Source organism: Streptomyces soli (assembly GCF_003999195.1).
GTDB lineage: Bacteria > Actinomycetota > Actinomycetes > Streptomycetales > Streptomycetaceae > Actinacidiphila > Actinacidiphila soli.
Window position 1 is genome coordinate 1 of the sequence record NZ_RJVR01000106.1, and the last position, 57,671, is coordinate 57,671.

Annotated in this window: 42 protein-coding genes, 1 tRNA gene and 9 pseudogenes; 27 read left to right on the plus strand and 25 right to left on the minus strand. The window is 69.9% G+C overall.

Features of this window, described 5'->3' with window-relative positions:
• Positions 1 to 262, plus strand: a pseudogene (locus EFK10_RS48515) (hypothetical protein); the annotation flags it as partial.
• A gap of 34 nt (positions 263 to 296) precedes the next feature.
• Here the strand turns inward: EFK10_RS48515 and EFK10_RS08825 are convergent.
• From EFK10_RS08825 to EFK10_RS52580, 5 genes and pseudogenes are all read right to left on the minus strand, one after another.
• Positions 297 to 3,521 carry an FG-GAP repeat domain-containing protein gene (locus EFK10_RS08825; protein ID WP_127355186.1) on the minus strand — a complete coding sequence of 1,075 codons (3,225 nt, stop codon included), beginning with the start codon at positions 3,519 to 3,521 and terminating at the stop codon, positions 297 to 299.
• Positions 3,522 to 3,658: 137 nt separating this feature from the next.
• A pseudogene (locus EFK10_RS08830) lies at positions 3,659 to 3,859 on the minus strand (hypothetical protein); the annotation flags it as partial.
• Positions 3,860 to 4,965: 1,106 nt separating this feature from the next.
• Positions 4,966 to 5,478: a hypothetical protein gene (locus tag EFK10_RS08835; protein WP_127355239.1), complete on the minus strand. Its 513-nt coding sequence runs from the start codon at positions 5,476 to 5,478 to the stop codon at positions 4,966 to 4,968.
• A gap of 2 nt (positions 5,479 to 5,480) precedes the next feature.
• Positions 5,481 to 6,776 (minus strand): molybdopterin-dependent oxidoreductase, encoded by a 1,296-nt coding sequence (locus EFK10_RS08840; protein WP_127355187.1) that lies wholly within the window; start codon positions 6,774 to 6,776, stop codon positions 5,481 to 5,483.
• A gap of 376 nt (positions 6,777 to 7,152) precedes the next feature.
• Positions 7,153 to 7,550, minus strand: a pseudogene (locus EFK10_RS52580) (hypothetical protein); the annotation flags it as partial.
• Positions 7,551 to 7,643: 93 nt separating this feature from the next.
• On the opposite strand from EFK10_RS52580, the gene EFK10_RS08850 reads away from it, so the two are divergent.
• A complete protein-coding gene (locus EFK10_RS08850; protein WP_206305369.1) occupies positions 7,644 to 8,006 on the plus strand; it encodes a hypothetical protein in 363 nt (120 codons plus the stop codon).
• Positions 8,007 to 8,078: 72 nt separating this feature from the next.
• A pseudogene (locus tag EFK10_RS08855) lies at positions 8,079 to 9,127 on the plus strand (NAD-dependent epimerase/dehydratase family protein).
• A gap of 22 nt (positions 9,128 to 9,149) precedes the next feature.
• Here the strand turns inward: EFK10_RS08855 and EFK10_RS08860 are convergent.
• Positions 9,150 to 10,260 (minus strand): annotated as a pseudogene (locus EFK10_RS08860) (sensor histidine kinase).
• A gap of 25 nt (positions 10,261 to 10,285) precedes the next feature.
• A pseudogene (locus EFK10_RS08865) lies at positions 10,286 to 11,013 on the minus strand (response regulator transcription factor).
• Between the two features lie 113 nt (positions 11,014 to 11,126).
• Between EFK10_RS08865 and EFK10_RS08870 the strand changes: the two are divergent.
• Genes EFK10_RS08870 through EFK10_RS08880 form a run of 3 tightly spaced genes read left to right on the plus strand, consistent with a single transcriptional unit; the run spans position 11,127 to position 13,239 of the window.
• Complete coding sequence (locus tag EFK10_RS08870) at positions 11,127 to 11,864, plus strand: glycosyltransferase family 2 protein (RefSeq protein ID WP_127355188.1); 738 nt, start codon at positions 11,127 to 11,129, stop codon at positions 11,862 to 11,864.
• Positions 11,861 to 12,562: a TIGR04282 family arsenosugar biosynthesis glycosyltransferase gene (locus tag EFK10_RS08875; protein ID WP_240677086.1), complete on the plus strand. Its 702-nt coding sequence runs from the start codon at positions 11,861 to 11,863 to the stop codon at positions 12,560 to 12,562. Before EFK10_RS08870 ends, EFK10_RS08875 begins: the two co-directional genes overlap by 4 nt.
• Entirely contained in the window at positions 12,559 to 13,239 is a 681-nt protein-coding gene (locus tag EFK10_RS08880) for a methyltransferase domain-containing protein (RefSeq protein ID WP_127355189.1), read from the plus strand. The genes EFK10_RS08875 and EFK10_RS08880 overlap by 4 nt, the downstream gene beginning before the upstream one ends.
• Before the next feature lie 901 nt (positions 13,240 to 14,140).
• Here EFK10_RS08880 and EFK10_RS08890 read toward each other — a convergent pair.
• Positions 14,141 to 15,232, minus strand: coding sequence for a molybdopterin-dependent oxidoreductase (locus EFK10_RS08890; protein WP_240677087.1), 1,092 nt, complete (start codon positions 15,230 to 15,232; stop codon positions 14,141 to 14,143).
• Positions 15,233 to 15,400: 168 nt separating this feature from the next.
• Here EFK10_RS08890 and EFK10_RS08895 point away from each other — a divergent pair, with 168 nt between their 5' ends.
• Complete coding sequence (locus EFK10_RS08895) at positions 15,401 to 16,822, plus strand: glycosyltransferase 87 family protein (protein WP_127355191.1); 1,422 nt, start codon at positions 15,401 to 15,403, stop codon at positions 16,820 to 16,822.
• Positions 16,823 to 17,392: 570 nt separating this feature from the next.
• Positions 17,393 to 17,477 (plus strand) — tRNA-Thr (locus EFK10_RS47155).
• Between the two features lie 1,572 nt (positions 17,478 to 19,049).
• Here EFK10_RS47155 and EFK10_RS08900 read toward each other — a convergent pair.
• Complete coding sequence (locus tag EFK10_RS08900) at positions 19,050 to 19,598, minus strand: PadR family transcriptional regulator (protein ID WP_127355192.1); 549 nt, start codon at positions 19,596 to 19,598, stop codon at positions 19,050 to 19,052.
• A 171-nt stretch (positions 19,599 to 19,769) separates the two neighbouring features.
• Between EFK10_RS08900 and EFK10_RS08905 the strand changes: the two genes are divergently transcribed.
• The 3 genes from EFK10_RS08905 to EFK10_RS08920 all read left to right on the plus strand — a co-directional run bounded on the left by EFK10_RS08905 (position 19,770) and on the right by EFK10_RS08920 (position 23,665).
• A complete protein-coding gene (locus tag EFK10_RS08905; protein ID WP_240677088.1) occupies positions 19,770 to 20,354 on the plus strand; it encodes a hypothetical protein in 585 nt (194 codons plus the stop codon).
• Positions 20,355 to 20,382: 28 nt separating this feature from the next.
• A complete protein-coding gene (locus EFK10_RS08910) occupies positions 20,383 to 21,726 on the plus strand; it encodes a carotenoid oxygenase family protein (RefSeq protein WP_127355193.1) in 1,344 nt (447 codons plus the stop codon).
• A gap of 1,591 nt (positions 21,727 to 23,317) precedes the next feature.
• The gene (locus tag EFK10_RS08920; protein ID WP_127355194.1) at positions 23,318 to 23,665 is read left to right on the plus strand and encodes a DUF1330 domain-containing protein; all 348 of its coding nucleotides are present in this window, start codon (positions 23,318 to 23,320) and stop codon (positions 23,663 to 23,665) included.
• A gap of 263 nt (positions 23,666 to 23,928) precedes the next feature.
• Here the strand turns inward: EFK10_RS08920 and EFK10_RS08925 are convergent, their stop codons facing one another.
• Positions 23,929 to 24,135: a hypothetical protein gene (locus EFK10_RS08925; protein WP_127355195.1), complete on the minus strand. Its 207-nt coding sequence runs from the start codon at positions 24,133 to 24,135 to the stop codon at positions 23,929 to 23,931.
• Between the two features lie 634 nt (positions 24,136 to 24,769).
• Between EFK10_RS08925 and EFK10_RS08930 the strand changes: the two genes are divergently transcribed.
• Positions 24,770 to 25,180: a RidA family protein gene (locus tag EFK10_RS08930; RefSeq protein ID WP_127355196.1), complete on the plus strand. Its 411-nt coding sequence runs from the start codon at positions 24,770 to 24,772 to the stop codon at positions 25,178 to 25,180.
• Positions 25,181 to 26,270: 1,090 nt separating this feature from the next.
• Here EFK10_RS08930 and EFK10_RS08935 read toward each other — a convergent pair.
• The gene (locus EFK10_RS08935) at positions 26,271 to 26,486 is read right to left on the minus strand and encodes a Rossmann-fold NAD(P)-binding domain-containing protein (RefSeq protein WP_127355197.1); all 216 of its coding nucleotides are present in this window, start codon (positions 26,484 to 26,486) and stop codon (positions 26,271 to 26,273) included.
• A gap of 252 nt (positions 26,487 to 26,738) precedes the next feature.
• On the opposite strand from EFK10_RS08935, the gene EFK10_RS08940 reads away from it, so the two are divergent.
• On the plus strand, positions 26,739 to 29,177 hold the full coding sequence (locus tag EFK10_RS08940) for a FlgD immunoglobulin-like domain containing protein (protein ID WP_127355198.1): 2,439 nt from the start codon (positions 26,739 to 26,741) through the stop codon (positions 29,175 to 29,177).
• 141 nt (positions 29,178 to 29,318) lie between these two features.
• Here the strand turns inward: EFK10_RS08940 and EFK10_RS52585 are convergent, their stop codons facing one another.
• Positions 29,319 to 29,519, minus strand: a complete 201-nt coding sequence (locus EFK10_RS52585) for a helix-turn-helix domain-containing protein (protein WP_322973297.1) — start codon at positions 29,517 to 29,519, stop codon at positions 29,319 to 29,321.
• Between EFK10_RS52585 and EFK10_RS53125 the strand changes: the two genes are divergently transcribed.
• Positions 29,520 to 29,666: a hypothetical protein gene (locus EFK10_RS53125; RefSeq protein ID WP_206305370.1), complete on the plus strand. Its 147-nt coding sequence runs from the start codon at positions 29,520 to 29,522 to the stop codon at positions 29,664 to 29,666.
• A 267-nt stretch (positions 29,667 to 29,933) separates the two neighbouring features.
• Here EFK10_RS53125 and EFK10_RS08955 read toward each other — a convergent pair whose 3' ends face one another.
• Positions 29,934 to 30,560, minus strand: coding sequence for a TetR/AcrR family transcriptional regulator (locus EFK10_RS08955; protein ID WP_240677089.1), 627 nt, complete (start codon positions 30,558 to 30,560; stop codon positions 29,934 to 29,936).
• Between the two features lie 142 nt (positions 30,561 to 30,702).
• Between EFK10_RS08955 and EFK10_RS08960 the strand changes: the two genes are divergently transcribed.
• The 6 genes and pseudogenes from EFK10_RS08960 (at position 30,703) to EFK10_RS08985 (ending at position 35,396) form a co-directional block, all read left to right on the plus strand.
• Positions 30,703 to 31,452 carry an SDR family oxidoreductase gene (locus tag EFK10_RS08960; RefSeq protein ID WP_240677090.1) on the plus strand — a complete coding sequence of 250 codons (750 nt, stop codon included), beginning with the start codon at positions 30,703 to 30,705 and terminating at the stop codon, positions 31,450 to 31,452.
• Between the two features lie 64 nt (positions 31,453 to 31,516).
• Positions 31,517 to 32,407, plus strand: coding sequence for an SDR family NAD(P)-dependent oxidoreductase (locus tag EFK10_RS08965; RefSeq protein WP_127355200.1), 891 nt, complete (start codon positions 31,517 to 31,519; stop codon positions 32,405 to 32,407).
• Positions 32,408 to 32,448: 41 nt separating this feature from the next.
• Positions 32,449 to 33,351, plus strand: coding sequence for an alpha/beta hydrolase (locus EFK10_RS08970; protein ID WP_127355201.1), 903 nt, complete (start codon positions 32,449 to 32,451; stop codon positions 33,349 to 33,351).
• 733 nt (positions 33,352 to 34,084) lie between these two features.
• Positions 34,085 to 34,362: pseudogene (locus tag EFK10_RS49760) on the plus strand (mobilization protein); the annotation flags it as partial.
• Between the two features lie 21 nt (positions 34,363 to 34,383).
• On the plus strand, positions 34,384 to 34,698 hold the full coding sequence (locus EFK10_RS08980; RefSeq protein ID WP_127355243.1) for a hypothetical protein: 315 nt from the start codon (positions 34,384 to 34,386) through the stop codon (positions 34,696 to 34,698).
• A gap of 11 nt (positions 34,699 to 34,709) precedes the next feature.
• Positions 34,710 to 35,396, plus strand: a complete 687-nt coding sequence (locus EFK10_RS08985; protein WP_127355202.1) for a nucleotidyl transferase AbiEii/AbiGii toxin family protein — start codon at positions 34,710 to 34,712, stop codon at positions 35,394 to 35,396.
• Between the two features lie 659 nt (positions 35,397 to 36,055).
• Here EFK10_RS08985 and EFK10_RS08990 read toward each other — a convergent pair.
• From EFK10_RS08990 to EFK10_RS09005, 4 genes are read right to left on the minus strand one after another with little or no spacing between them, the layout of a single operon-like run.
• Positions 36,056 to 36,940, minus strand: coding sequence for a bile acid:sodium symporter (locus tag EFK10_RS08990; RefSeq protein WP_127355203.1), 885 nt, complete (start codon positions 36,938 to 36,940; stop codon positions 36,056 to 36,058).
• Between the two features lie 41 nt (positions 36,941 to 36,981).
• On the minus strand, positions 36,982 to 38,316 hold the full coding sequence (locus EFK10_RS08995; protein WP_206305371.1) for a Dyp-type peroxidase: 1,335 nt from the start codon (positions 38,314 to 38,316) through the stop codon (positions 36,982 to 36,984).
• A 19-nt stretch (positions 38,317 to 38,335) separates the two neighbouring features.
• Complete coding sequence (locus EFK10_RS09000; RefSeq protein ID WP_127355205.1) at positions 38,336 to 39,349, minus strand: hypothetical protein; 1,014 nt, start codon at positions 39,347 to 39,349, stop codon at positions 38,336 to 38,338.
• Positions 39,350 to 39,393: 44 nt separating this feature from the next.
• Positions 39,394 to 39,927 (minus strand): hypothetical protein, encoded by a 534-nt coding sequence (locus tag EFK10_RS09005; protein WP_127355206.1) that lies wholly within the window; start codon positions 39,925 to 39,927, stop codon positions 39,394 to 39,396.
• 511 nt (positions 39,928 to 40,438) lie between these two features.
• On the opposite strand from EFK10_RS09005, the gene EFK10_RS09010 reads away from it, so the two are divergent.
• The 4 genes and pseudogenes from EFK10_RS09010 (at position 40,439) to EFK10_RS09025 (ending at position 43,589) form a co-directional block, all read left to right on the plus strand.
• The gene (locus EFK10_RS09010; RefSeq protein ID WP_127355207.1) at positions 40,439 to 40,765 is read left to right on the plus strand and encodes a carboxymuconolactone decarboxylase family protein; all 327 of its coding nucleotides are present in this window, start codon (positions 40,439 to 40,441) and stop codon (positions 40,763 to 40,765) included.
• Between the two features lie 174 nt (positions 40,766 to 40,939).
• Positions 40,940 to 41,462 (plus strand): annotated as a pseudogene (locus EFK10_RS49765) (DUF2252 family protein); the annotation flags it as partial.
• A 178-nt stretch (positions 41,463 to 41,640) separates the two neighbouring features.
• Entirely contained in the window at positions 41,641 to 42,474 is an 834-nt protein-coding gene (locus EFK10_RS09020; protein WP_127355208.1) for a class II glutamine amidotransferase, read from the plus strand.
• A 389-nt stretch (positions 42,475 to 42,863) separates the two neighbouring features.
• Complete coding sequence (locus tag EFK10_RS09025) at positions 42,864 to 43,589, plus strand: CPBP family intramembrane glutamic endopeptidase (protein WP_240677091.1); 726 nt, start codon at positions 42,864 to 42,866, stop codon at positions 43,587 to 43,589.
• An 11-nt stretch (positions 43,590 to 43,600) separates the two neighbouring features.
• Here the strand turns inward: EFK10_RS09025 and EFK10_RS09030 are convergent, their stop codons facing one another.
• The 7 genes from EFK10_RS09030 to EFK10_RS09060 all read right to left on the minus strand — a co-directional run bounded on the left by EFK10_RS09030 (position 43,601) and on the right by EFK10_RS09060 (position 52,690).
• Positions 43,601 to 45,379: an alpha/beta hydrolase gene (locus EFK10_RS09030; protein WP_206305372.1), complete on the minus strand. Its 1,779-nt coding sequence runs from the start codon at positions 45,377 to 45,379 to the stop codon at positions 43,601 to 43,603.
• Positions 45,380 to 45,706: 327 nt separating this feature from the next.
• Positions 45,707 to 46,123, minus strand: coding sequence for an SHOCT domain-containing protein (locus EFK10_RS09035; protein WP_127355210.1), 417 nt, complete (start codon positions 46,121 to 46,123; stop codon positions 45,707 to 45,709).
• A 105-nt stretch (positions 46,124 to 46,228) separates the two neighbouring features.
• Positions 46,229 to 46,360: a hypothetical protein gene (locus tag EFK10_RS51950; protein ID WP_265737484.1), complete on the minus strand. Its 132-nt coding sequence runs from the start codon at positions 46,358 to 46,360 to the stop codon at positions 46,229 to 46,231.
• Between the two features lie 423 nt (positions 46,361 to 46,783).
• Entirely contained in the window at positions 46,784 to 48,151 is a 1,368-nt protein-coding gene (locus EFK10_RS09045) for a hypothetical protein (protein ID WP_127355211.1), read from the minus strand.
• Positions 48,152 to 48,261: 110 nt separating this feature from the next.
• Positions 48,262 to 49,659 (minus strand): DUF2252 domain-containing protein, encoded by a 1,398-nt coding sequence (locus tag EFK10_RS09050; protein WP_127355212.1) that lies wholly within the window; start codon positions 49,657 to 49,659, stop codon positions 48,262 to 48,264.
• A 23-nt stretch (positions 49,660 to 49,682) separates the two neighbouring features.
• Entirely contained in the window at positions 49,683 to 49,880 is a 198-nt protein-coding gene (locus tag EFK10_RS09055) for a hypothetical protein (protein ID WP_127355213.1), read from the minus strand.
• Positions 49,881 to 49,990: 110 nt separating this feature from the next.
• Complete coding sequence (locus EFK10_RS09060) at positions 49,991 to 52,690, minus strand: LuxR C-terminal-related transcriptional regulator (protein ID WP_127355214.1); 2,700 nt, start codon at positions 52,688 to 52,690, stop codon at positions 49,991 to 49,993.
• A gap of 240 nt (positions 52,691 to 52,930) precedes the next feature.
• Here EFK10_RS09060 and EFK10_RS09065 point away from each other — a divergent pair, with 240 nt between their 5' ends.
• Both EFK10_RS09065 and EFK10_RS09070 read left to right on the plus strand, forming a co-directional pair.
• Entirely contained in the window at positions 52,931 to 54,292 is a 1,362-nt protein-coding gene (locus EFK10_RS09065; protein ID WP_127355215.1) for a diacylglycerol/lipid kinase family protein, read from the plus strand.
• Between the two features lie 75 nt (positions 54,293 to 54,367).
• Complete coding sequence (locus EFK10_RS09070) at positions 54,368 to 54,889, plus strand: hypothetical protein (RefSeq protein ID WP_127355216.1); 522 nt, start codon at positions 54,368 to 54,370, stop codon at positions 54,887 to 54,889.
• 26 nt (positions 54,890 to 54,915) lie between these two features.
• Here the strand turns inward: EFK10_RS09070 and EFK10_RS09075 are convergent, their stop codons facing one another.
• Positions 54,916 to 55,527 (minus strand): HdeD family acid-resistance protein, encoded by a 612-nt coding sequence (locus tag EFK10_RS09075; RefSeq protein ID WP_127355217.1) that lies wholly within the window; start codon positions 55,525 to 55,527, stop codon positions 54,916 to 54,918.
• A 236-nt stretch (positions 55,528 to 55,763) separates the two neighbouring features.
• Between EFK10_RS09075 and EFK10_RS09080 the strand changes: the two are divergent.
• Positions 55,764 to 57,365, plus strand: a pseudogene (locus EFK10_RS09080) (MFS transporter).
• Positions 57,366 to 57,671 lie beyond the last annotated feature (306 nt).

A 57,671-nucleotide genomic window follows, 5' to 3' on the forward strand; every position in this document is an offset into this window, starting at 1 on the left:
GGGAACGGACACCCCCTCGACCGCGCCAGCAGCAGTCACCTCGCCCGCCTCGAACTCGCCCTCACAGCATGACAATTACGAATTAGCCACCAAGATCGGGCAACGTCCTGGCCGCAACGAGCACCGCCCCCACCGAGCACGCAACCAACTACCTCCGGGCGCCGACCAGCAGCCCATCACCGTGCACGACCTCGAAGTCCGCAGACTCCTGCGCACCCGCATCCTCGGCGGCGCCATTAACGAGTACCGCTATGCGGCTTGACCTGCAGCGACGACTTTCCGAGCCCCACAGGTTGCTAGGAGAGGGCCTTGTACCCGCCCCAGCCGGTGGCGATCTGGGTACGGGACCCGAACGACCCCTTCCCGTCACCGTAGTTGCGGTACAGCTTGCCCGCGCTATCCCGGACGACGATGTCCGCCTTGCCGTCACGGTTGAGGTCGCCGACACCGACGACGGCGTTGTACGTGCCGCCCCAGTTGCCGAACACCTTGGCGCGGGCGCCGAACGTGCCCTTGCCGGTGCCGTTGTAGCGGTACAGGGTGTTCGAGGTGTCCTGGACGACCAGGTCGCCGATGCCGTCACCGTTGAGGTCACCGGTGCCGACGATCTTCTTGTAGCCCTTCCAGCTGTCGTACAGCTTCACGCGCGCGGACAGCTTGCCCGTGCTGGTGCCCTTGTACAGGTACACCGCGCCGGTCGAGGCGTTGCGCGCGATCAGGTCGGGCCGGCCGTCACCGCTGATGTCACCCGGAGAGGTCAGCACGTCGTACTGGGTCCAGCCGCTGGTCGCCAGCGTGGTGTACGACGTCGTCGGCTTGAGCGCCGCGCCGCAGCCCGGCTTGTACAGGCGCAGGGCCCCGCTGCTGTAGCGCACCAGGACGTCGTTGCACCGGTCCCCGCTCAGGTCGCCGAACGGGACCGCCTTGACGCTGGTCGCCCAGCCGCTGCCGCTGACCTTGCTCGAGAACGTCCCCGTGCCCGTGCCCCTCTGGAAGGTCAGGGCGCCCGAGGAGTTGAGGGTCAGCAGGTCGCCAGTGCCGTCCGGGCCGTCGGGGCTGCCGAAGTCGTGCCGTACCGGTGCCCCGTTGTTGAGGAAGCCGCTGCCGGTTGCCACGGTGGTGGCGGTGGACGTGTTCAGGCCCGTCGCCTTCAGGGTCCAGGTGAACCGGCCGTTGGGGAAGCGGGCCCCGCTCGCGGTCTTGCCGTTCCAGCCCGCCGAGACCCGGGCGGCGCTCGCACCGCCGGTGACCGAGCGGCTCGCCTTACCGGTCTCGCCGCTCTCCACCGAGGTGAAGGTGAGCGACCAGGAGCCGACAGGGCGGGACAGCAGCCACGAACCCGTCCAGGAGTCGGCGGTGGAAGGCGCGGCGTAGCTGTCGGCGCTCGAGTCGAACGCGGTCAGGGCGGACGGGGTCACGCCGGTGGTGGCGACGTGAGTCTGCTCGAACGCGTCGAACCAGGCGACCAGGCCCGTGTACTCGTCGACCGTCCAGCGGTAGCGGCGGTCGGCGGCCAGGCCGGTGTCCGGGACCTTCGCGGCGACCACGCGGGTGGCGCCGGTGGCCGCGTCGGTGAGGACCAGCTCGTCGGCGGCGTGGTCGTGGCGGACGGTGAAGCCGTCGCCGAGCAGCACGTCACCGGGGGCCACGGCGGCGGACGTGCCGGCCTTGGTGTCGTACACGCCCGCTGAGGCCGTGCCGCAGGCCCAGTACAGCCAGCGGCCCGCCGCCTGCAGCTCGGTCGGCACACAGCTGGCGCCGGGGACCGTGACCGTGGTGAGGGTCTTGTCCGTGGTGAGGCTGTAGGAGGTGACCTGGCCGGCGGTGGCGGTGGCGCTCCACAGGACGGGCCCGTTCAGGGCCGCGGCGCGGACCGAGCGCTTCAGCTTCTGGCCGTAGCCGAAGTGGCCCACGTACTGCATCGGGGCGGAGCCGCCCGAGTTGTAGACCGCGTAGTCGTCGGACACGTCGACGATCGCGCCCTTCTCGGTGCCGAACTCAAGGTCGGGAACGCCCGAGCCGTCGCCGACGCGGGCCACCCGGTCTGCGTCCGACAGACCCGATCCGCCCTCGTCGGCGTCGTAAAACGTCTCGAGGTAGGCGTCCCGGGGGGCGGTGACCTTGTTGCCCCACATCGCCGAGCAGGAGGTGCCCGGGTACGGGCACACGGCCGAGACCTTGTCGCCGGCCGTGGCGTCGGACGCGGTGAGCGTGGTGCTGCCGTTCGTCGTCAGCGTGCGCACGGACGTGGCGTCCATAGTGCTGCTGACGGCGGGGTCGCGCTCCGCCACGCGCAGGCTGCCCCGGCTGAGCGCGAGGCCCGTCTTGGGGTTCTCGTACGGCGGCACCTTGGCCACCTTCTCCAGCCGCGGGATGCCGTCGGCGCCCTGGACGACGCGCTGCACCCACCAGTCGGTGGTGCTCGTGCCGCCGGTGACGAGGGCCGAGCCGTCGGGGGCGGCGACGGGGTCGCCGTACGAGCGGGTCAGCAGGGTCTTCGTGGTGCCGTCGGTCAGCGAGACGGCCGTGACGGGGCCCCGGTCCGCCACCAGGACGAGCCAGTTCCCGACGAGCACAGGGGAGCCGGCCGTGCCGTTGCCCGCCACCGTGACCGTCTCCTCGGCGGCGAGGTCCGCGCGGGACCGGAGGTGCAAGCCCGCGGCCGGGGTGTACCAGCCGATCCGGTCACCGGAGAGGGAGAGTGACAGCCCGCTCCCGGCGCCGGAGAAGACCTGGGTGAGCTCCGCGGTGGCGAAGTCGAGGTAGTGGATGTCGAAGGTCGCGGCGCCGGTCGAGTCGGCGGCGCCCGGGTACGCGAGCAGCGCGCCCTTGGCGTCTCCGGTGCGCACGGAGGTGACGCCCGTCTTCCAGACCTTGTCGGCCGGGCCTCCGGTCACCACGCGGGTGCGCTGCTTGCCGTCGACGTAGTCCAGCAGTTCCAGCCCGGTGCCGGGCCGGGGCGAGCCGTCGACGCTGGTGTTCTGCTCGGCCGCCACGACAGTCCCGCCGTACGTGCCGACGTAGTCCAGCCGCGGCATGTCCAGCGTGCGCAGCGTGCCGCCGTCCGCTCCGCCGGGCGTCCACAGTGAGACGGGTTCGGTGTACGACCGGTGCGGGAGCGCGACGGTGTCGGCGCCCTGTCCGAACGTGCCCGAGGGGCAGGTGGCGCTGATGTCGTAGCAGCTGGTGGTGGTCGGCTGGTACGGCTGGCCCGCACCGGCGTTGCCGGGCGGGGTGGTGACGGTGGTGGTGCCACCGTCCTCGTAGTTCGTCCAGAGCAGCCCGGCTCCACCGGCCTGCCGGTGCAGGAAGCCGGTCTCGCCGGCCGCGAGCACGCGGTCCGAACGCGTCGTTTCCGTGCGCGGGTCCTGAAGGAGAATCTCCGTCGTTCCCGCTGTCTGTGCGGTGGCCGCGCGGGCCGGCTCGCCGCCCCCCGAGACCACGGTGACGGCCGCGACGGCGACCGAGAGTGCGGAGACAGCGACGGTCAGACCGCCCCGTCCCAGGGCATGTCTGCCCACGGTGAGAGTCCCTCCCGGCGAGGGCCCCCTGCCCCCGCCCAAGTAAGCGGACTTTACCAGCCTCTTGCCATTCTCTTACCAGGAGCCTGGGTGTTCACGTCGTCGGCCCCACGCCCCCGGCGGCTGCCGGGCGGCCGTCACTCAGGAGACTCCTCGTCGGGCGACTCGCCCTCCTCCATCAGCCGCTCGGCGATGTCGTCCGACCAGTGCTGGGCCCAGGCACGCAGGGCGGTGACCGCCGCGTCGTCCAGGCCGTACCGGGTGAAGTCCGTGCCGGTGAGACGGGACTGGAGCGTGGGCAGGTCGAAGGGGTCGTGGGCGTGGCGACGGCCCAGCTGCGCGCAGAACATTGCCACCCCTCAAAGCCGCTTCTATCCGGCTGGCCCAAGTAGTCGGCCCGCGGCACCTGGCCGTGCGGACCGAGCCATGCGTGCGGTGAGGCTGGCGTGGGCACCATGCACGCCATGGCCATTGACGAGGACCTGCAAGCAGCACTCCGCCTTGCTCAGCAAACCGGCGTGTTAGGGCGGGCTTACGGACTTGAGCCGTTACGCCTGCAACTGCGTCGCCTCAGCCGAGGGCGGTTGGGCCAGCACAAGGGCTGGCCCAACCCTGCATCAGACCCATCCATGCGGGCTTGGGCCAGTCTCAGTTCTAGTCTCGATTGCTGCTCAATCCGGTGCGGTACGCGCTCGTCCGTGGACGTTCGGTATGGCGCCTGACCTGCAGCGCGAACCGACTACCGGATGCCCCTGGACCCCTGTGGAACAAGACCGGACAGCTCGTAATGCGTAGGTCTCGGGTTCGAATCCCGAAGGCGGCTCCATGGTGAACCCCAGGTCAGGACTCTGAACTGGGGTTTTTCCTTCTTATTGACCATGGGAAGTGTGCGTGTGAGGGCTTTTCGACCTACGCATTCCGATGCGTAGGTCGATGGTTCACTCTGTGGAGTTGCTTGTGGCGCCGCTGGGCGTGAATGCCCCTTGAGCTGGACTTTCTTCATGGAGGCTCGGCTGTCGAGGTGCGGCGGGTGGGCTGTCGGCAGGCCAGGGGAGCGCGAGGGGAGCGCATTGGTATTGACGCACCATCAGTTCTGGGTCTGGTGGTGCCCGGTAGCGGTTGGTTCTGGCTGCGCCGACTGCCGTCTGCGTGGCGCTAACCAGCCCGGTACGTGCCAGTACAACGAGTGTGGTCGGTGTGCATTTGGGTTCGCCGTGCGTGCCCGGCTCAGTTGTCGACCTCAGCCAAGAGCCGTGATCCGTGCTGCCCCGTCACCGCTGCCAGGTGCGCTCCGCTCTTGCCGGTGCGGTTCAAGGGTGTCACGCCATCAGACACCCACACACCCAACAACGTGACAACGCCAACCGGAGGTAAAGCTGTCCACGATCGATGTGCAGGGCCTCTGCGTAGGAGTCTGACCTCTGCGGGGTGTGGTCGTCGACGATCACGGCTTGCCGCCGTTGCCGGGCGGGGACTTTTCCTCGTTGGCGCGGGCCGCCCGGTGGATGCGGCGCAGCTTCAGCGCGAGGGCCAGCGCGAAGGCGCCGAACAGGACAGCGGTAATGATCAGCCAGCGGCCGAGATAGATGTCGTAGGAGAGTCCGGTGGCGCCCGGGTAGGGGCTCGACAGCTGGAAGGCGAGGGGGAACCACACCAGCAGCAGCAGGCCGGAAAGGAACGCCGGCACTCGCAGGTAGTTGATCAACGGAACGGCCGGCACGGCGTCGCCGCGATGTCGCAGGACGGAACGCGCCGAGAGATCGGCGAGGGAGTAGAGGGGCAGCAGGATCAGGTCGTGGAGGATCGCCGCCCCCACGAACCAGATCGCCACTTCGAGGGGCCGCGTGGCGAACAGCCGCACGCCGGCGTACGCGGTGACCGCGAACGAGCAGATGAGGACCAGCAGGTGCAGGGGATTCGCGCCGTACCAGCGGGCCAGGCGGGCCAGGCGGGTCATGGTCACGTCCTGAAGGTGAGCCGGTGCACCCACTTGGTGTTGTTCACACCGGGGTTGGCCGGGACGATGATGCGCGCCGGGTAGCCGTGGTCGAGCGAGAGGTCGGCGCCGTTGACCCGCAGGGCGAGCAGGGCACGCGGGTCGTGGATCTGGTTTCCGCGCAGCATGGCCGAGCTGTAGGGGCCGGGAGGCTGCACGGATTCCACCAGGACGCTTCCGGCGTGGGAAAGACCGGCTAGGGCGGCGAGGTCGGCGAGACGCAGGCCGTTCCAGTGCTGGTCCTCGGTGGACCAGCCTTCCACGCAGGCGATCGGCAGCGCGGCCGCGTGCCGGGGCATCGCGAGCAGTTGCCCGCGGGTGAAGACCAGGGCCGGTCCTCGGCCGTGCACTTCCAGCCGCCAGGCGGGGCCGACGAGAGCCGGGGTGACGCTGACGGAAGCGGCGGTCTTGTTGATCTGGAATCCGTTCGACCCGCTGCCCGGATTGCGATTGTGCGGGGCGAGCAGAGCGGTGCTCCGCAGGCGGCCACCGATGCTTTGGCCCACGGTGACCACAAGCAGGGCCAGCGATCCCGCCCCCACCAGGCCCACGGCGCCGCGCCGTGACATGGTCGGGGCCGCCGGCGCGGCCGGTACCAGACCGTCGGGGTCCGGCGGCTCGGGCCGCGTGTGGGCGACGTCGGTGCGCAGCTCCGTGAGCAGGTTGCGAGAGCGTAGGGCGCGTGTCATCCGGCCGAGCTTGAGGCACACATGGACACTGAACGCGGCGATGAATACCCACGCGCCGTAGAAGTGCAGGGTGTAGAAGGAGCCGGGGAAAATGTAGAAAAGCTGGATGTTGAAGATCCCGGTCACGAACTCGAAGATGGCCCCGCCCACGAGCAGCAGGAGGGACAGCCGCTCCAGGCCGTGCGCGAGCGACCGCACCGGCAGCCACTCGAAGAGTTTCGGGATGACCGACCACAGCTTGGCCAGCAGTACGGGTACGAGCACCACGCCGAGCGTTACGTGAATGCCCTGGGTCAGCCGGTAGAGCCAATACGGGTGGGTGGGCCAGTCGAACAGGTAGAAGCCCAGCAGGCCCTTGTCGGGGGTCTGGTCGTTGAGCGGGCCCAGATCGGGGTTGTACGCGGCGTAGGAGAGCGCGCCGGTCACGAAGAGCACCGGGATGCCGACCAGCAACACCAGGCCGAACACCGACGTCAGCCACGGACCGCGGATCGGACTGCGCCAGAACCCGGGCCGAAAGGGCCCCGGGGGCGGGGGCGTCTCGCTGATCCGCCCCACCGTCGTCTTCATCCGTGCTGCCGCGGCTGCGGCGATCTGCTGGAATCGCCGCCGTGAAGGCGTGTCGCCGTCTTTCGAGGGCTTCGGTGTCCCCGCTGAACCGGAGGCCGAAGGTCGTCCGCCGTTTCCCACCAACCGTCTCCTCCGCACAGGACCGCGCCCTGGGCGGGGTGCAGGCGGCCGCGATCACCTTGCTACTCATAGACCGGGGTTCCGGTCGGAGCTCTCAGCACCACCGGCGATCGCACTGCGTACCGCACAGATTGCACTCGTCCGGGCGTATCCCGGCGGCCGCGGGGTCGGTGATCGCCATGCCGGTACCGGCGGCCTGTCCGACAAGGACGGTCGTGGATCGCTCGGCGGCGTCAGCGGCGTGTGAAGATTCCGCTCATGGGCGTGGGGAATGCGACAGCGCTGCCTTGACCTCGTCCCAGCGCGCAGCCTGCAGGGGGTGAGGGTGCCGCCAATTTCGGCGAGCTTGAGGAAGTTGGCCTCGGCGGCGGAGGTGCGGGTCTGGGCCTCGGCGCGGTAGTGGTCGTCGACGAGAGCGTCGAGTTCGGCGTCGTTCATGACGGGGGTGATGCGCTCGGCCAGATTGTTCATGTCCCGGTAGGAGCCCTGGAGCCGGAAGGGCGGTTCGGTGCGGGAGGCGTCGGACTGGGCGGCCGAGGCGATGTACGCGCGGTTGACGGCCAGCACGGTGCGCTGGGCGTGCAGCAGCTTGGTGAGGACGGCGAGGATGCCGTCGAGCTCCGCGGGCGGGTACCGGTGGGTGAGTTGATCGGGGTGAGTGAGTGGAGTCAGCGCCACGGGCCATGCCGGCCGCTGTGGGGCAGGCCCCGTCGCGACGTCAGCGGAGCCGCGACGGTCGTCGCGCGGGTGGGGTCCTTCGTCTTCGCGGCCTACTACACCGGCCTCGACGCGGTGGCGGGCATGTCTGCCGGTACGGTCACCGACCACGGGGCGACCTCAGCGGTGGGGCCACTGTTCACGAGGGGCGACGCCCTGGGCCATACCGGTGTGTACGCCCTTGCCGTCGCCGCTCTCGCCACCTGTGCCGTGCCGTTCCTGCGCCACGGTGCGCGAGTGCTTCCTGGGGGCGTGATTCTGCTCGCGGCCTGCTGGTCGTTCTACGACAGTCACATCTTCCGGCCCAAGGGCGTGTTCACCATGTTGGGCTACGCTGTCGCCTTCGGCCTGCCGGCCCGGGCGGCGAGCGCGGATACGCCGAGTGCCGCCTGAATTCCTTACGGACCGCTGACGACCGGGCACGGAACACGCCGCGGGGCGGCGGGGGTCCGTAATGTCGGCCTCATGCTGGTACTTGTCACTGGAGGAGCGGGCTTCATCGGCTCGCGGGTCGTCACCGCTCTCACCGCGGCGGGGCACGACGTTCGGGTCCTGGACGCACTGCTGCCCGCTGCGCACCGTACGGCGCCGCCCGTTCCGGAGGGGATGGAATGGCGGCAGGCCGATGTCCGTGACCGGGCGGCGGTCGAGGAGGTCCTGCGGGATGTGGACGCGGTCTGCCATCAGGCCGCCATGGTTGGGCTGGGCAAGGACTTCGCCGATGCGCCCGACTATGTGGGGTGCAATGACCTCGGTACGGCGGTGCTTCTGGCGGGCATGGCGCGGGCGGGAGTGCGGCGGTTGGTGCTTGCCGGGTCGATGGTGGTGTACGGCGAGGGGCGGTACGAGTGCGTGCGGCACGGGGTCGTGCGGCCGGGTCCGCGCCGGGTGGCGAGTTGGACGCCGGGCGGTTCGAGCCGCCGTGTCCGCGGTGCGGTGAGCCGCTGGCGCCGGGGCTGGTGGATGAGGAGGCGCCTCTCGATCCGCGCAATGTGTACGCGGCGACCAAGCTGGCCCAGGAGCACCTGGCGGCGGCGTGGGCGCGGGCGGTGGGCGGCTACGCGGTGTCCCTGCGGTATCACAACGTCTATGGTCCCGGGATGCCCAGGGACACTCCGTACGCGGGGGTGGCATCGCTGTTCCGGTCGGCACTGGCTCGGGGTGAGGCGCCGCGGGTTTTTGAGGACGGCGGTCAGCGGCGGGACTTCGTGCATGTACGGGATGTCGCCGCGGCGAACGCGCTGGCACTGTCAGGGGCGCAGGATGGTCCGGAGGGCGCTCTGCGGGCGTTCAACGTGGGCAGTGGCGAGCCGCACACGGTCGGCGAGCTGGCGGCCGAGCCGGCCCTCGCGTCCGGTGGGCCGGCGTCGGTGACGACGGGGGAGTACCGGCTCGGGGACGTCCGGCACATCACGGCGTCGTCGCGGCGGCTCCGCGACGAGCTGGGGTGGAAGCCGGAGGTCCGGTTCGCGGAGGGCGTCGCGGAGTTCGCTACGGCGTCGTTGCGGGGCTGACCGCGCGAAAGGCGCAGAACCGTCAGACGGCGGCGGGGAGGCGTACTTCGAAGCGGCAGCCGCCCGGGACATTATGGACGGCGGCGTGGCCGTGGTGGGCCTCGACGATTCCGCGGACGATGGCCAGTCCGAGCCCGGCGCCTGCCGGGGGTGTGCGGGCGTCGGTGCCGCGCCAGCCGGTGTCGAATACCCGGGGGAGTTCCTCGGGCGGGATGCCGCCGCAGCCGTCGGTGACGGACAGCACGACGGAGTCGGCCTCGCGGTGTGCGGCGACGGCGACGGTGCCGTCGGCGGGGGTGCGGTGGATGGCGTTGACGAGGAGGTTGGCCAGGACGCGGGTCATCTCCCGGCCGTCCACCTCCACCGGTACCGGCTCCACGCCCCGGCCGACCAGCGATATGCGGTGCTGCCGGGCGAGTGCGTCGGCGCCCGCGATGGCGTCGCCCACGAGGTCGTACACCGACATGCGGGCGGGCATGAGCGAGAGCACGCCGGCCTGGATGCGGGACAGTTCGAAGAGGTCGCCGACCATGGAGGTGAGCCGTTCCACTTCGGCGCGGATCTGGGTGTGGTAGCGGGTGGGGTCGGCGGCGACGCCGTCCTCCAGGGCTTCGGTCATGGCCCGCAGTCCGGCGAGCGGGGTGCGCAGGTCGTGGGAGATCCAGGCGACCAGCTCGCGGCGTGATGCCTCCAGGGCGCGTTCGCGTTCCCGGGACTCGACCAGTTTGGTGCTGGTGGCGGCGAGTTCGCGGCCCAGTTCGGCGAGTTCGGCGGTGGGCGCGTGGCGTGGGGCGGCGAAGGAGTCGCTGTCGCCGAACGCCCGGGTCGCGGCGGTCAAGGGCGCGGCTGCCCGCGACCACTCTGCGGCCGAGCAGCAACGCCATGACGAGGGAGATGACCGCCGCTATGGCGCACACGGCCGTCACCACGCCCAGGTCGTGGCTGGACAGGAACATCGCGCGGGCGACCGAGAGCGTCCCGGCGAGCATCGCCCCGACGGTGACCGCCGCCACCACGGCCAGCGACACGGCGACCGAGCGGGCGCGCAGCAGCCACAGTGCGACCGCACCGAGCAGCCCGGCGGCCACGGCGCCGAGGGCCGCGTACGCGAGGATCAGCAGCAGGTCCTGCATGGTCGGGGTCCTCCGGTTGCTGGGGTTACCGGGGTTGCGGGGGTGGGTCGAAGCGGTAGCCGGCGCCCCATACGGAGCTGATCAGCCGGGGCCGGGCGGGGTCCTCCTCGACCTTCTCGCGCAGCCGCCGGACGTGGACGGTGACGGTCGACAGGTCTCCGAACTCCCAGCCCCAGACGCGTTGCATCAGCTCGTCGCGGCCCATGACCCGGCCGGGATGTTGGAGGAAGAAGGCGAGCAGGTCGAACTCGCGCATGGTCAGGGCGAGCTCGGTGCCGTCGAGGGTGGCGCGGCGGCCGCCCGGTCCAGGGCGAGTGGGCCCGCGCGCAGCCAGGCCCGGGCGGCGGGCCCCTGTTCGGCGGTGCTGCCGGCCCGGCGCAGCACGGAGGTCACCCGCAGGACGAGTTCGCGCGGGCTGAACGGCTTGGTGACGTAGTCGTCGGCGCCTACCTCCAGCCCCAGGATGCGGTCCTCCTCGTCGGCGCGTGCGGTGAGCATGACCACGGGGACCGGGCCTTGGCCATGCCGGATCCGGCGGCACACCTCCAGGCCGTCCATGCCGGGCAGCATCAGGTCCAGCACGACCAGGTCGGGGCGTACGGCAGCGGCCCGGGCCACGGCGGAGGGGCCGTCGGCAGCCCGGTCCACCGTGAAACCGGCGCGGTCCAGGTAGGTGGCGACGACCTCCGAGACGGTCGAGTCGTCGTCCACCACCAGAACGCGGGCCCTGGGTACTGCGATCGGTGCGCTCACGTCGTCGAGTCTCGCACCGGGGATGCGCCGGGGCGGCCCGCGCCTGCGGACGTCCGCGTTTCGTAAGGACCAGATTCCCAAAATGTCCCTTTCGTGTTCGTAAGGTGTGAGGGGTGACAGAGACTTCTCCGCCTCCTGAAGGCGTCGCTCCTGCCGGATCCCTCGTCGATGTCGTACTGCCGTGCCTGGACGAGGCCCCGGCCCTGCCCTGGGTGCTGGAACGCATCCCGCCAGGCTGGCGGGCGATCGTGGTCGACAACGATTCCACCGACGGCTCGGCGGAGCTGGCCGCATCGCTCGGCGCGTACGTCCACGAGCCCCGCCGGGGCTTCGGCGCGGCCTGTCACGCGGGGCTGCGGGCTGCGACTGCGGACGTGGTGTGCTTCTGCGACTTCGACGCCTCGCTGGACCCGGGCCTGCTGCCGTCCGTCGCCGGACCGGTGCTGGACGGCGCCGCCGATCTCGTACTGGGCAGGCGGCGGCCGACCGTGCGCGGTGCCTGGCCGCCGCACGCGCGGCTGGCCAACCTGGAACTGGCCCGTCTCATCCGTCGCCGCACCGGCCTGCGGCTGCACGACCTCGGCCCGATGCGCGCCGCCCGCCGCGAGGCGCTGCTCGGTCTCGGCCTGACCGACCGACGCTCCGGCTACCCGCTCCAGATGCTGGTCCGGGCCGCCGACGCGGGCTGGCGGGTCCGCGAGCTGGACGTCCCGTACACGCCGCGCGTCGGCCGTTCCAAGGTGACCGGGACCTTGCGCGGTACCTGGCACGCGGTGCGCGACATGCGGGCGGTGCTCGCCGAACCGGCTCGGCCGCAGCGGACGGCGTCCCCGGCCGGAGTCGCCCGGTGACCCCCGCGATCCGGGGCGCGGCCCCGGCGGGCCCGGTGACCTTGCTGGTCATCGCCAAGGAGCCGGTGCCCGGCCGGGTCAAGACCCGACTCACGCCTCCGTACGCTCCCTGGCAGGCCGCCGCCCTCGCCGAAGCGGCGCTGGCCGACACCCTCGACGTGGTGCTGCGGGCCCCGGCCCGGCGCCGGGTCCTGGTGCTCGACGGTTCGCCGGGCCCCTGGCTGCCGCCCGGCTTCGAGGTCGTTCCGCAGGTGGCTGGTGGCCTCGACGAACGGCTCGCGGCGGCCTTCGCCCGGTATGACGACGGCCCCGCGCTGCTGGTCGGGATGGACACCCCGCAGGTCACCCCGGAATTGCTGGCCCCGGCCGTGGCGTCCGGCAGGTGGGACGGCTGCGAGGCCTGGTTCGGCCCGGCGGCCGACGGCGGCTTCTGGACGCTGGGCCTGAGCGAGCCCGGGCTGGCCCCCGGGCTCATTCGGGGTGTGCCGATGTCCACCGCCCGCACCGGGGAGATCCAACGGCGCCGTCTGACGGACGCGGGCCTGCGGGTACGCGACCTGCCGCCGCTGCGGGACGTCGACAACGCCGTTGACGCCGCCGAGGTCGCGGCGGCCGTACCGCACTCGCGCTTTGCGGCGGCAGTGGGCCGGTTCGCGGACAGCGCGGCGAGCCGGGTACTGACGGACGCCGTTCGGTGAGCGGCACCGATCTCACCGAACTCGCTGAGCTTCCGGCCGATCCGGCCGGGCCGTGGATCGACGATCCGTACGGACATGCGCTGCGCACCGGGCGCGGGCCGCTGTTCCTTCGGCGTTCCGACGGCTGGTTGCTGCCGCTGGAGGTGGAGCGCTGGTGCGCCGAGCCGGACGCGACCGATATCACGTTGTTCAGCCGTTGCCGGGGTTCGGTGCTGGACATCGGCTGCGGTCCCGGGCGGTTGGTCGCCGCTCTCGCCGGGCACGGGCTGACGGCGCTCGGCGTGGACGTCAGCCCGGCCGCTGTCGCCCGTACCCGGGGCGCGGGCGGCTCGGTGCTGCGGCGTTCGGTCTTCGACCGCCTTCCGGCGGAGGGACGCTGGGGCACCGCCCTGCTCGTCGACGGCAACATCGGCATCGGCGGCGACCCGCACGCCCTGCTCACCCGGGTCCGCCAACTCATCGCCCCCGGTGGCCGCCTGCTCGCCGAGGCGGCCCCGCACGACGTCGACGAACGCCTCACCGTCCGCGTCCAGGACGCCCACGGCCACCACGGCCACGACTTCCCCTGGGCCCGCCTCGGCCCGACCGCCCTCCTGCGCACCGCCACTCTCACCGGCTGGACCCCGGTCGACCAATGGACCGCCGACGGCCGCACCTTCGTCGAGCTGTGGGGATGACGCCGGCCGGGCCCCGCACCGCTGGTCGCGGTGAGTTCGGCACTGTCCGGCCGGGGGCTGCCCGGCGGATCCTGACCGGATCCGTCACGTGTCCCGGGCCCGGCGGCCGGGAGGGGCCCAGCGCACAGCACCTCGCGGCGCTGCTGACCACGCCCGCCCGGCAGCCCCCTCACGCGGGAGCCCCGACGCCCGGCGACGCCATCCACAACCATTGGCCAGGGGTGTACTTGCCCCCGGCCATCACCGTCAGAGCCGCGTCTACGCCCGCGCTGCCGACCGCCAGTGTCCGGCCCACGTAAGCGCACGCCGGCGCTGTGGCCGCCCGTGCCCCAGGGCCACGCCGTCCGGCTACTGCCGGTCGGGGCGGGGAGGGTCCTCGGGGGCAGGCCGCCCGGCAGTGTCCGGTCCGGGGGACGTGGTCTCCGGCGCGGGCGTGACGGTTCGCTCGGGCAGGTTCGCCGGTGCGTCAGCCGCAGCTGACCGGGGTGACGCCTCGGCACAGTGGGCGGTCGGCCTGTGCCGGAGGATTCGTCGTACGGCGTGCCAGGCCAACGCGAGGGCGGCCACCGTGCCGAGGGCGATGACCAGGTTCCGTCCGTAGCCCAGCGGAAGCACCGAGGCGTTGGCCGGGCGCCCCGGCCGTAGCAGCGTGGGAGGGCCACCGCCGTGAGGCAGGCGGCGATGATCAGGGCGCCCCGGACGGAACGCCGAAGCCGGGGCGGCAGCAGCGCGCCGGCGGTGAGGGTGGCAGGGACCAGCACACCGTCGTGCAGTAGTACCGCACCGACCAGCCACCACAGGACGTCCAGCGGCTTCTTGACGTGCGGGTCCGTCAGGAGGACGGCGCCCAGCGCCATCGCCGCGACCCCTGCCGTGCCGACTGTGACGCGCAGCGCCTTCATCACAGCACCTCCAGGCGTTCGACCCATTTGGTCTGCAGAACACCCGGCCGGTTCGGGGCGATGATGCGGGCCGGGAAGCCGTGGTCGAGGGCGAGGGTCTGCCCGTTCAGGGACAGGGCGAGCAGGGCGAGCGGGTCGCGGGCGTAAGAGGTGCCCATCTCCATCACCGCGTATGCCCCGTGCCGCTGCATCGACGTCACACGTACGTGTGCCCCCGGCGGGGCACCGGCGCGGTCCAGGAGGTCCGTGATCCGTACGCCCGTCCAGTGCGCGTTCTTGCTCCAGCCCTCGACGCAGGCGATGGGCAGGACCACGAAGCGCTGGCGCATGGCCCGCAGTTCGTCCAGCGTCAGTTCGTACGGGCGCGGGCCGTCCACCCGCAGCCGCCAGCCCGGCAGCCGCTCGGCAGTGATCCCGGCGGCGGCCGCGGCGCGATTGACCGGCAGGCCCTGGGGTCCGTGGTCGGGGTGGCGGGGCGCGAACAGGTCGAAGTCCTTGAGCGGGGTGACGGACTGCCCGACCGTCGTCAGCGTCACCGCGCCGACGGCCGCGCCCACCGCCGCGACGAACGCCCTCCGGTCCGGGCCGTCGGCGTCCAACTGGGGGCGCTGCCAATGGGCGGCGATCTGCGGGGCCTTGACGGCGATGTGCAGCAGCAGCGCGCCCACCGCGACCCAGGCCAGCGCCCAGTGGGTCGGCCTGAAGTTCCAGGGCCACGGATACCACTGCAGGGTGTTGAGCAGCCCGGTGAGCAGCTGCAGCAGCACACTGCCGACCAGCACCCCGATGGACAGTCTCTCCAGCGCGTGCACCACCGACCGCACCGGCGGCCACTCGAACAGCCGCGGATACACCGTCCACAGCTTGGCGAACAGCAGGGGGATCGCCGCGATGCCGCTGGCCACGTGCAGGCCCTGGGTGAGCCGGTAGCCCCAGGACGGGCGGCTGGGCAGCAGGTTCGCCGCCCATCCGGGCGGTTGTTGCAGGTAGTGGCTGATCAGGCCGGTCACGAAGGCCGTCAGGATCGCCGCGCCGAGCAGGCGGCCGATCACCGTGGCCGTGCGGGGGTCGTGCAGGCGCCCCTTGAACACCGGACGCGGCGGGCGTGGAAGGTGCGCAAGGCCTGGAGGGCGGCTCGTGTCCATGCCTCCATCACACCGCGCCGCACACGCTGAGCAGGGCCTTGAACACCTTACGGAATGCGGACGTCCCGCCCCGCCTGATCGCTTCCGGGTGCGCGGGGCTGGCACGGTGGCGGCGTGGGAATCCGTACACGCGTCTCCGTCGTCGCCGCCCTGCTCGCCGCCCTCACCGCAGCCGTTGCCCTCGCGGTCCACAGCGGCGCGATCCGTGCCGACCCCGGCCGCATCCTGCTCTGGTACGGCATCGCCTGGGCGCTGTTCGCAGCCGCCGCCTGGGCCGTACGCAAGGTGCCGGTCCAGGCCGCGACCGTGCTGGTCCTCCTCGGCGGCGCGGCCGTTGCCGTCGCGGCGCTCACCGCGCCGCCCAGCACCAGCAGCGACATGTACCGCTACGCCTGGGACGGCAAGGTGCAGGCCGCCGGGATCTCCCCGTACACCTACCCGCCGTCGGCGCCGGAGCTCGCCCCACTGCGCGAGAGCTGGCTCTTCCCGCCGCAGGCCGCCTGCCGGGACCACGACCTCGTGCGGAAGCTGGAACTGCACGCCGCGGACGGCGTGTGCACCCACATCAACCGCCCCACCGTCCACACGATCTACCCGCCGGTCGCCGAGGGCTGGTTCCTCGCGGTGCACGAGCTGTCCCCGGCCGGCAGCGGCCACAAGGCCCTGCAGACCGGCGGCGCGGTGCTGGCCATGGGCACCACCGTCGCGCTGCTCGTCGTGCTGCGACGGCGCGGCCGCGACCCGCATGCGGCGGCGCTGTGGGCCTGGTGCCCGGCCGTCCCCGTCGAGGCCGTCAACAACGCCCACATCGACACCCTCGGTGTGCTGCTGACCGTCCTCGCCCTCGGCACCGCCACCGCCGGCACCCGGCGCGGAGCACTGCTCGGCGCTGCCATCGCCGTCAAGCTCTACCCGGTCCTCGCCCTGCCCGGCGCCCTTTCCGCCCTCCGGCCCCGCCAGGCCGCGCGCGTCGTGGTGCCCGCTGTCGCCGTCATCACCCTCGCCTACCTGCCGTACGCCCTCGCCTCCGGCGCTGGCGTCCTCGGCTACCTCCCCGGCTACCTCCAGGAAGAGGGCTACGACTCCGGCAGCGTCCACCGCTTCGGCCTGCTCCGCATCCTCCTGCCCGACGCCGCCGCCGGCCCCGCCGCCGTGCTCCTGCTGCTGCTCACCGCGCTGTACGTACTCCGCCGCGGCGATCCGGACCGGCCCTGGAGCGGCGCCCTCCTGGTCACCGGCACCGCCCTGCTCCTCACCTCGCCCGCCTACTCCTGGTACGCCCTCCTCATCGTCGCCCTCGTCGCCCTGGACGGCCGCTGGGAATGGCTCACCGTCCCCGCCGCAGGGGCCACCCTCTACGTCGGCGGCGCGCTGTGGCACGTACCCCTCCAGTCGCTGTCGTACGGGGCCGCCGCGCTTGCCGTGCTGGCCGGTGCGGCTGTACGAGGCCGCACGGCATCGGGCCGGGCGGCGTCCGGCGGGGTCGGTGTGCCTGCCATCCGCCGCGCGCTCGCCAGCGAGGAGCAGGACGCCTGACAGAGCGCCTCGCCGGACGGCCGACGAGGCGAGCCGAGCCGAGCCCGAGGCAACACGATGACGATCGAGGAGTGGCTTCGTTTAGGTCTAGCAGCAGCGTTTGGACGCCGGGTTGGGCAGCAGTTTGGAATCTTGGGTCTCGTGAATGTTCGCGAGAAATGACGTCACCGCATGGGGACGCCTGGGAGATGAGTCTCGCGGCGGTGACCACGGCCTGAACAGGCGGTGCAGGCCTGCGTGATCTATGAGACCGTCCTCGATGTCCTGAGGGGCTGACAACGATCGTTCCCGTGCGTCTCCAGTCGGCATTGCTTTGTTGGCTTGCTACAGGCGAGCGCCTGGGGTGCCGTCAGCAGGGTGGTCACTGGACTGGGACACGGTACGTAGCCTCCAGAACATGTGGTCACGTCGACGTCCTGGCATCCCCGGTTGTATGGAGGTGACGCCGAGGCCGTGCGATAGAGGACGGCAGGGGAGCGCAAGGGGAGCGCGGACGCCTTTGGACCTGCCATCACGAGGCATCACGAGAGAACGTGGCTCATGCGCTGTGATCAGGTAATACGGGATGGGGCAGCCTTGGGCGGCACGGCGCGGCATGATCGCTTTCGTACTCGTAATGCGTAGGTCTCGGGTTCGAATCCCGAAGGCGGCTCCATGGTGAACCCCAGGTCGGCCATTTGACCTGGGGTTTTTCCTTTCGGGTGACCTTGGAACCTGGGTCAATCGGGCACGTGCGACCTACGCATCGTAATGCGTAGGTCGGAGGTGTGGTTTCTCTGTTGACGTGGGCGGTCTAAGCCTCTGAGCTGGTCTTTTGCCTATTCGGGAGGATGGATCAGGCTCGCGCAAAGGGTCCCGGTGGACAACCGGTGGACAGGCGTGCGTGATGCTCCATCAGGGGCCTGTCGCTGCCCGTGGGACGACGGATGAAATGGACCGGTCTTCGGCGGGACGATCGGCGTCGTCGGGACTGTCTGGTCCTGACAAGTCTCACCTCAGGTTTGGATCCTCGGCGACGATCACGGCCATGAACATCCGCAACCGCCGACGGCGCGGGGCAGGGGCATCGAAGTGGCGGCCGATAGGCCGCGTTGCCTGAGGTTGCGGCCGGACGCCAGGGCCGCCGGTTGGGTGCGGTGAAGTCGTAGAACAGGGCGCGTTGAGCGACTGGGGTACACGCGGATCGCGGCTTGCACGACCTTGCCGTCGGCCAATTCCCCGACCGCCGCGGACATACCGAAGAAGCTCTGGTCATGCCTCGGCGACGAGATTCCGAGCACCGCTGGAGGGACTTGGACGAGGATGACCCGAAGGGTACTCCGCCCGGCCCGTTGCGGGCGATTCTCGGTGTCTGCCCCGCTTCCGTCAATGGCCGCTGCGTCGGGGGTTCTTCTTCCATGGCAACCGCTTCGTCGGCGTTTCGGACCGGAGCGGAGATCCTTGGTACCTGGACATCATCCGCCAAGACGGGGGAGACGGTGACACTCGGATACCCGACCCAGCGGGGGGACGGTGACCCCGCCTGCTGCCCCACTGGACCAGTCACGATTCGCCACTTCATCCGGAGCGGTTCCCCTGTAGCCGCCGACACCGCGGCCCGCCCTCCGCGCCCGGGGCCGTGCACACCGCCATCGTCCCGGTACAGGTTGGGGCCCGGGACAGGAGCCCAAAAACATGGCTGCTCGTGCGCGGGGCGCTGATCTGTGGATATGCGCCACCGCGAGGGTGGAGGGACGGTCTGGGCTGGTACCGCTGGTGTCGGCGGCAGTCCTTGAGATCTCTATCGAACCCGGGGCGGTTCAGGTGCCACAAGTCGAGGGCCCTACCGCACCAAGGTCTCCCAACGGAAGCAACGTTGCGCTGTGGGCCGACCGCACAGGGACAGACCCGACAGCGCCTCGAACAAGAACACGCCCTCGTGGCGTAAGCATCGAGTGTCCAAGATCACGGGGAAGCTTCAGGGTGGCCTTCGTGACGGTCTTGTCGGAGGCCAGGGCCAGGTCCACGGCATCGCGCCTGAACTCGGCGGTATACCGCTTGCTGAAGTTGCTCTTGCTACTCACTACCTGGACTGCTTCCTCCGGGACCCGTCCGTCCCAGTATCAGGCTGTCCAGATCAACGGTGGAACTTCGGGGAACCTCACTGCTGCCGCCCACCCCGACCCGCCATCAGCAATCCAAACGATCACCCCACAGGCCGACCACAACCAAGTTGACAATGCCCTGCCTACGACTGTCGCGCCTGGCTCGGGCTGTCGCTGGAGGCGACGAGCTGTGCTGCCCAGCGGGCCCATTCCTCCTGCATCGCGGTGAGGCGCAGGCCGTATTCGAGGGTGAGCAGGCCGTTGGCGGTGAGCATGCCTTCCTCGGTCCAGTCCAGCGAGTCCCGCAGCTGCCGCAGCGCGGCGTGGTGGCCGGCGGCCCGTTCCGCCTGGTGGTTCAAAAACGCCAGGCGCTGCTGCGGGGTGAGGACGTCGAGGAAGAACACCCGCAGCAGCGTGTCACTGCGGCGGGGTTGTTCGGGCGGCGGGTCGGCGAGCCAGCGGTGCAGCTCGGTCATTCCCGTGTCGGTGAGCGCGTAGTCCTTGCGTCCGCGCGGCCCCTGGCCCACGACCTCCAGTAAGCCGGCGTCGGCCAGCCTGGTCAGCTCGCCGTAGACCTGACTCTGGGTGGCGGGCCAGACATGGGCCAGCGAGGTGTCGAACAATTTCAGCAGGTCGTACCCGCTGGCCGTGCGGTCGACCAGCAGGCCGAGCAGAGCATGCCGGAGGCTCATGACGGCACCCCACCTTCCAGTTTTCACAGGTCCACTACATTCATTCTACCTCTGATATGTCATACCTGCACCTTCCTAGATTGACAGATCAATCGTTGACCTTCTACTTTCGACCTATCGGACCTGAGACATGTGGGACTCGGGCCGTACGGACCGAAAGGGAACCCAGTCATGAGCTTCATGAGCTACTTGCGCGGATTCATCCCGTGGATCGCCTTCGGCGCCTTCTCCTCGCTGGGCTGGCAGTGGGGCGCGCTGATCGCCCTGATTCTCGGAGCGGTCCTGCTGCGCAAGCAGCGGCGGGCAGGTGCGGCCGCGGACGCGCTGGTCCTGGAGACCAGCACCGTCATCTACTTCGCCCTGCTGACCGCGCTCGCCTTCTCCGCCCCCCATTCGTCACTGGAGCACTACTCCGGAGTGGCGTCCTTCACCTGGCTCGCGCTGACGGCGTGGGGCACCCTCGCCATGCGGCACCCCTTCACCCTCGGTATCGCCAAGCAGAACACCCCGCGCGAGTTCTGGAACACGCCGCAGTTCCTGCACATCAACGTCGTCCTCACCACGGTCTGGGCGCTCTGCTTCACCGGCACCGCGATCGTCAACGCGATCCTCATCGCCGCCGGCAGCGGCACGCTGGCCACCACGCTCACCCAGGTCGCCGGGTTCGTTGTGGGCGCCGTGTTCACCGCCCGCTACCCCAAGATCATGCAGGCCAAGTACGCCGCCCAGGCAGCGGCGGCGCACGCCGCCAGCTGACGCCCCACCACAGACCCAGGATTGCGAAATGACCTCCACGGCTCCCCATCTGCTGGGTAACTTCGCCCCTGTGCCCGACGAGTCCACCGTCATCGAACTGTCCGTCACCGGCACCATCCCGCCGGCGCTGAACGGCTGGTACCTGCGCAACGGCCCGAACCCCCGCGAGGCCGCCTCCGAGCATTACTTCATGGGGGACGGCATGGTGCACGGCGTCCGGCTCGAGGGCGGCCGGGCCACGTCCTACCGCAACCGCTGGGTCCGCACCAATACCTTCGCCCATGGCGCGAAGATCTACGACGAGCAGGGCAACCTCGACCTCACCGCAAGCCGGGCCAACACCCATGTGGTCCGGCACGCCGGGCGCACCCTGGCCCTGGTCGAGACGTCCTACCCGTACGAGCTGGACTGCCGGCCCGGCCACGAACTGGACACCGTCGGGGTCTACGACTTCGGCGGCCGGCTGCGTACCCCGATGACCGCGCACCCCAAGATCTGCCCCACCACGGGGGAGCTGCACTTCTTCGGTTATGGCGGCCTGGCCGCGCCGTATCTGACCTACCACCGCGCAAACGCCGGCGGCGAACTCCTCCTGAGCCGACCGATCGACGTCGGCGCGCACACGATGATGCACGACTTCGCCCTGACCAGCGGCCATGTGATCTTCATGGACCTGCCGATCCTGTTCGACCTGGCCAAGGCGACCAGCGGCCGGCCGGGCATGCCCTACACATGGGCCCCCGACTACGGCGCCCGGCTGGGCGTGCTGCGCCGGGACGACCCGTTCGGCACCGTGCGCTGGTTCCAGATTGAAACCTGCTATGTGTTCCACACCCTCAACGCCCACGAAGAAGCCGACGGGCAGCGCCTGGTGCTGCATGTGCTCCGCTACGACTCCCTCGGCGACGGCGTCGAGCTCACCGGTCCGGCCACGCTGTGGCGCTGGACCATCGACCTGGCCCTGGGAACCGTACTCGAAGAGCAACTGGACGACCGGGGCTGCGAGTTCCCCCGTATAGACGACCGGCTGGCCGGGCTGCCCGCCCGGTACGGCCACGCCAGCACCGCCGACGACCCGCACGACCAGGGACGGGGCGGGGCGATCCACCGCTACGACCTAGAGCAGAACACCGTCACCAGCCACTTCTTCACCGAAGGACGCATCCCCGGTGAAGCGGCGTTCGCCCCGGCCGACGACCGTGCCGGAGGCCCCGGCTGGCTGATGACCTTCGTCTACGACCCCGCGACCGACCGCAGCGACCTGGTCATCCTCGGCGCGGACGACCTGAGCGCACCACCCACGGCCACGGTCCATCTGCCCCGCCGGGTACCCGCCGGCTTCCACGGCAACTGGCTGCCCGACACCGACTGAGCCCGGATCCACCGGCTTGATTGCGGTGTGATTGTTTCGGGGTCCTGCAGGCCGTGTCGGGGCTGGGCTGCGGATTCGGGCATGGGGTGGCCGCTGGTCTGCCCAGCTTTTCCACTTATCCACAGGTCTCGGGCTCTTTCGGGCAGGTCGGTCAGGGAGTTTCAGGGGGCTGGTGGCGCGTGCACGATGTTGAAGAGTTGGGTGAAGTCCCGGGCCTCTTGGCAGCTCGTGGGTGCGACTCTGTCCGAGCAGCACCAGGAGGACCTGTTGTCATAGTCTTTCGCGTTCGCGTCCACGAACTCCAACGCGCCGTCCCCAGCGTGTGACTGTCTCGCGCACAGGTTCGGCAACGCCGCGGACCAGCCGGACCGCTTCCCCTGCTACGGCTCCGACATGACGGAGGTGGGTGGCAGAAGCCGCGGGAGGCGCTACCGGTGCCGCCCCGGCTTCAGGGGCGGAGCGGCCGGCCGGAGCGGCCGGCCGCGGTCTTGGCCGCCCCGGCGGCTACGACCATGCCGGCCACTCCGGTGCGGTGCAGGTCGTCGTGCCCGCCGCCGTCCGAGGCCCAGTGGACGAACTCGTAAGTGGTGTAGGGGGCAGAGCAGGACCAAGGCCATGTCGACGAGGTCGGCCATCGCGTCGGACAGCGCGGAGGGTCCGCCGTGGGAGTCGGACTTGCCCATCGCGCTGACGCCGATCAGGAACACCCCGGTCATCAGCAGTTTGCTGACAACCAGGGTCGCGGTGGCGTCGATTCAGCCCCGTTGCCATCGCTTCGCGTGGTCGCTGACCTCGTGATGGGACACCGACAGGACAGGCGATTGTCGAGTCTTGACAATCACATCGTCCGGGGCGACCGAACGAGTTCCCGCGATGCCAGGGAGCCGGCAGGCGGGCACCACGCGGTGGGCGCGGAGGCATGTCGGTGGACAGCCGGTGGACGGATGCCTTTGGACGGTGCAGAACGCGGTGGCACAGCCCAACCCGGTGCGCCTGTCCTGATCAGCAGAAACGTCACGAGGCGGCACCACGCGGTATTAGGCAGCATGATCGCTCACGGTCTCGTAATGCGTAGGTCTCGGGTTCGAATCCCGAAGGCGGCTCCACGGTGAACCCCGGGATAGGCCTCTGACCTGGGGTTTCTTGTTTCGGTTGACCTTGGAATTCGGGCTAATCGGGCACTCTTGGCCTGCGCATCGTAATGCGTAGGTCTGCGGTTAGCCGTCAGCAGCCATTTCCTGGCGCAACGCTCTGACCTGTGGCTTTGTCACCGTTCGCCTTCCCGTCTCCGCTCTGAGGAAAGGTCCGGTGGCCATCCGGTGGCCATCCGGTGGCCAAACGTGCAGCGAGCGTGCAGCGGTCACTGCCAGGGCTCACGCCGCGCGGGCTGAGATGTTGTCGAGTTCCGACAACCATCTGGCGTGACTCTCCGAGACTAGGCTGCACCGAATGGAGGGCCATACTCTGCGCGCCGTAAAACGCCTTTGACAGGCCGTAGGATCCCGGCCGCTTACCTGCCAGGTCATCGACCCCGGCGCGTCCGCATGCCACGATCGTCGACGTAGGGACCCTGACCGACCGGAAGGACGCCATGCCTGCCTACGCCATAGCTCACCTGCGGGAGGCCGCCCCGCACTCGGAGATCGCTGAGTACATCGAGCGCATCACCGCCACCTTCGAGCTGTACGGCGGCCGCTTCCTCGTTCACGCCACGCAGCACGAGGTGAAGGAGGGCAGCTGGCCCGGGCACGTCGTGGTGATCGGCTTCCCCGGGATCGCCGAGGCGCGGGCATGGTGGGACTCACCCGCATACCAAGAGATCGCACCGCTGCGCTCTCGGCACATCGAGAGCGACATCATCCTGGTCGGAGGCGTCCCCGAGGGCTACGACCCGACTGCCACCGCAAAGGCGATGCGGGAGGCCCTGCCTGCCGAGTAGCCCTCGGGTTCGGGCCCGGCTCAGCAGCGCCCGGCCCTCCGCCAGCTCGCGGTAACGCTCGCCCGCGTGCGGCCTTCACGTCCGCTGCGAACTCGCCGTCCGCCACGCACACAGCCGATGCCCCCGGCCGGAAGAGGGCGCGATGGGGTTGCGAGAGCAGCTCTGGGGAACGAGGTGAGCGCCGATGGGGAAATACAGGGCTCTGGCCCGTGTTTGCGTGAACAATCTATGGCGGCTGCTTGAGGCTGGTGGGGATGCCTGAGCTATGCCAGGGCTCCGGCGATCGCGCCGATCAGGGCGGAGACCAGGGCGGAGACGAGGGCAACTCCTGCGGCTGCCAGGAGTCCCTTCCAGCCGGCCGGGGAGCGGGTGAGGCCGGTTAGGGTCAGGACGCTCATGATGGCGGTACCGGCTAGGACCGTCCCGAAGAGGGTCACGGTCAGCCAGCCGCAGAATGCAGCGACTCCCACGCGCACGTAGCTGTTGTTCGACGTGCGTTGCACCCGGCACCGCGGCCCCTGCTGTGAGCGACTGGGAGATGGTCGCGTCCAGATCCACGGTCTTGCCGTCATCGGACCGGAAGGTCCCGTCGCATTGCGTGTGGTGTTCCTTAAGGGCTCCGACCTCGCTACAGGAACGGACGATGAACAGGCCAGGGGTTCCTGCCCACCTCGCCGCATAGGACAAGTCCGGCACGCTGTCCAGGAGTGTCGCGCCCGCGCCTGCCAACAGAGCTACCACGAATACCGCTACGGCTGCTACCGCCTTGCCGCGTGAGGGTCCGGAGATTCTTCCGCCTCGGCCCGACATTCGCATCGCCCTCCCGGCCCCGCCCGTCGCTTGGACGGTCAGCTGGCGAACTCTACTCCTGCCGTCCCCGTCTCGTCGCCACTGGCACGGGCTGCGGTTCGCCCGCGTCCACGTCTGCACTGCAAGATCGCTCACGCGATCGCGGTCAGAGCCAAATACAGAGAGCCTCATCAGCCGATGGGGAAATACAGAGAGCCTCATCAGTGGTGGCGGCGATAAAAGGGAAGGCGGGAACCAACGGCGCGTTGGCAGGATGTCCGCGCTCAACATCCGACGGGAAAGGACCCGACGACCGTGGCTCGTGCCATCACTTTGATCCGCTCCGCCTCCCTGTCCGACGTCGCCGAGTACGCCTACGCGGCCACGGCGCCCGCTGAGTCACGCCTGATCTTCCTCGCTGGGGCGTGTCCGCTGAACGATGACGGCTCCACGGCAGCGATCGGGGACTATTCGGGCCAGGCAGCGAAAGCCATCGAGAACATGCAGGCTGCTCTCAATGCCTCAGGTGCGTCACTCCAGGACGTCATCAGTACACGGGTTCTCGTCGCATCGGCCCGGCGGGAGGACCTGGTGGCTGCCTGGCAGGTAGTCCGGGATTTGTTCGCTGACCATGACGTCCCCAGTACCTTGATGGGCGTCACCGTGCTCGGCTACAAGGACCAACTCGTCGAGATCGAGGCCGTCGCCGCCGTGCTCGATTCTTGAGCCCCATTGACACGCTGTGGCGGCCGAACGTAGCCGTGGACCGGGTCCGGTGAGCCGCGAGGCGACGCCGTTGGGCCCGGCTCTGGGTGGCGATGGGCCCAGCCCCTGCCCCGCGCGCCGACGTCGGCAGGTACCTGCGCTTGATCTCCACTGTGTCCGCGTCGAGCAGTCGGACTCCGCCGCAGCCCACCGCGGCACCCTCACGGTGGACTATCACGAACAGCCTGCACGGCGGGTCGAAATGGCCCTCGGGAGTGTCGTCCGGGTCTTCGGCGAACCCGTACGTGGCGACCTGCTCGCGGTGAAGGGCTTGGGTGAGGTGGCGTGCCTCAGGATGGCTGTAGGGCACGGCGGTCAGCGACGGCGGGGCAGCTGGGCTGGGTGGAGCGGTGCTGAGGTACGTCACGGAGCCGATACCGCGATGGGTGCAGATCTTTTGAGGGTGTCTGGCACGAGCGTGACCTGCGGGTTCTTGATTCACCACGGCTACGCCGCGTCAGTGACGCCCGGCCATACGGAGCCGTCGCGGCTGAACGGGTGGGCGCGATCCAGTAGGTGATGCGCTGGGCGTTGCCGTGCTAGTGGGGCTCGTCATCGAGCGCATCACGGCGCTGCAGAGCGCCGCGCTCGGCGCCACCGTTCCCGTCGCACCTCTCGCCCAGGCGTGATCCCGCAGTTTAGCCCGAGCCGCTAGCACGCTAGCCTGTGCTCAGCGGTCCGAACAGGGCCCGCGCAGACGGCCAGAGCGGCCCTACCCCCTGCGGGGTAGGGCCTCTCTGCATCGCAAGGGCGATGCGCTGGAGACACTTTCCCGCCCGGCGCTGACCTGGCGGCCCGTCCGGCTGGGGCCCAAGGTGCCCGTCGGCGGGGCTTTCCTGGGGCCAATGTGGGGCCGGAAGGACAGGGAAGCCCCGTGAACGACCATGGAGCCCCGGGAGGGGTGCATGCCTGCTGACCTGCTAGAACGAGGAAAGCTGGGACGGGCAGCTAAGCCCAGGGGAACGCTCTGGCGAGCTCGGTCGGGGGCGCGGAGCCCCCACCAGCCCAGCCGGCGGACAAACCGCCGCTGGGCTGGTGGGGTGGGTCGGCATCAGTCGGTGGTGAAGTAGTGGCCGTCTTCGAGGTCGGCGATCAGGCCGGGGTGGACCGGCTCCCAGTCCAGCAACTGCCTGGTGTCCGCGTTGGACATCGTGATGTCGAGCGTGATGAACGGGAAGGCCTTGAAGTGGTCCGAGGCCTGCTCGGCCGGGATGCTCACGGCCGGGACGTTCAGGTGGCGGCCGATGGTCTCGGCGATCTCGCGCACCGTGATGCCCTCTTCGGTCGCGGCGTACAGCTGCGATCCGGCCGGGGCCTTCTCCCGGCCACCCGAAGGGGCCCCGGCCCCTTTCGTGTCCCAGGAAGGTCCGATTTGACAGCCCGCAACCCTTTCGCGCAATCGTTCGAATCCTGTAGGTCCGCTGTGCTACATTGCCGCCTCGTCTGGGGGCTGTTCGGCGTCGATCCCTGTGTGTCCGCGTCGAACAGCCTCTCTCCCTATGCCTTTTGGAGGTGCTGCGTGGCCGCACGCCACAAGTCGAACCGAAGAGGATCGCTCGTACGCGGTGGACTCGCCGCTGCGGTGGCCCTGGCGGCCGCCGGCGGAACCCTGCCCCTCCTCGTATCGGACGCCTACGCCGAGCCCGCCCCGCTGACGATCCCGGCCCCCGACCGCTTCAAGCCGGTCGCCAACCCGCTGTACGGGGCGGGGCCCGACGGCGTCGTGGAGCGCACGGAGGTCAAGGACCATAGCGCGCTCGGCTACTACCGCTGGACCCCGGACGGCGGTACCCCGGTCGACCTGCCCGCCTCGTCCCCGTACGACGACGTCAACACGATCGACGGAGGCGGAGGGAGCCACGTCTCCGTCACCAGCGGGGACGTCGTCGCGATCTACGACTTCCCGAACCAGGTGCAGCTGAAGGACATGAAGTCCGGCACCACCACCAAGTACACGCTGCCGGACCACCACCTCTACCGGGGCGTCTTCGGCTCCGCCGTGCTCACCGCCACCCAGGACGCGAACGGCGACTGGAACGTCCTGCATGTGCTGCGCATGGCGGACGGGCAGCTTACCGACACCCCCGTCACCGGTCTGAACGGCTGGGTCGCGGAAGACGGCATGACGCTCGGCGGCGACGACCGCACGGTGGCGATCTGGTACGCGCACCCCGACGGCACCCGCGGCGTCGGCCTGCTGGACCTGGCGACGGCCAAGGTCACCCCGGTGTTTCCGGGCGCGACCGGCGCGAACGCCCAGGTCGTGTTTTCGGACGCGTACGTCGCCTGGTACTCGCCGGAGGGCGGCAACACCACAGCCCGCGTGCTGCCCCGCGCCACCCCGGAGGCGGCCGACACCAAGATCGAACTCGGTTCGGGCGGCGAGGGCACCCCGCAGATCGGGCTCGTCGGCGACTGGCTGCTGACCACGCGCCAGATCGAGCAGGCCGCGGGCGACTTCCTCGTCCGCGAGGGCGCCCCGCTCACCGCCCTGCCGATCGCCGGCGGCGAGCCCAAGACCCTGCTGGCGCACGCCGGCTGGCGTATGGCGCAGGTCCCGGGCGGCGGCGTGGCCGTCACCGGCGGCGCCTCGGCCCGGGACTGGGCCGTGCGCCGGGTCTTCATCAGCGACGACGGGGCGCCCGCGCTGCGGACGGTGCGCGAGGTGGCGCCCAAGGAGGGCAAGCTCACACAGCTGTCGCTCACGGCCGGGCACCTGGTCACGGCCGAGTCCGACACCACGTACCTGCCGGCGCTCTTCCAGCGGAACATCACCCTCGGCGCCGCCCCGTCGGCGGGCGAGCGGTCCCTGCTCGCGCGCCCGGACGCGCAGACGACCGGCGAGACGGCACAGCGCATCTACGACTCCCGTCAGCCGGTCGGCACCGGAGACGGCCGCACGGTCGTCGCCACCACCGACGCGGACGGCACCCAGGAACTAGTCGTGCTGGCAGCGGACGGCACCAAGACGGTCGTACCCGCCGTGGACCCGCAGACCGGCGAGAAGATGCCGACGGGCTCCGACCACTACTCGACCGTGCGCTCGGCCTCCGGCCGCTATGTGGTGTTCGGCGACAGCGGGCGCGGTCTGGAGGACCGGCAGTACGTCGTCGACCTGGACGCGTCCGGCGGGCCGAAGGTGGTCCGGATCCGCCAGGGCCAGGGCGGGCTCGCAGTATGGGGAACCAAGCTGTGGATGCCCGGTGACACGGAAGGCACGCTCCAGGCAGTCGACCTGAAGACCGGCGCGGTGACGGAAACGGAGCCGATCACCGACAACGGCTGTCTGCCGCAGCAGATGCAGGCCGTGGGGCCATGGGTGTACTGGGACTGCTACCCCTCGGGGTCCATCAGCGACGGTCACGGCGTCTACAACACGCAGACCCAGCAGTGGTCGTGGGCCCCGCGCGGCACCCTCGGCGACGGCTACGTGGTGGCGTACGACTACGACCGCGGCCAGCTCAACCTCACCCCGATCGGGGACGTGCCGCACACCGTCGAGGCGTTCACCTCCCAGTACAACGGCCCGCTCGTGGAGGCCGACCGCTTCGGCAGCGCGATCGCGTACGCGAAGGAGAACAGCGCCCAGATCACCGTGCTCGACTCGGGCGTCGCCACCTCCCCTGTGGCCGAGATCGAGTCGCGGGTCGAACAGTCCGTGAACCTCGCATCGGCGACCGACGCCGTGTGGGGTGCCGACTGGCAGCTGTCCAAGCCGGTCACCGGCGCCCAGGTGACGATCCGGAACAAGGCCGGGCACACGATGTTCACCGGGTCGGCCAAGGAGTACGCCGCCGCCGTCGCCTTCTCGTGGGACGGCCGGACCCGCGACGGCCAGTACGTCGACGACGGCACCTACACCTGGGAGCTCACCGGCACGCCCGCGGACGGCAGCGGCGCCGCCCTGAAGGCCACGGGCACGGTCGAGCTCACCAGGTATACGAAGCCTGCCAGCTGAGGCACGGGCATCTCTCAGCCGGGCGGCACTTGCGTACGGCTTGTGGAGTTGGTGTCGCACGCGTCCCTCGACAAGCAGCGAAAGGCACTGCGGAAGCTGGGGGCACTCTTTCCTAAGACCCCCCGTTGGCGCACGGGTTGCTTACTCGGCGAGAACAGCCCCTCCGGAAGATCCCGGAGGGGCTGTGTGCCCTGGTAGGCCGGTCGTGGCTGGGGCTCGGACCCTGCCTTCCTGGCGCCGAGCACCTGGCACGGAGGGTGGACGTCCGGTGCGCTTGCGGTCAACCAGGCCGGGCATGCCTGGCTCGGCGAAGCGTTTCCGCCAGGTGCGCACAGTGTCCACGTGCAGCCGACCCGCGCGTTCGACAGCCCGCGGGCCGCGTGGAGCACGATCTGCGTGCGCACCCGAGGCGTCGCCTGCTCGCTCGGCACACCATCCGGCCCGAGCAGCGGCCCGACCTTCGTCGCGATCACCAGGTCGTCACGGTAGAGGGTCAATGCCGTACGGATCAGCTCGTTGGCCCGCGCCGCTCCCCTGTCGTAGAAACCAGCCGGCCGACTTCCCTGCGCGCGCCGCACCTGGGATCGGTCGCCCGCCGTATGCCCAATCCCCAACCGTCTCGCGGTCAACAAGACTCCTCTGGAGGGGAATTCGCGATCGCCCAGCACGTTGCCGAGCGGGACCCGGCCGTCTGCCGACATCGGTTAACCCCCGCCGTTTGCGGTGGGCTACAGAGTCCTTTACCGGCGCCGCGGATTACGTCGCCGAGTCCGGAGAGTCCGGGGCGATGCCCTGGAAGAGGTTGGCGATCAGCTGATCGACGAACTCCGTGGTCAGCGGTTTCGCGGGCAGCAGCAGTCGGTGGTAGACGGCGCCCCAGAGTTGGTCGACGATCGTCTCCAGGTCGACTTCCACGCGGATCTGGCCGGCCTGCTGCGCGCGCGTGAGGCGTTCGACGGCGAGGGCGCGGCGCTGTGCGACGTAGTGCGTCGAGAGCGCCTGCGCCAGGTCGGCGTCGCCTTGAGCGGCTCCGATGATCCCGGCGATGACGGAGCCGTTGCGGTTCAGAAGGTTGACGAACACGCGCAACTGCGTGGCCAGGTCGCGCTGGACGTCGCCCGTGTCGGGGAAGGCGAGGGACTCCTGGAAGGCGTTGAAGTAGGCGTCGAAGGCCAGGGCTCCGGGAGAGGGCCACCACTTGTAGAGGGTCATCTTGCTGACGCCCGCGCGGGCGGCGACCTTGGAGAAGGACAAGGCGTGGACTCCCTCGGCGAGCAGTAGTTCGGCTGCCGCGGTCAGCGTCGCGTGGCGGACGTCCTCCGCCCGGCGGCGTCCGCGCCCCGGCTTGAGCGGGCCGGGCTTCTCGGCGTCTGCTTGCTCCACCTGTCTCCTCCTCGTCCGGCGCGACCGGCCTGATCGACGCGGCGTCCAGCAATTATATGGACCCACTAGCCACATATATATGGACTATCAGTCCATGTAGAGTTAGTGTACTCATCGTCCACAAAGACGAGAGGAGGTCACTGTGACCACCATCGAGCAGTCCGCCGCCCGTGTAGCGATCGTGACCGGGGGTTCGGGCGGGATCGGCAGCGCGGTCGCGCACGCACTGGCCGCCGACGGCATGTCCGTGGTCGTGCACTACTCCGGCAGCGCCGAGCGCGCCGAGAAGGTCGTCGCCTCGATCCAAGAGGCGGGCGGCGCGGCCGTTGCCGTATCCGGCGACGTCGCGGAGGAGGCTGCGATGACGGCCCTGTTCGACGCCGTCGAGGAGCGCTTCGGCGGGGTGGACGTGGTGGTGAACACCGCCGGGATCATGCTGCTGGCCCCGCTGGCAGAGATGCACCTCGACGCCTTCGACCAGATGCACCGGGTCAACGTGCGCGGCACGTTCGTCGTCTCCCAGCTCGCGGCCCGGCGGCTGCGCCCCGGCGGCGCGCTGGTCAACTTCTCCACGTCCATCACCCGGCTCCAGCAGCCGACCTATGCCGCCTACGCGGCGAGCAAGGGCGCGGTCGAGGCGATGACCCTGATCCTCGCCCGCGAACTGCGCGGCCGGGACGTCACCGTCAACGCCGTGGCCCCCGGGCCGACCGCGACCCCGCTCTTCCTGGACGGCAAGAGCCCCGAGCTGGTCGAGCGGATCGCCGCTGCCTCCCCGCTGGAGCGGCTCGGCACGCCCGAGGACATCGCGAGCGCCGTCGCCTTCCTGGCCGGTCACGGCGGCCGGTGGGTCAACGGCCAGGTCCTGTTCGCCAACGGCGGCGTCGCCTGACCGCCCGGCTCCCGTCCGCCCGCAACCGACAAGAACACGCACCGCACGACAGGAGCGATCCCCCATGTCCACTGTTCTCATCACCGGCGCCGCCACCGGCATCGGCAACCTCACCGCCAAGGCGCTTGCCCAGGCCGGGCACCGCGTCTACGCGACGATGCGCACCCCCGAGGGCCGCAATGCCCCTCGGGCCCAGGAACTGCGCGACTTCGCCGCCGCGGAAGGTGCCGACATCCGCGTCGTCGAACTCGACGTCGCCTCCCAGGTGTCAGCGGACGACGCCGTCCACGCGGTGGTCGCCGACTGCGGCGAGCTCGACGTGGTCATCCACAACGCCGGCCACCTGCTGGTCGGCTACGTGGAGGCGTTCACCGCCGAGGAGATCGCCCACCTCATCGACGTGAACACCCTGGGCGTCCAGCGACTCAACCGCGCCGCCCTGCCGCACCTGCGCGAACGCGGCCGCGGCACCCTGCTCTACGTCGGCAGCACCATCCCGGTCACCACCCCGCCCTTCCTCGGCCCCTACGTCGTCTCCAAGGCCGCGATGGACTCGCTGGCCCTGGTCACCTCCTACGAGGTCTCCCAGCTCGGCATCGAGACCGTGATCGTCATGCCCGGCGCCTTCCCCCAGGGCACCGACCACTTCCCCAAGGCCGGCCGCGCCGCCGACACAGCCGTCGCCGAGGCGTACAAGGTCCTGGACCCGCTGGTCGCCCGCAACGAGGAGGCCACCGCAAGCCTGTTCACCCCCGGTACCGAGGCCGACCCCGTCGTCGTCGCCGAGGAGATCGCCCGTCTCCTCGCCCTCCCGTACGGCGAGCGGCCCTTCCGCAGCGTCGTCGACCTCACCAACTCCAAGGTCGAACAGGCCAACACCGCCGTCACCGAGGCCCGCACCGACTTCGTCCGCCGCATGGGCTTCGGCGAAGTCCTCGAACTGCGCCACGCCTGACACCCCTGCCCTTGCGAACTTGTTGAGAAAGCGAGACCACCATGGCTGAGTCCCAGCTCGGCGCGATCACCGACCTGCTGCGCGCCTCCCCGCTCGACATGGGCGGCGACCCGCACACGATGCGCACCGTCTTCGACGAAATGATCGGCTCCCACCCCGTCCCCGAGGACGTACGCACCATAACCGTCGAGCTCGGCGGCGTGAGCGCCATCGCGGTCACGGCGGGCGGCGGCGAGGCGTCGGGAGCGGTGCTGTACTTCCACGGCGGCGGCTATGCCCTCGGATCCGCCGCGGCCAGCGTCAACCTGGCCGCCGACGTCGCCCGCCGCTCCAGTACCACCGTCTACACCGTGGACTACCGCCTCGCGCCGGAGAACCCGTTCCCGGCTGCGGTCGACGACGCCCTCGCGGTCTACCGCGGGCTGCTCGACCGCGGCATCCCTGCGGAGGCAATCACCGTCAGCGGCGAGTCCGCCGGCGGCGGACTCGCCCTGGCCCTCCTGATCGCGATCAAGGACGCCGGCCTCCCCCAGCCGGCGGCGGCCGCCGTCCTCTCCCCATGGGCGGACCTCACCCAGTCCGGCCGCAGCTACGAGACCAAGGCCGCCGTCGACCCGGCCCTCACCCGGCAGGCGCTGTCCACCCGCGCCGACGACTACCTCGCGGGCGCGGACCCCCGCTCCCCCCTCGCCAGCCCCCTGTTCGCCGACCTTCGCGGACTGCCCCCGCTGCTCATCCAGGCCGGAACCTACGAGATCCTCCTCGACGACGCCGTCCGGCTGGCCGCAAAGGCCGCCGACGACAACGTGGCGGCCACCTTGCAGACGTTCCCAGGTGCCCCCCACGTCTTCCAGGGGTTCTCCGCCGTCCTCGCCGAGGGCGGCCGGGCCCTGGACCAGGTCGGAGCCTTCATTCGCACCCACCTCGACCGGCAGGCCGCCTAACTAACGGACGGGCGGCACACGGGGGAGGCCGTCGCGTCCACCGACGGCCTCCCCCGTCCCGCCCGACAACGGCCACCGCACAAGGCAGAGAAAACAAGGAGCGAACCATGTGCGTGTGAGGGCTTTTCGACCTACGCATTCCGATGCGTAGGTTGATGGTTCACTCTGTGGAGTTGCTTGTGGCGCCGCTGGGCGTAAGTGCCCCTTGAGCTGGGCTTTCTTCGTGGCGGCTCGGCTGTCGAGGTGCGGCGGGTGGGCTGTCGGCAGGCCAGGGGAGCGCATTGGTATTGACGCTCCATCAGTTATCGGTGTGGTGGTGGCCCGGTAGTGGGTGGTTCTGGCTGCGTCGGATGCCGTCTGCGTGGCGCGAACCAGCCCGGTACGTGCCAGGGCATCGCGTGTGGTCGGTGTGTATGTGGGTTCGCCGTGGGTGCCTGGCTCAGTTGTCGACCTCAGCCAAGAGCCGTGATCTCTGAGCGTCGGTCATGCCGTCTCTCCATATGCCGCACGGGCTCAAGATGAGACGTTGACCGCCGGCCTCCTCTCGTCCTGATGGGTCGAGGGCCCAAGTGCAGTGCTGGTTGATCCGCATGTGGGTGGTGCAGGCGACCGCCAGGAGGTAGCCGCCCCCGCGTGCCTCCGGGGCGGGGCGATGCTGCGGGTCCTGTACGGCTGACCAGGAAGGTAGCGAACTGCGAGTGGGTTGGCTGGCCGGTCCGAGCAGGCCAGTCCGCCGCCCAACGAGGAGACCCGCCGTATCCTGGCCAGCGACGTACGCGCCGCCGTTTTCGAACACGCTGACCGGATTCTCGCCGACCCGGCTGGCCCGCCCTCGCCGACGCCGGAGCGGGCGGCCACAAGCCCCACCAGCTCCTCAAAGAAGCAGCCGCTCAGCGCGAACTGGCCACCACCCGCCAACCCGCCCGCGTCCTGATCACCCGCACCCAGCACACCAGTCGCAACCCCATCCCCAACCGCCGCGCCGAAGCCGGCGACCAGCGGACAGCGCTCGCGCAGGGGCATACTGGGTGCGTGGAGTCTCGGGTGCGGTATGCGGAGATCCGGCCCTACACGGTTCCGGAGGAGCTGGCCGGTCCGGCGGCCGGGGTGGTTGTTCTGCCGACCGTGCTGGACTGGACGCCGAAGCGCGTCTACGACCTGTCGGACGACGTCGACCTGCGGATGCTCTATGAGACGGTCATTCGTGAGGCCATGCATGTGGAGGAGCTGCGGAAGTTCCTGGACCCGGTGCTGCTCTCGGCCGTGTGGCAGAGGCTGTGGCTTCCGCCGCGCGTGCGGTTGATGTGGGAAGGGCGATTCCCGCAACTGGCCCGCAGGGCTGCGTAGTATCCACCCGTATGGATCCCTTTCACGCCCGACTCGCCCGTATCGGTCTTGGAGCCGCCGCAGGGTACGGCTTCGTCCTGGCCGGCGGGTACGCGGTTCAGGCGCACGGGTTCCTGGAACGGCTGTCGGATGACGTCGACCTATTCACGGACATCGCTGACCCGGTTGCTTTCTCCGAGGCCGTTGATGCGGTGGCTGCGGCCTACCGGAGGGCAGACTTGACCGTTGAGGTGGAGAAGTCCGGTGGGGTGTTCGCCCGGTTCGCGGTTGCTGATGAACAGGGGCACATGGCGAAGGTGGAGCTCGGGTGCGACTGGCGGGCTCGCCCGCCTGCCGTGTTGGAGATCGGTCCGGTGCTGCACCCCGATGACGCGGTGGCCAACAAGGTGACCACGCTGTTCGGACGGGCCGCACCCCGGGATTACCTCGACGTGAATGCGGCGCTCGCCTCCGGGCGGTACTCGGGTGGGCGGCTTCTGCAGTTGGCGTCGGAGCACGACGCCGGGTTCGAAGTCGCTTGTAGAGGTCCTACAGTGACCTCCGTTTGTCTCTCCGTCTGGTTGACGGCATCGTCGGGAGCCCAGCTCCGGTCTCGCTGGTGGGCTGGCGACAACCCCTCCGGTGGACAGCCGGTGGACAGACGCCTTTGGACGGTGCATCACGGGGTGGTACGGCCCAACCTGCCGAACGTGCTCTGATCAGGCAAAATGTCACCACGTAGCATGGCGAGGCACCACGCAACATGATCCCTCACGGTCTCGTAATGCGTAGGTCTCGGGTTCGAATCCCGAAGGCGGCTCCATGGTGCACCCCAGGTCATGCCTTTGACCTGGGGTTTCTTGTTTCTGTTGACCTTGGAATCTGCGCGAATCGGGCACTGGCGATCTCCGCATCGTAATGCGTAGGTCCGAGGTCGACGCTGAGTGGCTGATCTCACGCCCCACGCCTCTGAGCTGGCCTTTTGTTCCAAAGAGCAGGTCCGCTCGGGTCTAGTCGGCGTGAGGTGGTGGCCGTCCGGTGGCCGAGCGTGCAGCGAGCGTGCAAATGGGTCTCGGTGAGCCTTGCGGGTTGAGCGGTGTGATGGGGGCCGGGGTTGTGGCAACCCAACAATCCCGTGAGCTCAGCTGGCCGTCGTTGGCACCGCTGTGCCAACGACGGCCGACGACATCGACCGACCGATGAGCGGACGATCGTGGACCTGGCTGGGCGGGGCATGGAGCTGTTGATGGCGCTGGGCGGCTACCGCTGTCTACGGGCGCACGATCCGCTGCCCGCGCAGTGCCAGTACGAGGGGATGCTCAGACCGAAAAGCCGTGGGGGTGGAAGGCGTTTCGCGTATGAACAGCGAACGCCATGGTCAGCGTGTGTTATCAGTTGCTGCGGGGGCGCTTCGCCGATGGCTGAGCACCGTGGCGATCGGGAGGGCTGCTGCCAGGCCGCTGAGCAGGACGGCGGCGAGCGCGCCCAGGACGGCGGGCTGGTCGCCGAAGGCGATGCCGATCGCGGCCAGGGCGGGCCCCGCGTTGCGTACTGCGGCGACGCCGCCCATGGTGGTGCGGCGCACCGGCGGACCTGTGGCCAGCAGTGTGCCGACGGCGAAGGCGGCGGCTGCGAGCAGGAAGCCGGCGAGGAGGGTGAGTGAGCCGAGGAGTGCCACGACGTCACTCCAGTTGCCGATCAGCATGCCCGCCAGCACGATCAGGAATGTCACGTTCGAGACCGCGGCCGCCGTGGGGTGCCACGACCGTGCGGTGGGCGTGGCGTAGCGGCGCAGCAGCAGGCCCATGGCGAACGGTACGAGCTGCAGGAGGGCCACGGTCCGCACCAGCGCCACGACATCGAGGGAGACCCCCTGGCCGACCTTGGCGGCGGTGAGGATGCCGTTGACCGTCGGGGCGAAGGTGAGGCTGCCGACGGTGGCGAGCAACACCTGCGTCGCCGCGCCCGTGACGACGTCGCCGTTCTGCACCATGGCCAGCTTCGCCCCGAAGGGCCCGCCTGGGGATGAGGCGACGAGGACGAGCGCGATGAACGCTGCTGAGGGGAGGCTGAACAGTGCACCGATGCCCCAGCCGAGCAGCGGGACGACCACCATGTTGGCGAGCAGTGCCAGCAACAGCAGCGGGGCGTTGGTGAAGATGCCGCGCAGTGCCGCGATGGTGGCCCCCAGGCCGGCGGCGAACATGGTGGCCGCGATGAAGATCACTGTGACGGCGTTGAACAGCATGTGCAGGGTGTCCATAAGACATTCCCCTCCGCGGCAGAGCGCGCGTCGCCGCCCTGTCAGTCCTGGAGATCGCCGAGCCAGCGCAGGGCGCTCAAGCCCGGCAGGAAGCAGTACTCGCCGCCGCGGGTGGTGACGAAGCGCGGCAGAGGGGTAAGGCGCCGTCGCAGCGGCCGCCGGGGAACGGTGAAGCCGGTGTCGCCGTCGTGGGATCCGGTGACGGGGTCTTTGGTGTTGCCTGCGCCGAAGAAGACGCCGTCGTTCATCCATTCCGACTGGACGAACTCGAACTGCCGCCCGAGGTGGGCTCCGATGAACGCGAACATCAGGCCGCGGTCGGCCCCGTCGTCCTCCAGGACTCCCTTGAGCAGCGGCGGACCGTAGACGGCGCCGCGTCTGATCATGCGGTGCAGTCGCACTTCTCCCGCCACCGAGGCGTCGCGGGGGTTGGCCCGGCGGATGTGGCAGCCCCCGGGCGTGATGAATCCCGCAGGGTCGTCTCGCTCGTACAGGAAGGTGTTGCGGCGGTGCGGGTCCGCACCGAGAGCGGGATCGTCGTGCTGCGGACTGAGCGCCAGGGGAGCTCCGCTGCGCCAGCGTCCCATGATCTTGGCCGCGAGCAGTTCCTCGTCTTCGGGACCAGTGGAGTTGTCGCGCAGATAGCGTCGGAACGCGGCGACATTCTGGTGGAGTTTACGGAAGACCGCGTAGCTGCCGTTGCGTCCCAGCACCTCCGGCTGCGGGGTCTGGATACCGCCGATCTCGTCGCGATAGCCGAGCACGAACTCCCCGGCCTTCAACGGCACCTCCAGCTGGTTCGACCCGGCGATGCCGCTCCCTTCGACGGCCGGATGGCTGACGCCGTCGCGATAGCCGAAATGCTCGGTCTCGGTGGGCAGTGCGTGACAGTCCTGCCGCCAGATCGCGGTCACACCGCGAAGGCGGTCGTACGCGGGGCGGGCCCGATCGAGGGCCGCCTCCAACCACGGGGTATCGGGCGCGACCGCCGCGACCACCACATGGACATCCGACGTGCCCAGCGGCGCTTCCCAGTTCTCAGGGCTGCTCTCGCCGACATCGCTCAGCGCTTTGGCCCGGGCGGCCATCCCCTGCCGGAACTCCCATGCGAACGTGTCCAGTGACGCGTGCGGCACCCCCAGCGCCTCCAGACCGTGGCAGGTGACCGCGACACTGACCCAGGTGTCACCCAGGGGGCTGATCGAGTCGGCGGCAGAGGTCACCACCGAACTCGCGCGCCGCATCAACTCCCGCCCGTCTGCCCGGTCATCGACGCGGAACACAAGGTACGTCGCCGCGTAGGGAGTCGGCCGGGGGCTGAGAACCCCGCGCTGAATATCGTCGAGTTCCAGCGTGACTTGCGTAGGTCCGCTCACGGTTGGCCTCCCTGCGGCGCTACTTCGCGACGAGGTTCCGCCAGAAATTCCGCAGGCTCTCGTCGCCTCCGAACAGCGAACTGAAGATCGTGGAGTCCGCCAGCAGCACATCGCCGGCCCGCTCACCGCTCGGAGGCATCCACAGGAACATGTTGAACTCGGTGTTGCCGGCCTCGGTGAACGGATGCGGCCTGGAGGTGTCGATCGGCTGCCTGGCCAGCACGTGGATGACATCCGGCTCGTCGGTCGTCACGGCGTAGTGCGGAAGGTGCATATGGAGGTTGAAGTTCGTCACCCCTTCCAACCACCCTTTCGCGTCCAGGTCCGCGACCGTGGACAGCGGGGCGATCTTGTTGTTCTCCCGCACCGCGGGGCGCAGTCCGTAGCGGTTCTCGACCGGCACCCCGAGGCCTTGCATCAAGCCCCGGACGTACGTGGCGAACCGCTGCCGGCGGGGGACCAAGGGATCGCCGTGATGGTGGTACTCCACGTCCCGCACGGCCAGATCGTCCGATGCCCCGACGTCATGGTGAGGCCCCAGGACCAGACAGGCGTCCTCTCGGCCGAGGAAAGCCCGCAGTGCCTCAACCTCCTCAGGCTGGGCCTCCTGCCCGGTGACCATGTGGTCCAACCCGAACACGAACAGGGTGTCGGTGTCGGCCAGTACGCGCTCGTCGAGCGGGGTACGGAAACCGGCCTGGTCGATGCGCTGATACACCGGGACAGGGTGCCCGGTGACCTCCTCGACGAACTGCTGGAACGGCACCCAGGCCCAGAAGAACAACTCCATTGATCCAGCGATGCCTTGCTGGAACTGCAACGGGTCCGACCACTTCGGGTCCTCGTAGGCAGGCCACGCCACCCGCCGGACCTCCGTCATCGTGGAGAACCGGTTGTCCAGCTCAGCCGGATTTCTGCCCGCCTCGGCGGGATAGCTCCACGAGACGTAGATGCTCACCCGTCGTCGACCAGGGGTGTATTCGCGCGGGACGTGGTTCTGGTTGTAGGTGCGCGCGGTCCTGGCCTCGCTCATCTCGTCTCCGATCCGCAGTGGGACAAGCGCGCGACAGCCCGCTCTCACTGCAGCTGGTCGAGCATCTCCGACAGGGCACCTTTGATCCGCAGAGCTTTCTTGATCTCATCAGCGGTCACGTACGGGTACTCCCCGTACTCGATGAAGCTCGGACAGTGGTGTTCACGCACAAACCTGACGAACGCGTCAGGGTTGGTCCGCCAGTCCTCCGGGAACCCTTCGAGGTTCTCGAAGGCCGTGTTCACCCCCGCCTTGCTGAAAAGCGCGATGGCGTCCTCGGTGTACTTGTCGAAGTCCGTGTCGAAGATCCCCTGATACATGAAGCGCGTATCGTCGTCGAAGAGCACCCAACGCAGGTAGTGCAACTTCAGCGGCGCGAGAAGATAGGGGTTCTCCTCCAAAGCTTTGGCCAGCGTGTGGCCATACTCACGCATCGCGTCAGCCCGGCCCGGCTTGACCTTCGCGACGATGGTGAACCCATAACACGCCGGCGTCTTCGGAAAAACCGGGCCGTACTTCCCCAGCTCGAACTGGTCGGCATCCTTGGGGATGACGGCCGCCTGCGGCTTGATCTCCATGTCCGCTCCTCCCGCAACCTACCGGCCGGGAACAATCCTCGTCATCGTCCCACGCAGCACGTCCCTCTGCCTCTTGACCAGAAATAGAAAGGCCGGTTGGCCGTGGCCCCTTCTCCGGTGGCTCGTTGAGGGTGTTGTGGGGAAAAGGAACGGCCCACCGTGGCTGGTGTCGGATGGCCTATGGCGGCGGATTGAGCCGCTGTTGCCAGCGCGTGCGCCCCGGTCGGCTGCCGCCGCGTCGCCAGCAGCCAGCGGCCCGCGACGCTTGCGCTGAGCCGGGCGGGATCTGCCGGCGCGGCCCCCCGCCACCGTCAACCTGGGTGGCCGCGGGCTCCGTCGGGCCGGATGATCACCGACCTGCCTGCCGGGCCTGCCCGCCGCGGCGAATCATGCGCCCCCATGCGCGAGGTCCGGATGGGTTCTAAAGTTGAGGGGAATCCCACGTGGAAATCCGTTCCTTCCGCCTCACTCCGCCACTCGGGCTCGGAAACGCACGAGGAGGGCATACAACATGTCCACTGCATCTGAAACCCCTGTCCTGGACACCCTCGCCGCCATGACGGTCGACTCGATCGAGCGGTGCGGGCTGACCCCGGACATGCTCATGCTCACGCGTATCGCGGCACTCGCTGCTTCGGATGCTCCGCCGATCTCCTACGTGGCCCATATCGACCCCGCCCTGAAGGCCGGCCTGACCGCCGACCAACTGCAGGACGTCCTGGTCGCCATCGCGCCCATCGTGGGCACAGCCCGCATCATGACGGCAGCGGGCAACATTGCCACGGCACTCGGCATCGCCATCGCCGTCGCCGATGCCGAGATCGAGGCCCAGGGCTGAGAGCAGACGCTCACCCGGCATCGATGATCGGCGCGGCCGATGTCGGAGGAGGCCACGGAGCCGGTACTGGCCGCAGGGCCCTGCGCCGGGCGTCCTGACAGCCGCAGGGCCAGGCAGGAGGCCTTCGATGTCCCAGAACACGACCACGGCGATGCGCGGGGCACACCCCACGCCATGCCCGAGGAACGCGCGGCCCTCGGCAAGGAGGCCCGGCGCCGCTCGCCGCGGTCGGGTCACGCCGCGTACAAGCCGTCTCCTCACGGGCCGGACCCGCTGGTGATCCTGGAGGCGCAGTCCGGGGCACGGGTGCTCGAACTCGTCACGATCCGCTACGGCCGGATGATGGAGTCCCCGTTCCGTTTCTACCGGGGCGCCGCCGCGAGCATGGCGTCCGACCTGGCCCGGCAGCCCGCGCTCGGGACTCACGGCCCAGTTGTGCGGGGACGCGCACATGCTGAACTTCCGTCTGCTTGCCTCACCGGAGAGGAAGTTGATGTTCGACATCAACGACTTCGACGAGACGCTGCCGGGCCCCTGGGAGTGGGACGTCAAGCTGCTGTCGGCGAGTCTCGTCATCGCGGCCCGGGCGAACGGCTCGGGACGAGCAGCGGGGGATCCGCCGCTCCATGCGGCGGAGGAGATCGACTTCGATGTGGATCTGCGGGAGCTCCAGGGACAGGAGCGACTGGATGTGTTCTGCCGTTTCGGGATGGGGCGGCGGCTGAGCAAACCGGTGCTGATGAATCCGGCGAGGTGGATGAACTCGCAAAGCTGTCGGAGATCAAGGCCAGAGGCGACATCTCCGAAGAGGAGTTGCGGCGGGCAAAGGAAAAGATCCTGCACTGACGCGGGAACCGACGAAGGAGGGGTGTCCCATGTGCCGGTGGCTCGCCTATTCGGGAACGCCGATGCTGCTCGATAACATCCTCTACAGACCGGCACACTCCCTGATCGACCAGAGCCTGCACTCCCGGCTGGGCGTCGAGACGACCAACGGCGACGGGTTCGGCGTCGGCTGGTACGCACCGGGCCTCGACACTCCGGCAATCCTCCGGGACACCGGCCCCGCATGGAACAACCGCAATCTGCGGGAGATCTCGGGCCATGTCCGCTCGGGGCTGTTCTTCGCCCATATCCGGGCCTCGACCGGTACGGCAGTGCAGCAGACCAACTGTCATCCGTTCCGCCATGGCCGCTGGATGTGGATGCACAACGGTGCGATCAGCGACTTCCACCGCCTCCGGCGAGATCTGTGCCTGGCGATCGATCCGGCACTGTTCGCCTCCATCGAGGGATCGACCGACTCGGAGGTGATGTTCTTCCTCGCGCTCACCTATGGCCTGGACCAGGACGCGCCGGGAGCCGTGGCACGGATGGCGGGCCTGGTGGAACGGCTGGGCCACGAGAACGGGGTGGAGTTCCCGCTCCAGATGACGGTCGCGGCGACCGATGGTGAACGGCTTTGGGCCTTCCGCTACTCCAGCCAGGGCACTTCGCGCTCGCTGTTCTACAGCAGCCGGGTGGACGCGCTGCGGGCGCTGCACCCGGATACGGCGTTCCTGCAGCGGGTATCCGACGAGACGCGGCTTGTCGTGTCCGAGCCGCTGGGTGATCTGCCGGGCGCCTGGAACGAGGTCCCGGAGAACAGTTACGGCATTGTGCAGCAAGGGCAGGACGAGTTGCGGCCCTTCGCTCCGCAGCCCGTGTAGGGCGCCGGGGCCTGCCCCTGGCCCCGCCCCAGGAGTCACCCTGATCGCCGCAAAAAGAGACGCGGGAGGAGTACGCCTCATACGCGTGGGCTGGGTGCGAGGGCGGCCGACGGGGGCGCTCACCTTGATCCGCTCGATGACGGCGGCGAAGCGAGCATTGTGTCCCGATCACAGGTGACGACCTGCGCAAAGGGCGGCCGGGTATCCGTGGCCGAGCCTCCAGGATGCCGCCGCAGATGACGTGATCGCGATCGAGCGCCCCGGAGAGGTGCCCAGTAGCGTGGGCCGGGGGAGGGCGAGACGAACCGCCGGCAACTGAAGGACAGACTCTCATGCCCTGCCGCGACCCCGATGGTCCCGAGCGGTGCGAGGTACGAGGGTGCCCCACCGTGAGCGACACGCCGCGGAGCCGACGCCGAAGACGGATCGGCACCTGGCCCGCCGTGGGACTCACGGTGGCCGTCCTCGTCGCTGCCAACCTGGTCATGCACCGCTGGAGTGGCCTGTTCGGCCTGGTGACGGCCGTCGTGGTCAGCGTCCTGCTGCTCGGTGTGCTCCGCTGGGCCGGCGGTACCTGGGTGGACGCGGGTCTGGCGCCCGGCACACTGGCCGGCGGTGCCCGTTGGGCGCTGGCCCTGATCGGCCTGGTCGGCGTCGTCTACCTGGCCGGGGCTCTGTTGCCGGCCACCAGCACGCTGTTCGAGGACCGGCGGTACGACGGGATGAAGGGGACCGAGCTGATGATGCGTGTTCTCGTGCTGGTCCCCGTCGGCACGGTGCTGGTGGAGGAGATCGCCTTCCGCGGCGTGCTCTACGGTCTGGTGTGCCGCGCCCGCGGGGCGGTATGGGCGACCGCCGTGTCGAGCCTGCTGTTCGGCCTGTGGCACGTGCTGCCGTCACTGCACCTGGCAACGGCGAAACCCGCTTTGACCACGGTCTTCGGGGACTCCGCGCTCGGTGCTGCCCTGGCGGTTCTGTCGGCGGTGCTGTTCACGGCGGCAGCGGGCGTCGTGTTCTGCGAACTGCGGCGCCGTAGCGGCAGTCTGCTGGCTCCCATGGGCCTGCACTGGGCGGTCAACGCACTCGGCTACCTCGTCGGGTTCCTGCTGCGCTGACCGCGCGACAGCTAAGGCCCTGTGGCCGTGGGCTCAGTTTCCGGCCAGATGATGTCCTTCAGCCGGTCCAGGTCCTGCGCCGTGAATCCGGCGGGCCGCATGACGGCATTCCAGCCGTCGACGTACGCGGCCTTGTACGTGTGGCCGTGGCCGTCCGGTACGTCCGTGGAGAACGGCAGGTCGGCGGTGACCTGCCAGAAGGTCACGAAGGGCATCCAGACCATCGCTTGGAGCACATCTCTGCCGGGCGCCTCGCCGATCCATTCGGGTTTGGAGAGGGCCAGCTGGGGGCTCCACCAGACGATCGGATCGGAAGGGTGCATGAGGTAGAGCACCCTCGTACCGTCCCACGGCTGGTCCGTCGGAGGTATTCCGGTGGCCGGGTCGTCGGTGAACCGGACGGTTCGCCCCTCCTTGTAGACGGGCTTGATTTCGGGACTCCCCGCGTCGCGGTGATCGCTGAACTCGCGGAACAGCGTGTTGAAGTTGGGCGGGCCGACGAGCAGGGTGCCGGCGGTGCGGTTGCGCAGGTCGTACTCCCCGCTGAAGGCCGTCTCACCGCCGAACGATCCCAGGCTCTCACCCGCCACGAACAGCCGCGGACGCTGGTCCTGCGGCAGCTTGGACCAGGTGTCGTAGACCGCGTCGAAGAGTTCGCGGCCGGCCTCGCGCGCCTTGGACTGATCGACGAGATACGACAGCCACGACGGCAGGTACGAGTACTGCATCGCCACGGTGGCCGAGTCGCCGTTGCCGAGGTACTCGAACGAGTCCACAGCGGCGGGGTCGACCCAGCCGCTGCCTGTCGTGGTCATCACGAGCAGGTTCTCGCGCTCGAAGCCGCCTGCCCGTTCGAGGTCCGCGACGGCTCGGGCCGCCCGGGTCTCCGCATCGTCGGAGGTCGCCAGCCCGGCGTAGGCCCGGATGGGCTGCTGCGCCGCGCGGTGGGTGAAGGCGCCGATGTCCCGGGCCGACGGCCCGCTGCCGGTGAAAGCACGGCCTTGCCTGCCCAGCGAGTCCCACGGCACGAGAGAACCGGGCCCGCCCGAGCGCAGGGCAGACGTGGGCTGGTGCACGCCTTCCGGTGTCTGCGTGTCACGCAGCGAGAACGCCTCGTTGGCCGCGTTCACGAAGCCGCCCAGCAGCAGCCCGGTGAACGCGGACCACGCCAGACCCGCCACCAGGAGCCAGCCGACCGCCCGTGCTGCTCGCCTGCCGATCCAGCGCCCGAGCAGGCGGGCGGCCCAACGGTACAGGCTCCGGATCCCCCGCCCGGCCAGCAGCAGGAGGTAGAAGACGAGAGCCGCGACGAACGGGCAGGCGGCTGCGGTGAGGACGTTGTAGTCGGTGACCCCCATGAGAGCGCGGATCTCGTGCTGCCAGTACTGTCCGAGCCCGAACGAGAGGCCGAACAGCACGATCGCGCTGAGGAGCAGGACGAGCCAAGACCTGCGCGATGCGCTCCGCGCGTCCCGGTCGGCGAAAGCGCGCCAGACGTAGGCCACGACCACGGCGAGCCCGTACCCGATGGCAGCGCTGATGCCGCAGATCAGTCCTTGGAGTATGCCTCCGCGGGGAAGCAGCGACGGAGTGAAGGACAGGCACGCCAGGACGAGCGCGCCCCAGCAGCCGGGCAGCGTGACGTGGAGGAGCCGGCGGCGCTTCCCGGAGTCGGGGGACGGCTCTGCGCGGGACGGGGGAGATGGCTCGACGTGCTCGGCCCCCGGCTCCCTCGATGCGTCGCCCCCGCCCCCGGTCTCGGCCGTGTCCGTACCGCCAGGCCGGTCCACCCTGCCGTCCTCCTTGCGTGGTGTCGGCCCTTCCGACGGAGAGACTGGCGGGTCGTGGCTCATGGCTTTCCTCCGGGACAATGCTCCCAAGGCCCGGCTGGTAGTGCCATCCGGGTCACTGCCCCCCAGTCCCCCATGAGCTGACCGCGTTGCATCCCATGCGGCCGATCAGGCGTCCACGGTGGACATGCCGCGCAGGGTGACCGCTCGTTGAGGTGCCCTGAAGTGGATGCCTGCGGACGTTCAGGGAGCCGGCTCGCCCGGTACGCAGTGCTCGAGATTCCTGTCCGGCAGCCGGTGGAGCGGCGGGAGGTTGCCCCGTCGCGGTCAGTGCAGGATCTTCTCCTTGACCCGGCGGAACTCCTCATCGGAGATGTCGCCCTTGGCGCGGATCTCCGAGAGTTGCGCAAGTTCCTCGATCTCGCTGGGCGTTCCTGTACCCCGGGCGGTTTCACGCACATAGGTGTCGAATGCCTGCTGCTTGGCCCGGGCCTGCTCCGTCTCGCGCCTGCCCATGCCCTTGCCGCGGGCGAGGACGTATACGAAGACGCCGAGGAAGGGAAGAACGATCGCGAAGACGAGCCACCCGGCCTTGGCCCAGCCGCTCATGGTGTCGTCACGGAAGATGTCAGTGATGATCCGGAAGAGCAGGAAGATCCACAGGACCCACAGGAAGATCCACATCATGGTCCAGAATGCGCCCAGAAGCGGATAGTCGTACGCCATGTACACGGAACTGTCCATTGCCTTCTCCCATCCATGTGTCCCCCGGCGGTGTCCGAGCGTGCGTGATTCGCGGGGCTGGACGCCTCACCCGGCGTGGGTGAGATTCCGGCGGTCCCGGGTTGGTCAGTCCTCGGTCTCGCCCTGCAGCGGCAGCCCGAACGCCTCCCCGTTGCTGCGGGCAGCCGATACGACACAGGCACTGCCGACGACGGGGGCGATGGCCAGGAGCGTGCCCCGGATCTTCTCCGGCGGCACACCGAGTTCTTTGGGCGCCGATGGTGAGCAGGTAGGAGGCGGGGGCAGCGTCCATGGCCACCGGTGTCGCGATGCGCACTAGGGGTACGTTTCGGGGTTCAGACCCGACCGTTCGAGGGTGTCGTCATCTGGACGATCGTTTCGAAAACGGGGGTGTCGGCCTGCGCGAGTGCTGCGACACCAGCGGCTGCCGACCTCTCCTCGGTCATCTCACGCTCTCCCTTCGTGCGTGCTGTCCTTCCTGCACAGCTCACCCCGGTATACGAGGCATCGCCTGTGGTGGGTGATTTCTGCTCCGTCGGGCGACCAGCGGTCAGCCGGGCGTACCAGCGTGAAGGGGCCAGGATCCTCCGCGTCGTCGGGGAGGAGTTCATCGCCTGCCTCCCGGTTCGGGCCGGTGACCGGCGCGATGCGCTGCCGCCGTCACCGGTCGAGGGTTTTCGTGGCGCCGGTCCCAGCGCCCTCGGAGCCCGTGCCCGGCCTGTCGGCCGCTGCGCTGAGAATGCCGAGAATCACCAGGATGAAGACCACGATGCCCAGGATGAGTGCTACGGATGCCGGGGTGGGGTAGTTCCACAGCAGCAGGGCGAGCGCGCCTGCGGCGATGAGGACGCCGGTGGTCCAGCCGCGGTGGGTGTCCAGCCAGTGGCCCGGGCTGCCGGTGCGCAGGCCGGAGTGGGCCAGGGCCCGGCCGGCGGCTCCGGTGCTCCAGGCGGCGCCGGAGCGTACGGCGCGGGCACCGCGGCCGGGCCCGTACAGGTAGGCCGCGAGGGCAGTGATCACCGCGATGACGAGGATGGTACGGGCGCTCTCGCGCAGGAAGCGGACGAGCGTGTCAAAAATGCTGGCGGCCGCGTCCCTTGGCAGCGTGGCCGGGGGGACGGAGTCCAGATACACCCCGCGCATGACCGCGAGCCCGGTGAGCAGCACGATCATCATCAGGCCGATCCCGATCGCGGCGCTCATCAGTGCCACCCTGTGCGCAGGCACCGTCCAGACGGCGAGTGCGGCCAGCGCGAGGGCCACGACGGGCAGCCAGGTGCCGACGACGTCGAGCAGGCGCATGGCGCCCTGCGCCTTGTGGAGCTTGTCGGTCTTCAGCAGCGGAACGGTCCGGTCGGCCGAGGGAATGGCGGCCGCCTTCTCGAATCCGGCGTCCACCAGGCGCTGCTTGACGTTGTCCACGACGGTGCCGATGTCCAGGACGATGGTGTTCCCCCGCGCTTGCACCGCGCTGCTCCCCTCGCCGGTGAGGACCTTCAACACCGCGGCGTGGGCACGGCGGTTGGCCACCTCCCACACTTGGGCGAACTGGTCGCTGGTCACCACCTTCGACGCCACGCCGCGCACAGCGTTGGTGAGCGCGCTCTTCAAAGGGCCGGCCAGCGCCGGGGTGCGGTCTACCACCGCGGGCGGCGCGCCGGCCTTCTGGAGAGCCGCGGCGAGGGACTTGGTGATCGCGTTGACGTCGACATTGCTGACCACTTGGTTGGTCAGCCGGTCGGTCACCACATGCTGCACGGCGCGATCGGAGGCGAGGGGTGCCACGGTCTGCACGTACCGGTCGGTGTCGGAGACCGTGCTGTGCACCCAAGTGGCGACGACGGCGAGCGGGGCGAAGAGGAAGGCCAGTACCAGCAGGACGGATCCTGCCGTGTAGCGCAGGCGCCGGTGGGGCACCGCGGCGGCCTTGCGCAGCCTGTCGTACTCCTCACGTTCGGCGGCGCTCAGGGCGGCCTGCTCTTCGGGCCGGCCGGGGCCTTGGGCGGCGGAGGGGTCGGACGGGGCCATCGGCTCCTCCCTTCACGCGCGGAACCGACCCTGGCCGGCCGGTGATCTCCACCGTGGCCACCGCCGCGGCTGCTCCGCATCGCCCGGGACGGGTGAGTGACGGTGTCGCATCAGGCGGTTGCGGCGGTGATGCGGCCAGTGCGCGCGGCCTCGGCGAACGTGTCGTAGTCGCGTTGGTTCTGGTCGGCGTAGGCCTCGGCGAACTCCGCCAGGGCCTTGTCGAAGGCATCCCCGGTGCCCAGGTATGCGGCTATGGCGATTGCGTCGCCGGAGCGGGCGTGGGCCCGGGCCAGACAGGCGCCGCACAGGCGGGCGAAGATCCGCATCATGTCCCAGGTCATGGTGTCGGGCTGGGCGATGCCCTTCCAGTCGTGCAGCTGCCGGATGTAGAAGTCGCGCTGCCGGTCGTCGGTGCCGGTGACGCGTTCCCAGCCGAGGAAGATGTCGCCGGCGGCCTGCATCAGCCGCTGCCCGGCGACGACCCGGCGGCCCTGGTTGTCGTATCCGCCCGGCCCCGTGTACGGGGCGAGTACCGATTCCCCCGCCTCCTTGGCCTGGAGGAACAGCGGATCCCCGTCGTCCCGGCCGAGCAGGAGGAAGATCCAGCAGCGGGTGCCCACACTGCCGACGCCCACGACCTTGTGCGCCATGTCGACCACGCGGAAGCGGCCGAGCAGATGGCGCCGTTCCGAGGAGAGGCTTTCTGCATACCGCTCGATGAGCAGCCGTAGATTCCGCTCCAGGTGGGCGCGTTCGGCCCCGGGCAGCAGGTCGCCGAGGGGGGTGATCAGTGGGGGGTCGGGAGCGATCCGGCGCTCGCCGCCGACGAGATGGGTGAGCTTGGCGAACGCCTGCAGGTGGTCGCGGGTGCGCGCCTTAGCCAGGGCCCGGTCGGTCCTGTGCCGGACGCTCCGTTCCGCCACCACGTGCGCGAGGTCCTCGGCCTCGTCGCGGGCGTACCAGATGTCGAGGGTGCGCATGGTGGAGAAGCGCTGCATCCGCTCCCTGTACGCCCGGACGGCTTCCTGCACGACGGCGTCGCGCTGCCGGCCGGAGAAGCCGTTGGCCCGCCCTGCGATGGCGAAGCTGGCGGCAAGCCGCTTGACGTCCCACTCGAACGGGCCCGGCAGAGTCTCGTCGAAGTCGTTGATGTCGAAGACCAGGCGCCGTTCGGGGGAGGCCAGCAGCCGGAAGTTCAGCAGGTGCGCGTCGCCGCACAGCTGCGCGGTGAGGCCGGTATGGGGTGCCCGGCCGAGGTCGGCGGCCATGATCCCCGCGGCGCCGCGGTAGAAGCGGAACGGTGACTCCAGCATCCGGCCGTAGCGGATCGGCACCAGCTCCGGTACGCGGGTTGCGGACTGGCGCTCGAGGACGCCGAGGGGATCCGGCCGCTCCTCGCCCGGTACGAACCGGGCATGGCCGGAACGCGGTACTTGGGAGCGGGCGGCCTTGCCGTGGGCGGCTCGCTCGGCCGGGGTGGAATGGCGGGCCGGATGCGTCGTTGTCACGGGGTTCCTCCTTGCTCCCGGCGTCAGTCCGCGAGTCGGCGCATTTCCTCGACGCGCAGGCCGAGATCCCGGAAACGGTTCAGCAGCCCGTACAGATGCGCCTCGTCCGTCACCGCCCCGAAGAACAGCGTCTGCCGGGGAGCCAGCACCCGTTGCAGCTCTGGGAACGCCTCGGCCAGGACCACGGAGACGTGGCCGGTGACACGGAACTCGTACTGCATGTGCTCCACCGCTCCTCCCCGCGCGTGGAAAACCGTCTTCCCGCATGTTGCCCGCCGTGCGACGGGACGGCATCACCCTCAGGAGGTGACCGCACGGCAGGGCCGGCGGCTCACAGAAGGCGGAGTTCACGGCCGCGCTCGACCGCTTCCCGGCGGCGGGAGACGCACAACTTGCGGTAGATGCTCCGCAGGTGTGTCTTGATGGTGTTGACGGACAGGTGCAGGGCGGCGGCGATCTCGTCGGTGGACATCATCTGCTCCAGGTGCGCGAGCACCTCGCGTTCACGGCCGGTCAGCGGTTCGGTCAGGATCGGGTCGTCCTGGCGGTCCGGTGGCGGAGCGGTGAGCCAGGCATGTACGCCAAGTGGGCCGTCCGAGCGGTGGAGCAGATGCCGCATCCAGGGTCCGGCTTCGGTGAAAGGCCGTCGCAGTTGTTCGGGGCGTGCCGCGTCCAGAGCCTGGGCGAGCAGGGCGTGAGCGGCTGCAGGGTCGCCGTCCAGCATTGCGGCGCGGGTCCGCAGCAGGCGGATCCGTACGCGATCGGGCAGGCTCAGCCCCGGTGAGTCGTCGATCGATGCGACGAGGCGCAGAGCGGTCTTGGTGTGCCCGGCGGCGAGGTGGGCGAGCGCGAGGGCGACGGTCCGGGACGGACCTCCGGACTCGGCTCCGTCCAGGGCGGAGATCGCCGCCGCGTGGTCTCCGCGGGCCAGGGCGGTGGTGGAGCGCGCGACGGCCAGGCGTCCTGCGGGCCACAGAAGGAGGGACGGGCCGAGTTCGTCCAGGGCCGCGAGGGCCGCAGCCCCCCGGCCCCGCGCCACTTCCACCCGGGACCACAGGATCGCCCTCTCGGTCATCAGGACCGGGTCGTTGCAGGTGTCGGAGAGCGCCTCGGCCGGACCGAGGTGGTGAATCGCGGTGCAGACATCGCCGCGTTCGAACGCCACGATGGCCAGCGCCAGGTGACCGGCCCCCGAACGGCAGGGCTCGGGTATGCAGAGCTGGTCGGCGACGGCGAGGGAGCACCGGGCGTGGTCTGCCGCTACGGTCAGCGCCCCGTCGATACCCTCGGCCAAGGCGAGCCGCCCCAAGCACTGATGCCGCACGAGGTACGTGGCTTCGGCCGTGCAGGCCCGTACGGCCTCCGTGAACGCGGTCCTGGCGTCGTCGAGGCGTCCGGACTTCAGCAGGGCGCAGGCCAGCCCGTGGCGTCGCAGCACCTCGATCTCGGGGTGTTCCTTGATCCGGAATGGTGGCAGCTGCGCCATGAGTTCCCCGACGTGGCGTGCCGCCTCCTCGGCCGCCGCCGAGGCGTCTGCACCTGCGTGCTGCTGCTCGTACGGTTCGGACAGCAGCCGTAGCAGGGCGTGGGTGAGCTGCGTCTCGGGCGTGGGCCGTGCTCCCTTGCCGTGCAGGTGGTGCTCGGCCCGCGCGAGGTGCGCGCGGCAGCCCGCGGCGTCGCCCCGGGACAGGTGGCAGGCCCCCGCGACCATGGCCGGTTCGGCTCCCGGGACGTCCTCGGGCATGCGCGAGAAGAGCCCTTCGAGCCCCTCGGCGTCGGGGCCGGCCAGCAGACGCCCGATCATCAGGTCCTGGACGGCCGCGGTGGCGCCGTACTGCCAGTCCCCGCCCGCGGCCGCGTGGGCCAGGGCCTCGGCGGCTTGGCCGGAACCGGTGAACCACCGTGCGGCCAGGCGGTGCAGCTTTGGTTCGAGGCCGGGCCGCTGGCTGCGCAGGTGCGCATGGAGCACCTCGGCGAACAACGGGTGGAAGCGACACCACCTGGTGTCGGCGATGGGTTCGACGAAGGCGTTGGCACGCGTCAGCCCCGTCAGGATCCGCTCGGCGTCCTCGCGCCCGGTCAGCGCGTTGGCCAGCTCGGGGTGCACCCGGTCCAGGATGCTGACACGCAGCAGCAGTTCCCGGGTCGTGGCGGGTTGTGCGTCGAGGACCTCGGCGAGTAGGTAGTCGGCAACCGCGTCCTTGGAGGCGGTGAACGACCGGACGAAGCCGTCCGCGTCACCCGACCCCCGCATGGCCAGGGCGCACAGCCGCAGCCCGGCGGCCCAGCCCCCGGTGCGGCTGGTGAGGGCGTCCACGGTCTCCCCGCCCGGCACCAGGCCGTGCCCCCGCAGCAGAACGGCCACCTCGTGCGGGGTGAACGCCAGGTCGGCGCCTCGGATCTCGCAAAGTCGGTCCTCGGTACGGTAGCGGTGGAGCGGCAGCAAGGGATCCACCCGGCTGGTGAGCACCAGGCGCAACCGCGGCCCGGCGTGGTCCAGGACGAATCCCAGGCCCGATGCCACCTCTCGGCCGGGCACCTTGTCCAGGCCGTCGAGCACGAGGACCACCGGCTCGGGCAGCCGTTCCAGGGCGGAGCAGAGACGGACCAGCAGTGAGTGATCGACGCTGCCGGCACAGACGGGCAGGACGATGTCACCGGTGAGCCCGAGAAGCCCGCGTTGGAGTGCCTCCACGATGTAGGCCCAGAAGACACCGGGGGTGTCGTCGCAGTCCAGGTTCACCCACACCACCGGCCCGGGGGCTGTCGCCCATTGTGTCCAGGAGGAGACGAGGGTCGTCTTTCCGGCCCCTGCCGGGCCCGTGATGAGGGTGAGCGGCCCGTTCGTGCCATCGGTGAGCCGGTCTAGCAGTCGCTGTCTGCGGACGACGCACCGGGCGACGGCCGGGACCGAGAACGTCGCCGCGAGCAGCGGGTCCCCGGACGGATCCAGTGGTGCTCCCGCCGAGCCGAACGAGGGGACGACGGTGTTCTCGCCGCCCTCTGCGGCTGAGGCACTGGCTGGAAGCATGCGTTCCCCTCCCAGGAGGCGACGGATGGCCCCTGGCCGGGCATCGACTCCGGTCCCGACACTGCGTGAGCCGGACCGTGTCGGGGAGTTGGTTGGCATTCCCATGGTCAGGTGCTCGGCCGTTGATCGCCACACGACGGCGCGGGGACGGGTCGCCCGCGCCGGGTGATGCGCTTCGCGGACCGTGCCCGTGGAATGGAAGACGGGAGGAGCGGCTGAATCGACGGGAGGTCTGATCGCATGGACAGGCGTTGGGCCGCACGCCTGGCACTGGTGGCGGGAACGGCGGCGGTTCTGGTCCTGCTGGTGGTCGCCGGGGTTCGGAGCGTCGCGCTGGTGGGGGTGGGGCTGGCCGGGCTGGCCGCCACGGCGGCCGGCGTGTGGTGGGTGCTCGCACGCCGAGGTGCGGTCAGGGCACTCGCACTCATGCTGGCGACAGCCGCACCGGTGGCCGTCCTGGTGCTCTACGCGGCCGCCGGGCTGCTGTGGGTGGTGCTCGTCTCGCTGGCCCTGTGGGCGCTGGCCGTCTTCACCGGCAGAACAGCCCTGGCACTGGACACCGGCCCGGCGCGTATGCCGGAACGCCCGGTCGCTCCTGCAAGACGCGCTTTCCTGATCATGAACCCGCGCTCGGGTGGCGGGAAGGTCGGCAGGTTCCACCTGGTGGACAAGGCCAGGGCCCTGGGCGCCGAAGTCGTCGTGCTGGACCCGGCGCATCCGCAGGACGTGGCCGAGTTGGCGAGGCGGGCCGTCGACGACGGCGCTGACCTGCTCGGTGTCGCGGGCGGCGACGGTACGCAGGCCCTGGTCGCGGGCGTGGCGGCCGAGCGTGACGTTCCGTTCGTCGTCATCAGCGCCGGGACCCGCAACCATTTCGCCATGGACCTCGGCCTCGACCGTGAGGACCCCTCGGCGTGCCTTCAGGCGCTCACCGACGGCGTCGAGCTGCGCGTCGACCTGGGCTTCATAGGCGAGGGGACACCCCCGGCCGAAAACGGGACGCCCCCGGCCGAAAACCGGGAGCGCGTCTTCGTCAACAACGCCTCCTTCGGCGCGTACGCGACCGTGGTGCAGAGCCCGGCCTATCGCGACGACAAGGCCCGTACGACCCTGCAGATGCTGCCGGACCTGCTCACCCGCCACAGCGGCCCACGCCTGAAGGTGCACGCTGCTTCCGTGAGCATCGACGGGCCCCAAGCTGTCCTGGTGAGCAACAACCCCTACCGGATGGGAGATCCCGCGGGGCTAGGGCTCCGGGATCGGCTGGACTCCGGCGTCCTGGGAGTGCTCGGTGTCAAAGTCGACAACGCGGTCCAGGCGGCCTCGATGCTTCGCGGCCGGCGTGGGCCCGGGCTGGCCTCGGTCACCGCCCGGGAGGTCGTCGTCGACGCTGACGCACCCGTCATCCCGGCCGGTGTCGACGGCGAGGCCCTCACCCTGCCCGCCCCCGTACGCTGCCGGATCGAACCGGGCGCCCTGCGCGTACGGCTGCCCCGTCACCGTCCCGGCGTGCCACGCGGCAAGCCGCCGATGAACTGGCGCAGGGTGCGCAAGCTGGCCCTGACGGTGGGACGGGCCGCGGCGGGGCGTGACACCGGCTGACAGCGCCGGCCATTCCCCCCGGCCGTCGCACGCTGTGACCATGCGAAGCGCGGCCTGCTCGGCGACCCTGAGGGTGTGACACACCGCACCCGCGCGCAGGACTCGCGGCCTCGGCCGTCGACCGGTGCCGCCCGCATCGACTACAGCGGTGCGGTATACGGCTCGCTGCTCGCCGCCTCCGTGGTGGTCGGAGCCGGCACGCTCGGCTCGTTTCCGCGGTTGGAACTCGTTCTGCTGCTGCTGTGTACGGGGGTGGTGTTCTGGGCCGCGCACGTCTTCTCCCGCATCCTTGGAGCCCGGCTGGTGCAGCAGGCCGTGAGCCGGGAGGAGGTTCGCCGCGTGTGCGCCGACGAGCGGCCGATCGTCGAGGCGGCCGTCCCACCGGCCGTCGCTGTGGCGATCAGTCCGCTCCTCGGACTGGGAGTTCAGGGGATGGCATGGCTGGCGCTCGCTGTCGCTCTGGCCGGGCAGGTCGGCTGGGCGACTCTGGCCGCTGTTCGCGCCGGCGCCTCACGTCGTCTGATCCTGGTCGCGGGTGCGGTCAACCTTCTCCTCGGGTTGGTCATCGTGGTCTTCAAGGCCGCACTCCAGCACTGACGCGACCGCATGGCTTGCCGCCGCGATCAACGCTGGTCGGCGGCGGTGTTCCGGCGGGTCGCCGCGCGCAGGGCGATCGCCACTGCCAACTCGACGACGCCGAGCAGGACGAGCCACAGACCCACTAGCCGTGCCAGTGCCACCGCCGACTCCACGGGATAGCCGAGTACCACGACTCCGGCCACGATGGCGAGCGCGCCGGCGGCGAAGGCCAGACCCCGGTGGGTGAGGTCACGGTCGGCGATCGCGGCGAATGCGGTCAGCAGGCCCGACAGCAGCCAGCAGACACCGACGATCAAGGACAGAGCGGCGATCGTCTGCAGGGGGTGCCGCAGAGACAGCACCCCCGCCAGGACCAACACGACCGCGACGAGCACTGCGGTCACCCTGCCGCCGCGATCACCGTCCCGGGAGAAGGCCGTCACAAAACGGAACCCTGCCGCCACCAGCAGCTGCAGCCCGACGATGACTGCCAGCACGTGCAGCGTCTCGTCGGGCCAGGCCAGCACCACAATGCCCGGTAGCAAAGTCGCGAGGGCCATGCCGAGTGTCCAGAGCCATGAGCCGCCGATACCGGCGAGGATCTCCTGGGGATCAGCGGGCTCGTGCTCCGGTGCGGGAACGGGTCTTTCGGCCATGGCACCTCCTTCGAAACGGGCGGGCACCGGGCGCGCGGACACGAGCGCCACGCAGCCTGCCGCGCGGCGGCGGTCCTGTTCGGTAGACCGGTCGGCGCGAGAGGCACCCCCGTACGGGTGACTCGACACCACCAAACACACCGAATGCCCTATATGGGGCCAAATATATGCTCCGGTGGATCCTGATGCCGCTCCCGGCCGTGAGGCTGCGGCGGAACATGAGGAGGTGCGACGCCGTGAGGCGCTGGCGGGTTCTGATCATCCTCGGGACGGCCCAGTTCCTGATGGTGCTGGACACCTCGGTAATGAACGTCTCGATCAGCCAGCTGGTCAAGGACTTCCACACCGAGGTCACCGCGATCCAGGCCGTCATCACCCTCTACACCCTGGTCATGGCCGCCTTCATGATCACAGGCGGCAAACTCGGCGACATGCTGGGACGCCGCCGCGCCTTTGTCATCGGCCTGGTCGTGTACGGCGTGGGGTCCGCGCTCACCGCGTCGGCTCCGGTCCTGTGGGTGCTCACACTCGGCTGGTCGGTCATCGAGGGGCTCGGCGCGTCACTGGTCCTGCCCGCCCTGGCCGCGCTCGTGGCCTCGACCTACAGCGGCCGGGACCGGGCCGTTACGGGGTCATCGGGGGGCTGTCAGGGGCGGGCATCGCGGTCGGGCCACTGGTCGGCGGATGGGTGACGACGTACCTGACCTGGCGGCTGGTCTTCGCCGCCGAGGTCGTCGTGGTGGTGGCCATCCTCTGCTGCGTCCGGTGGGTCGAGGAGCACCCGCGAACGGGGCCGCGGATCCGGCTCGACAGCGTCGGCGCCGTACTGTCCGCACTCGGCCTGGCCCTCGTGGTCCTCGGCGTGCTGCAAAGCAGCTCCTGGGGATGGCTACGGCCCCGCAACTCCCCGGTCACCGTCTTCGGGTTCTCCCTCACCGTGTTCGTCATCGCCGCGGGAGCCGTCGTCCTCCATCTGCTCCGGGCGTGGGAGAGACGATAGGAAGCCCGGGGACGCGATCCCCTGGTGCGGTTCTCGCTGTTCGCGATCCCCCCGCTGCGCGCAGGCCTGACCATGCTGCTCAGCCAGAATCTCATCCTGCTCGGCCTGTTCTTCACCATCCCCCTCTACCTGCAGGTCGTACAAGGGCTTGAACGCGTTCGAGACCGGCCTGCGGCTGCTGCCGGTCTCGGTCACCATGCTGGTGTCCGCCATATGCGGTCCGCTCCTCGGAAGGATCGCCGGCCCTCGGACGGTGGTGCGGGCCGGGCTGCTGGTGCTGTTCGTCGCCATCCTGTGGCTGCTCGCCACGATCGAGCCCCGCCTCGACAATCTGTCGTTCGCGCTGGCAATGGCCGTACTGGGACTCGGCATGGGACTGCTCGCCTCGCAACTGGGAAACGTAGCCCAGTCCAGCGTCGGGGAGTCGGACCGCAGCGAAGTGGGCGGCCTGCAGTACACCGCCCAGAACCTCGGCTCCTCCCTGGGCACCGCGCTCATCGGCTCCATCCTCATCGGGGCCCTGGTGCACGCATTCACGACCCGGATCGAGGACAACCCCAAGATCTCGGACGCGGTGCACCAACAGGTCGGTACCACCATCGAGGCCGGGGTCAGCTTCGTCAGCACCGACCAGGTACGGGCCGCCACCGAGGCCGCCGCGCTGCCGCCGTCCGAAGCCGAGGCGGTCGTGGACGCCTACGCCGACGCACAACTCGCCGCCCTCAAAGCCGCCATCCTGGCCACCGCCGGCATCACCCTCGCCAGCTTCGCGTTCACCCGCCACTTGCCCACGCAACGGCTGCCCAAGCAGCCGGACACCGCGGCAACGGCAGCCTGACCCGCCGACCAGCGAAGCCTCCTCGCCAGGCTGCCGCAGCAGCCTGGTTGGGCGAGTTTGCGGCCCGCCAGGTCTGCGAGCCCGTCGGCGCGGTGGCCGCGCAGCAGCATCGCGTTGGCCATGACGACTGTGGGCAGCTGGGCGGAGGCCTACTCTGAGGTGCGCCCTCGGCTCGGCCGGGTGAGGATCGGGGGACGCGCGGTCTCCCGCCCGCGCTGCGGCCGTCTACCGGTGCCGTGATCGCTCGAACCAGGCGGTCGGCTTGCGGGGCTGTGAAGCAGCGGCCCGGCTGCGCGGTCGTCGGCG

What these genes read in the sequence shown, in the direction of transcription:
- EFK10_RS08985 (WP_127355202.1), top strand. Translation starts at nt 34,710, where the DNA reads ATGGATCCCTTTCACGCCCGACTCGCCCGTATCGGTCTTGGAGCCGCC.
- EFK10_RS09000 (WP_127355205.1), bottom strand. Translation starts at nt 39,349, where the DNA reads ATGAGCGAGGCCAGGACCGCGCGCACCTACAACCAGAACCACGTCCCG.
- EFK10_RS09060 (WP_127355214.1), bottom strand. Translation starts at nt 52,690, where the DNA reads ATGCTTCCAGCCAGTGCCTCAGCCGCAGAGGGCGGCGAGAACACCGTC.
- EFK10_RS08835 (WP_127355239.1), bottom strand. Translation starts at nt 5,478, where the DNA reads ATGACCCGCCTGGCCCGCCTGGCCCGCTGGTACGGCGCGAATCCCCTG.
- EFK10_RS08900 (WP_127355192.1), bottom strand. Translation starts at nt 19,598, where the DNA reads ATGAGCCTCCGGCATGCTCTGCTCGGCCTGCTGGTCGACCGCACGGCC.
- EFK10_RS08920 (WP_127355194.1), top strand. Translation starts at nt 23,318, where the DNA reads ATGCCTGCCTACGCCATAGCTCACCTGCGGGAGGCCGCCCCGCACTCG.
- EFK10_RS09055 (WP_127355213.1), bottom strand. Translation starts at nt 49,880, where the DNA reads ATGCAGTACGAGTTCCGTGTCACCGGCCACGTCTCCGTGGTCCTGGCC.
- EFK10_RS08990 (WP_127355203.1), bottom strand. Translation starts at nt 36,940, where the DNA reads ATGGACACCCTGCACATGCTGTTCAACGCCGTCACAGTGATCTTCATC.
- EFK10_RS08970 (WP_127355201.1), top strand. Translation starts at nt 32,449, where the DNA reads ATGGCTGAGTCCCAGCTCGGCGCGATCACCGACCTGCTGCGCGCCTCC.
- EFK10_RS09065 (WP_127355215.1), top strand. Translation starts at nt 52,931, where the DNA reads ATGGACAGGCGTTGGGCCGCACGCCTGGCACTGGTGGCGGGAACGGCG.
- EFK10_RS08965 (WP_127355200.1), top strand. Translation starts at nt 31,517, where the DNA reads ATGTCCACTGTTCTCATCACCGGCGCCGCCACCGGCATCGGCAACCTC.
- EFK10_RS09045 (WP_127355211.1), bottom strand. Translation starts at nt 48,151, where the DNA reads ATGGCCCCGTCCGACCCCTCCGCCGCCCAAGGCCCCGGCCGGCCCGAA.
- EFK10_RS08910 (WP_127355193.1), top strand. Translation starts at nt 20,383, where the DNA reads ATGACCTCCACGGCTCCCCATCTGCTGGGTAACTTCGCCCCTGTGCCC.
- EFK10_RS09020 (WP_127355208.1), top strand. Translation starts at nt 41,641, where the DNA reads ATGTGCCGGTGGCTCGCCTATTCGGGAACGCCGATGCTGCTCGATAAC.
- EFK10_RS09035 (WP_127355210.1), bottom strand. Translation starts at nt 46,123, where the DNA reads ATGGACAGTTCCGTGTACATGGCGTACGACTATCCGCTTCTGGGCGCA.
- EFK10_RS09075 (WP_127355217.1), bottom strand. Translation starts at nt 55,527, where the DNA reads ATGGCCGAAAGACCCGTTCCCGCACCGGAGCACGAGCCCGCTGATCCC.
- EFK10_RS09005 (WP_127355206.1), bottom strand. Translation starts at nt 39,927, where the DNA reads ATGGAGATCAAGCCGCAGGCGGCCGTCATCCCCAAGGATGCCGACCAG.
- EFK10_RS08840 (WP_127355187.1), bottom strand. Translation starts at nt 6,776, where the DNA reads ATGAAGACGACGGTGGGGCGGATCAGCGAGACGCCCCCGCCCCCGGGG.
- EFK10_RS09010 (WP_127355207.1), top strand. Translation starts at nt 40,439, where the DNA reads ATGTCCACTGCATCTGAAACCCCTGTCCTGGACACCCTCGCCGCCATG.
- EFK10_RS08905 (WP_240677088.1), top strand. Translation starts at nt 19,770, where the DNA reads ATGAGCTTCATGAGCTACTTGCGCGGATTCATCCCGTGGATCGCCTTC.